Raw genomic sequence first — 57,671 nt, 5'->3', positions numbered from 1 at the left:
CTCACCGACGAGCGCCACGCCCCGGTTCAGCAGGTCGATTTCTGCTTCGACGGCGGGTTGATCCAGTTCGTCCGCTACCTGGACCGCTCGAAGACGCCGGTGCTGGCCGAACCGGTTTCCGGCGCGATCGACGGCAGCGGCGGCATCCGGGTGGAATTCGCCCTGGCGTGGAACGACAGCTTCCACGAGACGATGCTCTGCTACACCAACAACATCCCGCAGCGCGACGGCGGCAGCCATTTGGCCGGGTTCCGCCAGGCGCTGACCCGCGTAGTCACCAAATACGCCGAGGGCATGGGCAAGAAGGACCTGACGCTGGTAGGCGAGGATATGCGCGAAGGCATGACCTCCGTCCTCTCGGTCAAGGTGCCGGACCCGAAATTCAGCAGCCAGACCAAGGACAAGCTCGTCAGCTCCGAAGTGCAGCCGGTGGTACAAGCAGTGGTGGCGGACGTGTTGAGCCACTGGTTCGAAACCCACCCGCGCGAAGCAAAATCGATCGTGCAAAAGGTGATGGACGCCGCCAGTGCGCGCGAAGCCGCACGCAAGGCCCGCGAGTTGACCCGCCGCAAGGGCGTGCTCGACGTCTCCACCCTGCCCGGCAAGCTGGCCGACTGCCAGGAACGCGACCCGGCAAAAGCAGAAGTATTCATCGTCGAGGGGGACTCCGCCGGTGGCTCCGCCAAGCAGGGTCGCGACCGCAAGTCGCAGGCGATCCTGCCGCTGAAGGGCAAGATCCTGAACGTGGAACGCGCCCGGTTCGACCGTATGCTCGGCTCGGCCGAGATCGGCACGCTGATCACCGCGCTGGGCACCGGCATTGGCCGGGGCGAGCCGGAACAAGGCGGTTTCGATATCACCAAGCTGCGCTACCACCGCATCGTCATCATGACGGACGCCGACGTGGATGGCAGCCACATCCGCACCCTGCTGCTGACCTTCTTCTTCCGTCAGATGCCGGAGCTGATCGAGCGCGGCTACCTCTACATCGCCCAGCCGCCTTTGTTCAAAGCCACCCGCGGCAAGGACGAGCGCTACATCAAGGACGACGCGGCGTTGGAGGATTACCTGCTGGACAAGGCCCTGGCGGAGGCAGCGCTGACCTACGCCGACGGTTCGACGCTGCAGGGTGACGAGTTGGCAGTGGAAGCCAAATTCCTGCGCGAGGCCTGGCTGAACCTGCGCCGGCTCTCCGGTTCAGTCCCGACAAATCTGCTGGAACAGGCCGCCATTGCCGGCGCGCTGACGGCGGATCACGCCGGGACGATTGGCGAGCGATCGGTGCTGGCCGACCGTCTGGCCAACATCTCTGCCCAGGCCGAAAAAGGCTGGGTCGTGGATGCCGACGAACGTGGGTTGACCATGCGCCGCACCGTGCGCGGCGTGGCCGACTGGCACCGCATCGACGCCAGTACCCTGCGCAGTGCCGAGGCGCGTTGGCTGCACGACCGGCGCGAGGTGCTGCAGACGAAATTCGCAAAACCTGCAACATTGAAGCTGGACCGCGACACCGTCACCGTCGCCGGCCCCGCCACGGCCTTCGACCGCATCCTGCAACAGGGCCGTAAGGGCCTGTCGATCCAGCGATTCAAAGGGTTGGGCGAAATGAACCCCGACCAGCTGTGGAAAACCACCCTAGACCCGTCGGCCCGCACCTTGCTGCAGGTCCGCGTCGGTGATGTGGAGGATGCAGCCGAAGTATTCTCCACTCTGATGGGCGACGTGGTCGAACCCCGCCGCGACTTCATCGTCGGCAACGCACTGAAGGTCGCCAACCTGGACGTTTAGCGCTACATGTAAGCGAGCACAATTCCAGAGACTTAAGCGGAATTCCAGAGACTCAGCAGCCTCGGATTACTCCCAAGCCGGTTGCCTAAACGGTGGGCAACCGGCTTGTCAGTCCGACAACACACTGAAAGGCCTCACAAACCACCCTTTTCCGTCTATTGCGCAGGCCTGAATGCCGTCTAGACGCGGCGGAACAGACCGCCGCCGGTATCGATTGGCAGCCCGGCTACAAACCTGCCGCTACGCAGGTCTCGGCGGCAGGATTATTGTCTCTACGGCCGTCGCCACGACGCTGGGTTCGCATTTCCTAAATTGATGGCCCTCAGCCGCTTGCTGGACGGGGAGCGGCTGCAGGCGCACTCGAGCGACGGGATACCTGCGCAAGAGATTGCCCTCCCCCCGAACGGGCGACCCCGAAGCTTTTCGAAGGCTTCAATGCCGATGTTGCCAAACCATGCCGACATCGGTGCGCTCCAGGCAAACGGGCACGCCTGGGGGTTCACTCCCAGTAGCTAGCTGAAACAGCCGCGCGCGGCACTCAGCTCATCGGCTTGCTTGTAAGGCAGGCCCCAGCGCTCCCGCTGCGCGCATGATGGCCGTGTCGCGGAAAACCACCACTGGCTCAAATCGTCGCAAGCTGCCTGGCCACAGGCACCCAAAGCCTCTCTCCGGCCTGGACCGCGTTACACAGATCCCCATCCGGCTCTCCTGACCATGGAGTTTACCGACGCGTAAGCGTCCCCGGGACGACGCGATGATATGAAGCCGGATGGGGTTCCTGGCCGATACGCGCTTCCAAGAAGCTATGGGCATAAGCCCACTTCATACGGAAGCTTCAATCAGTAGATTGCCCGGACTTTCCGCGGGCTGGCGTATTTAGTCTAGGTCTGCAGCTAACATTTCCGCTGCAAGTCGCTCATTAGCTGAGGTTTCCGTCTCGCCGCCTCCTAACAAGAAACATATAGCCCCGCCTCAACCTCGTGCTAGCATTCCGGGTCCGGACCGTTGCACACGAGTCGGCCCACCGAGGCGCAATAACATACCCGCTCTCCACACGCCCAGAACATACCCGCGCGAGGCCGATTGTGAGCACGACGCCAGAGCAACCTGCCCGCAAACCGGTGCTGCCCTCCGAGTATATGAAGGGCCGTCGCCCAGAGCAGTTTTCAGACAGTGTGGTCGAAGAGGTCGCCACGCTGGATCGCGGCTTTCTCGAGTATCACCTGGATTCACTCACAAGCCGAAGCGAAGAGAAACCATTCGAACATTTCGCCAGAAAGCTGGCTCAGAGGGAAATCTGCCCAAATCTGCTCCCGCAGACCGGACCGACGGGCGGTGGCGACAGCAAGGTGGACACCGAGACCTACCCTGTCGCTGGAGAGGTAAGTGAACGGTGGTATGAAGGCGAACAGAACGCCGGTACCGAACGCTGGGCCTTTGCAGTCAGCGCCAAAAAGGACTGGCGGTCCAAGCTCAAGTCGGACATCGAGAAGATTGTCAAAGTCGGCCGGGGATACAAGGTCGCCTACTTTATCTCAAACCAGTATATCCGTGACAAGGACAGGAGCGACCTCGAGGACAGCCTCTCTCTTAAGCACGGTCTGACCGTCCGCATCCTTGACCGCTCCTGGATTCTCGAGCGGGTATTCGAAAACGGCCACATCGAACTCGCAATCGACTCTCTCAACATTGCCGTTGCTAAACCGACAAGAGTTACCCGCGGTGGGGTTCTTGATGGCGAGAAGCGGGCACGGCTGCTCGAACTCGAAAACCAAATCACCGACCAGGACCGTTACCAAGGAGTCGAATATCAACTGGTTGAAGACTGCCTGGAGGCAGCCGTCGTGAGCCGGGAACTCGAGCTGAGCCGGGTCGAGGTCGATGGACGCTTTCGCCGTGCCGAGCGGCTGGCCGCCAAATATCCCGCTCCTGGGCAGGAGCTGCGGGTTTTCTATCAGTGGGCCTGGACGACATATTTCTGGTTCGATGACTTTGCCGAACTTAATCGGCTTTACGACAAGGTCGAGTTGTTAGCCCTGGAGAGTGATTTAGCAGATGACATAGAACGCCCTGCAAACCTATGGAACGGCCTCCTGGCGGGGGTCGCCCACGGCATCCTGACACAGGAGAGCGCCCAGCTCGAAGCCCGGGCGCAACGCTTACGTGACAGCCTCGTCCGGCTCTCGAGCGACGTTCAGCGGCCGAACAATGCCGCTCACGCCGGTGCCATGCTCTGCCTCCTGGATCTGACGACGAGTTCAATCAGCGGCTCAGAGGACGTGGCAAACATCCTCCTACGGCTGGCAGAGATATTCCGGTCCGCTGACCATCTGCCTGGCTTTCCGTTCGACCAGTATGTGCAAATCTTTACGGAACTGGGAAGTCTCGTCGGTGAGCAAGTCGGCTATGACGAAGCATTTGAGGTCATCCTCCCCCTCATCGAGCGACGCCGCAGTGACATCGAAGGCGGCCGCGCACTGCTGAAACGAGGATTGCAAAAGCTCGAGGCCAAGTTGCCATACGACGCAATCCGGTTGCTGGGCCGGGCACAGCCAAAGCTGTCCAAGAAGGAATATCAGGACACTTTTATCCGCTGCCTCGCTGCAACTGCATTTGCATACCAAAACGTCGGCCTTCTCTGGGCGGCCAATGGCGTCTTGACTGCCGCATTTGTCATCGCACACGTCGAGTTCAGGCTGTCCGGGCGCTTCAACCCGCAAGCCTTGAGTTGCCTTGAACACATGACCTGGCTGGAACTTCAGCAAGGACGCCTTCCGCAATTCCTGCTCGATGTCGAAATGGCTCATGTGCTGGCAAGTCAGCTGCAGCTCGAAGAGGAAGACCTCGAGCATTTCAAAGCATTCATTCAGGAAATAGATTTCGAGCTGGCCTCGCTTTTTGCGAGGTCAGATGCAAGCCAGATCGACCAAATGTCCGCGCTTGAGAAATCCCTCGCTCACTTCGGTCTCAATGCATCCGGGATGACACTCTTGTATGCCACTGGACATCTCGAGTCGCTCAGGAGCGAACAGTATATACCAGCGGATACATCTGCTGCAGACCTCGAGGCCACGATGCTCGAATTCTCAAGTCGCCCTTGCGCAGAAGGGTTCTCGGAACAGCCATTCGCCTTCAACGAGGAGACGGTCACCCTCAAATCAAATCTGCTAGGATGCGAATGGCGTGTCAGCACTCCCAACACCAATCTCACGCTCTACATAGCCGAAGCAATCCTGGGGTTCGTTGAGGCGTTTTTCGCCACCAGTCTGCAACGTGATGTCGCCCCTCATCGGCAGACTGTCGATATCGGAGTGAGGGTTGCAGCGCCGGGAATCAAAACAGACGGGGTCAAGCCGGGGCTTCAGATAGTTACCGATGCAACCGAATACCTTGCCTGCGTCGACGTGGATAATGACTACAATCCATCGGATGAGGCGGTGACGGGCGGCATGCGCGAACTCCTGCTTGCGCTTGTCAAATTCCTGATTCCGAAGACGATTTTCGTGAAGGACGCCTCCGCTTATCTAACAAGGATTTTCGAGGAAGAAGAAGCTCTCGGGCGCTGTCTCGCCTACGCGAACTATCCGGCCTACATGGTGGACCATTTTGGCTCCGCCGATGTGGCGAGCTTAAGCCAGTGGAATGACGAGAGCGGCAGGTTGGCGCGGGTGCGTCCGGGGACAGAGTTGCCACTAACGAGGGCCGCTGGCGCGGGAGCGCGGGGCGGCTTGACAAGGCCAGGGGTCGGGAGGCCTCCAGAAGAATTCTTAGACCCGGAACGCTTGCAGCACCGTCAACGGCGGGTGTTCTCCGTGATAGAAGCGGACCTTTGGCATGCCGCTCTATGGTCAGCTGTCACGCTCATCACCTCAAGGAGTGAGCCTCCCGTTCTCGTGCTCGCATTTACAAACCGTGGGCCAGCCGAGCAAATCTTTGCAAAATGGTTCAAGCAATATGACAACGAGAGCGAGCCGCTGCTGAGGATTGCGATTGTCAAAGGTGTGCACGCCGCCAATCCACACTCATGGCGCGTTGTCGTCGGCTCTGACATGGACCTGATTGCAAAGTCTGCGCAGCCATTCGACGAGTTTGTCATGACTTCTAAATCACTGACATCAAACAGCACGGACCCAACAGTTCTAGACGCCTTCATGCGGGCTTACGGCTTCTACGGTGGCTTCCGCTTAGCGGCTGGGCACATGTCTGCTGACGGACGGTCTATGACCTTGCTACGTGAGAATGCATTCCTCATGCGAAGAGTCGTCGTCAAGGAGGCTTGGACAATCACGGAGCACGATCCGGACGTGACGGGCCTGCGGGAAGAGGATGAGGTCTTTGTTCCCCCAGGTGTCATCGACCCGCCGTATCTTAAAGCATTGGCTGCCCGACAGCTCCGCCAGCGAAAGCCATGATTTAAAGTGGTGCGCCAGCCAACGGAAGCCACCGGATACGCACTGATTACAAGCCTGCCCTTCGCAGGAATCACGAAGGCAGCCTCTTCCGGATTGACCAGGTCGACTGCTCTTCCAGGCTGGCAAACCAAGATGCATACGGCGTTGCCGCCCCCATCTTCCGGTTGTAATCTGGGGAGCCGTCAGTCCACCAGGGAGCGCCTCGCTCACCCAACTCAACTTTGGCAGCATCGACACGGTGGCGGGCTTCTTCCTGAGAGATGGCATCGCTTTGGCTCATTGCCACCTCCTTGGCCCGACGCGCAGCCATCAATTCCCGTGTCAGCTCATCGCGCCGCGGCGCACTCAAGCTCGGATCTGTGCAACGCCAGCGGCGCCCGCGTACGATGAAGTAGCGGCCATCGGGCGTGACCCTATGGATACTCGTTGCCCTCACGTGAGCGGGTCGTGGCCCCAGTTCATCAGGGAGCGCCGCCAACGACTATCCTTGATATCGCCCTTCGGCCGCTGCTTGAGATGGCGGTGGACGTAGCCAACAACTTTGTGCATGACCGCATAATCATCGTCTGTCAGGACTGCCTTCTTTTTGGCAAGGAGGGAGACGATATGTCGGCCCATCTCGTGGCCAACAGCTTCATGGCCGCCGGGTTCCGTCACTTTCTCTCCGTCGTGAGTCATGCCCACGCTCTGACTTTCCGGCATTGCGAGCCACTCCCGCAATGCCTTCGGCGTCATGTTCACCACACTTCTGAATTCCTTCTCGACGGCGTGGTTATCATCCTTGTGGTCAACCATGAGCAGCCAATACCTTTTCGAGTTCAGACTTCTTCATCCGGGACCGCCGCAAAATGCCTTTCCTGGCTGCCTGCTGCAGAAGGTCGGCACGAGTTATACAATGGCCTGTTCCGCGATCTAGCGCTGTCTTGCTGGCGATATCGGCTGGCTGGCCGGAGAACTGCCGATCCCTGGCCATATCCATCCTCTTTTTCGCGATGGTTCAGATGGGCGGCCACCGTCTCCAACCGCGCATCGCACGTTTTAAATGGAGAGAAACATTCGCGCAGGCCGCGCAATACCCATCAAAGCGCCCGCCAGTCAAAAGTCTCGCCTATCAATTCACCGTCGCCAGGCAAGAGCCCTACAAAAGCGCCCTTGCGTGTGACACGGACGACAGCAATGGGTCCTACAAGGGTCAGAACCTCACCATTCTGATTGGCCAAGCCAACATTGGGTTTCGAACCATTCAGGGAGCCGTTCTCATCGCAAATCAAGACAAAGTCCTCGTCGAGCCGGAGGGACGCGAAGATGCTATTACCAACCATCTTCTGCAGAGCTTTGAAATCGAAGCCCTCCTTGAGGTCCATGTCGTACTCGGCATACTTCCAGCCTTTATCTCCAGGCTTCTTTCCCAGGACACGCCCGCGGCCCTCATCACTTGGACTTACAAGCTTTTCAACACGACGTGCAGGCATTCAGTGTCACCTCATCAACGAGGCTGGGAGCATGCCTCGGCGAGGCAAGCGCTCCAATCCTTTGCGCGCCAATAATGATGGAGCCGTCTATCACATTTCAAGCAGCTACAGGCGCCATCCGCTGGGAGCAGGCCCCCGGACGAGTCCTCGGGCATATTGCAGGAGACCTAGATGGCTTACTGACACTTCGCTACGGCTTCTTCGGTCTCCCGCCACGACTACAAGCCGAAGCAGCTCATCCCAGCCACGGCCTCACTACACCGAAGCCCCACGCGGGCAATGGCAGGACCGGATTTTCACCCTTGAAGGTGGTTCGGGAATCCGGGGTCCAGATAGATCCGGCCTCGGTTACCGTCTGCAATGTCCTGCTAGAGACGGACGCCTTCTACAGCCGGGAAGGGTGACGCCCCTTTTACTGTCGGGGTCCATTTCAGGTCCTTGGCCGTCAGGCTCTAGCCTGGTTAGCACCCTTGGAACCCGGGAGTGGAGACCAAGCCAGACCCGCTGCAATGCGTTTATCCTGACATCCATTAAATGCTGCCATTCACGTCTACAGCCTTCAGCATGAGCGTACCGACACGGTGGCCCGAAGGGACAAGGCTCGTTGCCGATGCCGTTGGAATTCTATGCCCCGGTTTGAAGACCCGCGGCTTTCGAATGGCGCAATCGGCCCAGCATCAGCTCTGGTTCTCTAAAATCAAAGCTTCCAAGCGGGTGAATATCAGAGAGAATGCATGTGCCTGGCGCAGTGATTGCTTAACGGTTTCTACATGTCCGCCATTTAGCTTCGTCAAACGCCATTGCTTCCGCAACGAGAGCTCTACCATCCCTCACTAAGAAGGGGCGCTTGTATGGACCACGCTTCCATCGAACCAGTCTACCATACCGAATGCCCATATGATCGCGCTAGACAGGTGGCTATGACCGCCGCAGCGCCCCGTGTTCTGGCTATTTCCAGTTCGGCCGAGATTGTCGCCCAGGCAGCGTTTATCCTAGCCCAGCTCAACAAATTGACGGGTGCGTCAAGCCATTCGTTGCGGGAGGTGATCTGCATGTTCCAAAAGCTCGGGCAGACATCCGTGCAGATAAGTGAGGGCCTGCTTGACTTGGAAGATGCTGGCCTGGAACTCAGACAGCTCAGCCGGGAGGTGACTGCTGCATCCCGACGCTCCGATAATGCAGAACATACTGTCATCACTGCCGTTGGTGAGATGAGGGCCACTGCGCGCGATGTCTTGGGCGCAGTGCATGACACCAAGGCTGCGGTGGCGCTCTCAGCCCAGGACACCGAAGCCGGGATAGAGCTGGTGCGTCAAACCATGCGGCTGCATTCTGAGCTCACGGATTGTGTCGCCGAACTCACGCAGGCGGTCCAACGGATGGCCGACATCCCGGAGGCGCCAACAGAGTGGCCCTTTGCCGCCCAGCGCACAGTCCTTTGCCTGGAAACGCCAAGTGGGCTGACTGCAATTGTTTCCTGAGACATGAACGACGATCGGTATGGCTGTCACTCGGCAAACCAGACTTCATTCCAGATAGGATCCAAGCGGCAAAGACGGTTCGGCGGCCGCTCCTGTAACGGTGCCCGCTATCCATCGCTCCCGAGCGAACCGATCGGCCGCGCACTAAAGCTGATGCCTGGATGGAGAGCGGTAAGAGGCATCTGGAGGCCCAACTGAGGCAAGCTCAAGACCGCCTCGACACCTTGTAACAGTTCCAGGGGATCAACCCACCTACTGTCCGCGGCGCGCCGATGGACGAGGACGCGAGGGTGTTCTGGATCTGCCAGAACCGGGACTTGCAAAGAGGGTATGCCGCGATAGTCTCGGATCCGGGAGGGCAGTTCAAATGCCCCGCCCTGGGCTGACGGTAGCACTTCACAGATGGAACCCGGCCGATCGGCTTCGACGCTGCCACCGAAGGGACAGCCACAATCGACGCCTATGTCGGCGTGCCTGCGGTTTCCAGATGGGGCGGCGACGAAGATGTCCGAGGTGAACGGCTGGCATCGGTGCCCGGCCAGACCGTTTTCCACGAACGCTAGCCCATTGCGCACAGTACGATCATCGCGGTTGGTGTTCCCAGCCAAGATCGTCGTGTAGCCATCGACCAGTTCATAGCGGCCGTCCTCCCGCTGCTGGCGACGAACAGAGGCATAGACCCGGCGACCGACACGAAACCCCTGCAACTCTGAGACATGGCCGCTCCCCTTAGAGGCTTGTATACGACAACACCGGATGCGTGGGCACTGCTTTGTCAGACACCTTGCTACACCGGGATTTGATGGCAGTAGCGCGTCGCAGGGCCAATTGCAGCACCCACTTCGATGCTATGCCTTGCCACCTGATCGGCATGCTCACAGTGCCTGTCCATCAAACATCTCGGAGCGTCCTATGACAAAACATGACATCGAGGTAACGCGCCGGGGAGTGTTGGCCACTGGCGCGGCAACTGCAGCAGTTCTGGCTGTCCAGGCGGCATACGCCCAGCCGATCGTCCCGCTGGCCTCGCTGCCATCGGCCAAGGTGTCGTTGGTTGTAAACGGACATAACGAAGACCTGACGCTTGATACCCGGACTACCCTGCTGGATGCACTGCGCGAGCATCTGCACCTGACCGGCACCAAGAAGGGCTGTGACCACGGCCAGTGCGGTGCCTGCACGGTCATGGTCAACGGCCGCCGCATCAATTCCTGCCTGACCCTGGCCGTGATGCATCAGGGCGACAAGGTCACCACCATCGAGGGCCTGGGCACGCCGGAGCAGTTGCACCCCATGCAGGCGGCATTCATCAAGCACGATGGCTACCAATGCGGCTACTGTACGCCCGGCCAGATCTGTTCTGCCGTAGCCGTCCTGGCCGAAATCAAGGCCGACATCCCCAGCCACGTCACAGGCGACCTGCTGCCGCATGCAAGCTTCAGCGCCGACGAGGTCCGCGAGCGGATGAGTGGCAACATCTGTCGATGCGGGGCCTACTCCAACATCCTGGACGCCATCACCGAAGTCTCAGGAGAGACGGCATGAAGCCATTTACCTACGAGCGGGCAACCAGCGCTTCTGCCGCCGCGGCCGCCGCGGCCGACAATCCTGGTGCCAAGTTCATCGCAGGCGGCACCAACCTGCTCGACCTCATGAAGCTGCAGATCGAGGCACCCTCCCACCTCATCGACGTGAATGGCCTGGACCTCGACAAGATTGAGCCCACCCAAGACGGCGGCCTGCGCATCGGCGCGCTGGTCCGCAACACCGATTTGGCTGCCGACAAGCGGGTCCGCAAGGACTATGGCCTGCTGTCCCGTGCCCTGCTCGCTGGCGCCTCAGGGCAATTGCGCAACAAGGCCACGACGGCGGGCAACCTGCTGCAACGGACCCGGTGCCCGTATTTCTATGATACCAACCAGCCGTGCAACAAGCGCCAGCCCGGCAGCGGCTGCTCTGCCATTGGTGGCGTCACCCGCCAGTTGGCCGTCATCGGCAGCTCGGACGCCTGCATCGCTACCAACCCCAGCGACATGGCTGTGGCCATGCGGGCGCTGGATGCCATGGTGGAGACCATCGACCCCGCCGGTGCGGCCCGGCGCATTCCCGTTGCCGACTTCCACCGCCTGCCCGGCGATACCCCGCAGGTCGAGACCGCTCTGCAGCCCGGCGAACTCATCACCGCGGTGACCCTGCCCAAGCCTGTTGGTGGCAAGCAGATCTACCACAAAGTGCGTGACCGGGCGTCCTACGCCTTTGCCCTCATCTCGGTTGCCGCCGTCGTGCAGCCGGACGGCAGTGGCCGGGTTGCGGTGGGCGGAGTGGCTCACAAGCCCTGGCGCGTGGAAGCCGCAGAAGGTGAGATGCCGCACGGGGCCAAGGCCGTGGCCGAGAAGCTGTTGGCTGGCGCCAAGCCGACGGACGAGAACGCCTTCAAACTCCCGCTGGTCGAGCGCACGCTCGCCGCGGTCCTGGCTGAAGCGAGGGCATGACACCATGAAGTTCGACACACCCGCTACCACGAACCCGATCGACCAGCTCAAGGTCGTTGGCAAAGGCTACACACGTATCGATGGCCCGATGAAGACCACCGGGACGGCGCCGTATGCCTATGAGCGCCATGACGTGGTCGACAACCCGGCCTACGGCTATGTGCTGGGCTCAGCCATCGCCAAGGGCAAAATTACCTCCATGGACCTGGATGCCGCCAAAGGTGCACCTGGCGTCATCATCATCGTGACAGCCGACAACGCGGGCAAGCTGGGCAAGGGCAAGCTCAACACCGCTCACCTGCTGGGCGGCCCGGCCATCGAGCACTACCACCAGGCAGTCGCCCTGGTCGTGGCCCAGACCTTCGAGCAGGCACGCTCAGCCGCGGCGCTGATCCGTGTCAGCTACCAGGAGGACCAGGGCACCTATGACCTGGCCGCCGCAAAGAACATAGCGCCGGTAGCCAAGGATGAGCCGGATGCAAAGTCCGCGACATCGGTCGGCGACTTTGCTGGCGCCTTCGCCGCGGCACCTGTGAAGCTCGATGCGACCTACACCACGCCTGACCACTCGCACTCCATGATGGAGCCCTTCGCATCGATGGCGGCTTGGACGGGCAACAAGGTCACCATCTGGACCTCCAACCAGCTGATCCACTCCAGCACGGAAGATGTGGCGGCGACGCTGAACCTGCCCAACGACAATGTCCGGCTCATCTCGCCGTTCATCGGTGGCGGCTTTGGAGGCAAGCTGTTCATCCGCTCCGACGTCATCCTTGCGGCTCTTGGAGCACGCGCTGCTGGGCAGCCGGTCAAAGTGACTTTGCAGCGGCCGCTCATCCCCAACAACACGACCCACCGTGCGTCCACCATCCAACGCATCCGCATCGGCGCTCTGGCCGACGGCCACATCACGGCCATCGGACACGAAGGCTGGTCTGGCAACCTGCCTGAGGGGCGTCCGGAGACGGCAGTCATGCAGACGCGCCTGCTCTACGCCGGTGCCAACCGCATGACGGCGACGCGGCTGGCCACGTTGGACCTACCGGAGGGCAACGCCATGCGGGCCCCTGGTGAGGCGCCAGGATTGATGGCGCTGGAAATCGCCATGGATGAGATCGCAGACAAGCTGGGCATGGATCCGGTGCAATTCCGAATCCTGAATGACACGCAGGTCGACCCGGAGAAGCCATCGCGCCCCTACTCCCGCCGGGCTCTGGTTGAGTGCCTGAAGATGGGTGCTGACAAGTTCGGCTGGGCCAAGCGAGGAGCGCCAGGCAAGACGGTCGATGGCCGCTGGCTGGTCGGCATGGGCATGGCGGCAGGCTTCCGCAACAGTATGGTCAAGAAGTCAGGTGCCAAGGTCTACCTCGACGGCAAGGGCGACATTACGGTCGAGACGGACATGACCGACATCGGGACTGGAACTTACACCATCCTTGCCCAGACAGCCGCCGAGATGATGGGTGTCGGCCTGCATCAGGTCGTGGTGCGCCTCGGCGACAGCACGTATCCTGTCTCTCCTGGCTCCGGTGGCCAATTTGGTGCCTCCAACTCGACCTCCGGCGTCTATGCGGCCTGTTTGAAATTGCGCGAAGCAGTGGCTCAGAAGCTCGGCTTCAAGTCCGATGACACAATGTTTGCTGATGGCCGTGTCACGTCTGGCAGTCGCAGTGCGGCGCTGGCTGACGCCGCCGGTGAGGTGGGCCTGCAGGCGGAGGACGCAATCGAATATGGTGACCTAGACAAGAAGTATCAGGAATCGACCTTTGCCGGGCACTTTGTGGAGGCGGCTGTCAACTCCTACACCGGCGAAATTCGGGTACGTCGGATGTTGGCCGTCTGCGCGGCAGGCCGAATCCTGAACCCCAAGACAGCAAGAAGCCAGGTGATCGGCGCCATGACTATGGGTGTGGGAGCGGCGTTGATGGAGGAACTTGCGGTGGACACCCGCCGTGGCTTCTTCGTGAACCACGATCTTGCAGGCTACGAGGTGCCGGTGCATGCCGACATCCCCCATCAGGATGTCATCTTCCTTGATGAAACGGACCCAATTGCAAACCCCATGAAAGCCAAGGGCGTGGGTGAGCTGGGCCTGTGCGGGGTGGCTGCAGCCGTAGCTAACGCTGTCTACAACGCCACAGGTGTGCGGGTCCGCGACTATCCAATTACCCTGGACAAGTATCTGACCCGGTTACCCGCGGTGGCCTAACTCGAAGAGTAAGTTCGGGCCAGATGGTAGCTAGCCACCATCTGGCCCGAACTATGCAGAAGCATGAGCCATCGTAGCAACACGAGCGCCGCTACATCCAACAAGAACCCACTGCTGAAAGGAGTTCGATATCCTTCGCCTCAGCTTTTACTCGAAATCGCTCCGATGTCTGGGCGTTGATTTCCTGAAATCGCTCCGATTTTTCCTTGTTCAGGTCGGCTGACTTCTGCACTCACGTCGTAATTGCCGCCACGCTTGTCTCCGGCACCCGTTTATGTTCACGGGCCCGGCACGCCGCGAGCATGCCTTTCAATCTGCTTCATTTCTTAGCTCGGCAAGCTGACCTGGCAAATCGCGTAGGTCGACATCTCCCTTGCGAAGAACCCGGTCGGCGCTCTCTAACCTGGCGCGGTCAGACTTGCTGAGATCGCGGGCACTCAGCACGACGACCGAGATCTCCGGTCCACCCGGACGAGCACGTAGCGCATCCAAAAATGTAAACCCGTCCATCACAGGCATCGTCAAGTCCAGCAGGATGAGCTGCGGCGTGGACACGGCTACGGCTGCCAATGCCTCTTCACCGTTCCCGGCTTCGCCGACCTCCCATCCCTGGCGCTCCAGCACCGTCCGCAGGCGCTGACGTGCGTCAGGATCGTCGTCCACAACCAGGACCGACCCCTCCGTGGCACGGAAGCGCTGCATAACACTTTTCAGCTGCTCCCATTCCACTGGTTTCAGCACGTAATCGCTGGCGCCAAGGGCGTTGGCGAGCGCGGGTTCGTTGACGAAACTGGCCATCACGACAGGGATATCAGAAACTGTCGGATCAGCTTTCAAGGCGGTCAGAACCGACCAGCCGTCCATTTGCGGCATCATTACGTCTAGCAGAATCGCACGTGGCTTCAGCGCGCGTGCCAGTTCCAACCCGGCGCGTCCGTCGGAGGCAGTCCGGACCGCGAATCCTTCCCGCTCCAGGAAACGGGTCAGCAGATCCCGTTGCGAGGCGTCATCGTCCACAACGAGCACAAGCTGCTTGCCTACAATGGCTCGTTCAGCCGTCTCTGGTTCGGTGGGCACGATCTGGTCTGGAAGGCTGGCTGGTAGACGGAGGGTGAAGGTCGTACCATGGCCGATGGTACTTTCCACGGTGACGTCGCCGCCTAGGAGGCGGCAGAAAGCCCGCGTCAGGGCCAGCCCGAGGCCAGTTCCGCCGAAATTCCTCGTGGTGCTGCCGTCGGCCTGCTCGAAACGCTGGAATAGGCGGCCGACCTGTTCCTCGGTCATCCCGATCCCGCTGTCGGTGACCCGGAATTCCATCCAGTCGCCCTCGCGTTTTACGCCCAGGATAATTTCGCCGTTCTCGGTAAACTTTGCCGCGTTGCTGACCAGGTTGAACAGGCATTGCCGGATCTTGACGACGTCCGAATGCATGGTGCCCAGATGGTCGGCAAGCTCCAGCTTAAAGGTGTTGCCCTTCTTCTCCACCAGGGCGTCCACAGTGCCTGCCGCATCTCGGGCCAGCTTGGCGACGTCAAACTCTTCGGCGTAGCTGGTCATCTTGTTGGCCTCGATCTTCGACAGGTCGAGGACATCGTTGATCAGGCTGAGCAGGTGACGGGCATTGCTTTCAATCTTGCCCAGGTCGGCCAGGAGGTGTGGCTGCCCCATGTCTTCGACCTCCTCGATCAGCATTTCGCTGTAACCGATGACCGCTGACAGGGGCGTCCGCAGTTCGTGGCTCATGTTGGCGAGGAAGGCGCTCTTGGAGCGGTTGGCCGCCTCGGCCGCATCGCGTGCCGCCGCGAGGGCTTCCTCCGCGTGACGGCGCTCGGTGATGTCGGTATGCGTGCCAACCCATTCCCGGACATGGCCCGCGTCATCGAACACCGGCACGCCTTGAACAGCCATGTGCCGCCATTCGCCATCAGCCCGGCGCAGGCGGTGCTCGGTGATGAAAGGCTTCCGGGTGGCGATTGCCCTCGACCATGCCCGCAATGTCTTGTCTCGGTCATCAGGATGGATAGCGTCGGCCCAACCGACGTCGTCGACGCCCTTGAACGCCTGGCCGGTGAATGCCGTCCACTGTGTCTGCTCTGTTTCAAAGCGGCCTTTGAGGGATGTCGTCCAGATGATGGCAGCGCTGTTCTCGGCCAGGCGCCGGAAGCGAGCCTCGCTCTCGCGCGTCCGCTGCTCCAATGCCTGACCTTCCCGCCGCCGTCTCCAGGCGTGGATCAGGACGGTGGCGGCTGCTCCGGCCAAGCTCAGGAGCGACAGCCCCGTCAAATGGCCGACCAAGCGCGCTCCTGCCCGGCGCCTCCGTCGATCCTTGCCTGTGAGGCAACCTGGATGGACCCAACCTTGCCACGCACGGCGTCCATCAGGTCCTTCCCACGCCCGGCGCTGATGGCATCAACCGCGGCAGTCAGCCCTCCGGCTCGACGCGCCGCTATGCCCGCCTCTGCGGTCGACACCCGGGCATTTACGAGATCCGGTAAGCCGTCGAGAGGCAAACCCAGCGCGGCCAGGGCGTCGAGCTCGCCATGAAGCTGCGGAACAGCCGCTTTGTAGGGTTCGAGATAAGCGTCATCTCCCGTTAACAGGTAGCCGCGTTGCCCCGTTTCGACGTCCTTCAACGCTGAAAGCAACCGCTCAGAGGCGATGACCATCTTGCTGTCCCGGCGGACTTCCAGATCGACCTGATTGCGATCCCATCGATCGACAGCAAAACAGCCTGCACTTACCGCCATCAATGCCGCCGCCAGGAGCAGCTCCCGGCTTCTCGTGACGCGTGCCAGCGACATACGGGTGGACATTGCTTGCACCGTAATTTTGAGCGGAGAGGGAGCGATGCTCCATCATGCGCCGGAGGGAACTACAAAGCCGTTTGGGCGTTGTTTCGCATCACGTCTATCGGAATCTGGAAATGGCTACCGCCTGGAGCCATTGCCGACTCGACCCATCAGACGGTGGCTTCTTCCCGTTTCAGCATCACGTCGTCGATCTGCTGCAACAGGCCGGAGAAATTCACGGGCTTGGGGTGGTAGTCGTCGCATCCGGCTTCCAAAGCCCTTGCTCGGTCCCCAGCCATGGCGTGTGCAGTCAGCGCGATCAGCGGGGTAGCATTACCTTGGGCACGGAGCGTCTGTGCTACCGTCCAGCCATCAATGACGGGCAAGTTCATGTCTAGCAGGACAAGGTCCGGGCTTTCGGCTGCGACCTGGTCGAGGGCCTGTTGCCCATCGTGGGCAAGAACCACATCAAATCCGCGCTTGCGCAGGCGCCGCGAGAGAAAGTCCCAGAGCTCCTCGTGGTCTTCGACAAGCAAAAGCTTGGTCATTGCAAGGTCCAGTTTGACGGATTTCCAGCAGGGCGTCATCGCGTCGCAGGCCAAAAAGTTCCTCATCCCACTCCCTACGGCGGAGACATAGCATGAGCCAGAGTATACCCGACGACGTGGTGCTGGAGTCCGAACCCCACGTCAGGACCCCTGCCGTGGCCTACCTGGTATCGGGAGCCGTCATCGTCGCGGCACTCTACTTCGGCCGGGAACTGCTAATGCCACTCGTGCTGGCTGGGCTGCTCGCATTCGTTCTGGCGCCCGCCTGCGCATTACTCCGTCATATCCGAATTCCACGCGTCGTAAGCGTGCTTATCGTGGTCGCCCTCGCATTTGCAGCCATCGGCGGCATCGGGCTCGTTGTCGGCCGTCAGATCGGCTCGCTGGCGGGCAACCTACCATCCTACCAGTCGACGGTGATGGACAAGTGGCACGCCCTGAGCACCGGCGGCGGCCTGACCCAACGGCTGCTGCAGGGCGCCGTGGAGCCAAAAGGCAGCAGCACAGGACCCGCGGGAGCGAAGGCGCCAACAGCAACGGAGGCTGCCTCAGCATTGGGGATCCAGAACGCGTCTGGTCTCGCGATCGCCCGCACACTAGCCACACCGCTGCTGGCTCCGCTGACCACCGCGGGCGTCGTGCTGGTATTCACCATCTTCATCCTTCTCTCGAACGAAGACCTGCGGGATCGATTGGTCCGGCTTGTAGGACGGCATGACCTGCACCGGACTATCCTGGCAATGAACGACGCTGCAAGAAGGCTTTCCAGGTATTTTCTTTTCCAGCTTGGTCTGAACAGTTCCTTTGGTGTCCTGATCGGAGCTTGCCTTTGGTGGGCCGGTCTGCCCAATCCCATTCTATGGGGCATTCTGGCCGCCTTGATGCGGTTCGTACCGTTCATTGGGATCTTCATCGCTCTGCTACCGCCGCTGTTGCTCGCAGTCGCCGTGGTGCCGGGCTGGACACTGGCCTTGACTGTCCTTGCACTATTCATCGGCACCGAGATGGTGATGGGCCAAGTGATTGAGCCACTCATCTACGGTCATAGTACTGGGCTGTCCCCGATTGCCGTCATTGTCGCCACCGCCTTCTGGGCATTCATGTGGGGGCCCGTCGGCCTACTGCTCGCCACGCCTTTGACGGTCTGCCTCGTCGTAATCGGGCGCCATGTTCAGCCTCTGGCGTTCTTTGACGTCATACTCGGCGACACCCCGCCACTTGAGCCGTCCGAAACCTTCTACCAACGGGCGCTCGAAGGACATGCTTCCGACCTCACGCCCGGTGCGCGGGCCCAGATTGCCGCAACATCACGCGCTGACTACTACGACAAGGTGGCGCTACGTGGCTTAGCTTTGGCTCAGCGCGATCTCGCCCGGGATGCGCTTGCTTTCGAGCGCCTCGATGCAATCCATGTTCAAATCGCTGGGCTACTCGAGGAATTGGACGGCGTGGTCCCAACTTCGGACCCGGCGACGTCTCTCCCGGTTGACTGGCAAACCACGGGCGCGGTGGTCTGCATCCCCGGGCGTGGACAGTTGGACGATCTCGCCGCGACCATGGCCGTTCAGGTGCTGCGAAGCGCTGGGTATGGCGTTTCGATGGAGCCAAACTTGGTACTCGGATCGTCTGACACAGAAAGCGTCGATCTCGCCAACGCCCGGCTGTGCTGCCTTTCCGTGCTTGAAGATGGCAGCACCGCCTCAGGCATCCGCTACTTTGTTCGCCGGATGCAGAAAAAGATGCCGTCTGCCAAGATCGTCATCTGCCTTTGGCAGGCTCCTGCCGATAGTGCGCTGCTCGCCGACCTCCGATCAACTGGCGAAGATGAGCATCTCGTCCTTTCCATCGGCGAGCTGATGGCACTGATTCAGGCACTCTCCGCCCTGAAGATGTCATTCTTGCAAAAGAATCCGGGCCTTTGAACCCTCATAACGGTCGAAAGACCGCTGCACGAAAGCATACATCCTGATGGACAGCTTAACCGCTATTCCGGACGCCAAACCCATTGATCCCCGGGGCGCGGTGATGACTCCCGCGAAAGCAATGCAATGACCGACGTCGTCATCGACCACAACCCCGAGTGCGGCACGTCGCGGAACACGCTGGCGATGATCCGCAACGCGGGCATTGAGCCGCGCGCCGTGGAATACCTCAAGACGCCGCCTGCTCGCGCCTTGCTGGTTCAACTCATCGCCCGCGCCGGGCTGACGCCGCGCACCATTATGCGTCAAAAGGGCACGCCCTACGCCGAGCTCGGCCTGGGCAATCCGAACCTGACGGACGACCAACTGCTCGACGCGATGATGGTGAACCCCATCCTCATCAACCGTCCGCTGGTCGTATCGCCACTCGGCGTGAGGCTGTGCCGTCCCTCCGAAGTGGTGCTGGAGATCCTGCCGCAAGCGCAACGCGGTGCCTTCACCAAGGAAGACGGCGAAGTTGTCGTCGACGCGGACGGTCGCCGCGCCACCTGACGCGCGCCGACTAGCGGCCCCATCGTCCGATGGATTCCAGCAATGCTCGCGCTCGCGATCTTCGTCGCCACCCTCATCTTCGTCATCTGGCAGCCGCGTGGTCTCGGCATCGGCTGGAGCGCCATGGCCGGTGCCGTCGTCGCACTGTTGACCGGCGTCATCGGTTGGGGCGACGTGCCGGTCGTCTGGCACATCGTATGGGACGCGACCTTCACCTTCATCGGCCTGATCGTGATTTCGCTGCTGCTCGATGAGGCCGGGTTCTTTCAGTGGGCCGCGTTGCACGTCGCGCGCTGGGGTGGAGGGAATGGACGGCTGCTCTTCCCGATGATCGTGCTGCTGGGCGCGGCCATCGCCGCCGTCTTCGCCAACGACGGCGCGGCCTTGCTGCTGACACCCATCGTCGTCGCCATACTGGTCCGACTGGAATTCAGTCCGGCGGCCACGCTCGCGTTCATCGTCGCCACCGGCTTCGTCGCCGACACCACCAGTCTGCCGCTCATCATCAGCAACCTGGTCAATATCGTCAGCGCCAACTACTTCGCGGTCTCGTTCGACCGCTACGCCGCCGTCATGGTGCCGGTTGACATCGTGGCACTCTTGGCGACTTTGGGCGTGTTGTGGGCCTTCTACCGGCGACAGGTTCCCGCAACCTACCCGACGGCGCGACTGGAGACGCCGGGCACCGCCATTCGCGATCGTGCCGTCTTTCGCGCGGCGTTCCCGCTGCTGGGGGTGCTGCTGGTAGCCTACTTCGTCTTGGTGCCGCTGGGTGTGCCGGTATCGGCGGTAACAGGCGCTGGAGCGCTCTTGTTGCTGGCGCTCGCCGGACGCTGGCACCAGGGCGGGCGCGACGCCGTGGTGTCGGTCGGCAAGGTGCTTCGCGGTGCCCCGTGGCAAATCGTGGTCTTTTCGCTGGGCATGTATCTTGTGGTCTACGGTTTGCGAAATGCCGGGCTGACCGATCACCTGGCGACCGCCTTGGTTTGGCTCGCCGGTTACGGTCCTTGGGCGGCGACGATCAGCACCGGCTTCGGCGCGGCGATCCTGTCGTCCATCATGAACAATATGCCCGGCGTGCTGGTCGGCGCGCTGTCCATCGAAGGCGCGCACGGCATTCCGGCTGCGACACGCGAAGCCATGATTTACGCCAACGTCATCGGCTGCGACCTTGGACCCAAGTTCACCCCCATCGGATCGCTTGCCACGCTGCTATGGCTACATGTGCTCTCCACCAAGGGAATCCGAATTTCGTGGGGCCAATACATGCGTGTCGGGTTGGCCATCACGCCGCTGGTGCTTTTGGTCGTGCTCGCCGCGCTGGCGTTGTGGCTCCCCATACTCGGACCGGCTTGAGGACGATGACCATGACCGACGCGATGCCCGCCCTGCGCGCCGACCTGCTGCATGCACCCGACCCGGCCAAGCTGGAGCCGGTCGAGCGGATGACGCACCCGCCGCGAATCCTGTTGCTTTACGGTTCGCTGCGCGAACGCTCCTACAGCCGCCTGCTGGCGAGGAAGTCGAGCGGCTGTTGCAAGCGATGGGGGCGGAGACCTGCATCTTCGACCCGCGCGAGTTGCCGATTGTGGACAGCGTGCCGAAGGACCATCCCAAGGTGCAGGAACTCCGGGCGCTGTCGCTGTGGTCGGAGGGCCAAGTCTGGTGCAGCCCGGAGCGGCACGGCGCGGTGACGGCCGTATTCAAGAACCAAATCGATTGGCTACCTTTGGAGGAAGGCTCGGTGCGTCCAACCCAGGGGCGGACGCTGGCGGTGATGCAGGTGTCCGGCGGATCGCAATCGTTCAATGCGGTGAACACGCTCCGCCTGCTCGGGCGTTGGATGCGGATGTTCACGATTCCAAACCAGTCCAGCGTGCAAGGCCTACGAGCAGTTCGACGAGGCCGGGAGGATGCTGCCAGGCGCGAACTACGACAGGGTCGTAGACGTGATGGAGGAGTTGCTGCGGTTCACGCTATTGACGCGCGACAGGACGGACTACCTGGTGAACCGCTACAGCGAGCGTGTAGCGGCGTTCAAGCTACCGGCGGCAATGTAGATTTGGTGCGGGCGCTTGCCGCCCGCACCAAAATCATCAAGGCCAAGTTAGACGGCTATCTCAGCCCAGGGATCGCTCGCGAGGATACCCAAGCCGTTGCTCTCATTAGTGGGTCGGTGGCACCTTCGGATGTTCGAGGAAGAAGCGCATCATCTCGGCGGTGGCGTCCGGGCCACGTGGGTCGGTATAGCTTCCAGTCGCCGAACCTCCTGCCCAGGCATGCGGCGCGCCATGGATCGTCCATTGCTCCACGACCGCACGACCGGCAGCGTCCTCGTGCACCAGCCGGGTGTAGCCGTGACCGCCGGAAACGGCTCCGTTCTCCGACGACGCCGTCAGCACCGCGCCGCCGATCGCCTGGGCGACCACGCAATCGGCGTTGCGGACGTTCACCGTCGTATCCTTGTCTCCGTGGAACACGATAGCCGGGACGGTGGCGCGACGCCCGTTCCCGGATCTGCCGGGCGCGCCTTGGCGCATGGCGGCGAAAGCCGACGGCATGTCGTGAGCCGCGCCGCCCGCCAGGCCGGAATGGACGCCGATGGCGGCATAGAGGTCCGGGTAGGCCTCGCCCATGATCGCCGCCATGGCGCCGCCAGCCGACAGCCCGGCGACATAGACGCGCGAGGGATCGACTGCGTGCCCGGCCAGGATCTCGCGGGTGATGCCTGCAATGATGCTGGGTTCGCCCGCATCGCGGAGCTGGTCACCATCCACGAACCAGTTCCAGCACTTCTGCATGTTGTGGGCGTCGGTCTGCTCGGGATACGCCACCAGGAAGTTGCCCGCCTCGGCGGCCTCGTTCATGCGGGTTCCGGCCGCAAAATCGCCCGGCGACTGGGTGCAGCCGTGCAACATTATCACCAACGACGCAGGCAAGTCCGCACTGTGGCCGCTTGGGACGTAGAGCATGTAACGGCGCGAACCCGTGGGTCCGGCGTAGGTCACCCATTCGGAACGCGAACCCTCCGGCGCTGACACGTTGCCCGAAGGCGACGCGGTGCGCGCCTTGGGCCGCACTAGATCCTTCAGGGACACTTTGCCCAGGAAGCCGGGCCGGGAAGCGGGCGCATTTGGTTCGTCCACGTGCTCCGCCGTGCCTTCGATGGTCATGCCAACTTCGCGCGATGTCGAGGCCGAGGCGGTGGCATTGCCGCCCAGCATCCGCTGGATTGCCGCTGTGGCCTCCATCAGGCGACCGGCTCCGGTCAGGCGAGTGGCTCCGCGCATGGCGTTGGGAGACATATTCATTGGCTCAATCCTCTTTGGAGACCCCGTCGGGCGTCTCCGTTCGGAACCGGCAACCGGCTTCCGTTTCGCGCCCTCGGCTCCCTCATGGGCCACCTCGGGGTCGTGGGCATTTCAGCGTGTTCGGGCGGCGAGCGCCTTGCGGATCTCCGGGCGCGCCTGCATCGCGCCCAACAGCTGGATGGACGCAATAGTCTCGGTGGCCAAGGTGACGTCGACGTCGTCGGCAATGGTCAACAAGCCTAGAACCTTCAAGTCCAACCGCTCGCCCGCATTCCGGACCGCCTCCAGGGTCTCACGGTCCAGAGTGCGCAGGCCGAGGTCCAGACTGCGCCGCACCACCGACTGGCGTACCATCTCGGCGTGTTTGTCGAGTTGGTTGCGGATGGCGGTGCGGATTAGCTCGTCGCGGCTGGCGTAGATGCCTTCGGACACGAGCAAGTCGATGTGGCCAAGGTCCACGTAAGGCACGTTGACCAACAGCTTCTCCCCGAGATCTGGTTTCCGCTTGCGCGCCTGAGGCGGATAAGTCGACGCGGCGACATCCTCCACACTGGTCCCCCACCGCTTACGGGCTGCGACCTGGGCGATTTCCTTTCGGCGCTCCGAACTCAGCGCTTCGGCTCTGGCCCGGCCGCCGACGGCCCTCCCAACCGTCCCCTCATCGTAGTCGCCCATGGACCTCTCCTTGTCACAGTAAAGCATATGCTTACAAATATAACTCTTGCAAGCATGGTGCTTACAAGATAACGTTAGCCAAGAGATAGCTTATGCCGCGGTTTCCCGCAGGCTTTCTCACGCGCATCAAACGTTGCGCCCATAAAAGCGGCACGTTCCAAGGTGCGGAGTTGTCCTCAGACCTGGCAGCCTTCCAATCGCGAGGCATATTAGAAGCGTTGAAGCGCCTCGCCGCCTAGGCGGTTGCTTCGTTGTTCGAGGTTGGCCTTGTGGGATCCGGAGCTTCTTCCCTAACCGACGGTGCAGGTCGCGCCGCGACTTGCGTGGTTTCCTCGGTGGCCGGTGGAGCCTCCAGACCTGCCGGAAGTTTCGTAGGCGATCCGAGCGGCTATCTACTCGACAGCCTGTTTCGCCCGACGACGCCTTCGTCGAACCAGAACTCGACAGACTCCAAGGCGGAGGCAGGCCGCATTCTGGCGACTGCCACCACGGGAGTTACCAGCCAACCTGACCACGATTACCTGGTCAGATGGTTGCCGCCCGGACAGGTTTGTCGGCGGCGGATGCCAGCAAGCGGGTCGACGACGTGATGTGCAAGGAGAGGCAAGCAATCGACAAGGCCAAGCAAGCGGCGGATGCCGCGCGCAAGGCGGCATTGACCCTGGCGCTCTACACTGGCTTCTCCATGCTGGTCGGCGCGTTCATCGCGGCAGTAGCCGGTACGTTAGGCGGCCGTCACCGCGACACCTACTGATCGACGACGCTGCGGCATCCGTTCGGTGTCGCGGCACCTGCCGGGCGCATCCTCCATCGTTCACGATTGCGCTGGATGGCGCCCGGTCGGGCACCGCGGTGAACCCTGGGCGTTGCGCACCAGCGAAACATGTCTCCCGGAGAATCCAGCTTGCCCGTTGTCGTCGCGATCCCGGCCAGGAACGAAGAAGCACACATACGCGCCTGCCTGGAAGCCTTGGATGGCCAAGTCGCCGCGACGGTCGACCATATCGTCCTCCTCGCAAACAATTGCACCGATGCCACCGCCTCCATCGCCGCGGCGGTAACGCTGCACTCCGGCGCGACGCTGCACGTCCTGGAAAAGACGTTGCCGCCGCACATCGCGAATGCCGGGGCGGCTCGCAGACGCGTCATGGAGGCTGGCCTGAGGCTAGCAGGACCAGACGGCATCCTCATCGCCACTGACGCGGATGGTCAGGTCGACGCCGATTGGCTGGCCTCCACTCTCGCCGCGATGGCCCGCGGCGCCGAGGTCGTGGCGGGCTGGGTGGACCTTCACCCACTGGACTGGGGGCGCATCCCGATGCGACTTCACGAGGACGACGCTCGCGAGTGCGCCTACGACGCGCTTTGCGACGAAATCCACGCTCGACTGGACCCTGACCTCCACGATCCGTGGCCACGTCATACCCAGCACTCCGGCGCCAGCATCGCAGTGACGGTCGAAGCATACCTACGGTGCGGGGGCATCCCGGACGTCGCCTCGGGCGAGGATCGGGCCTTGATTGAGGCGCTTAGGCTAGTGGACGCTCGCATCCGGCACGATCCGGCGGTGCACGTCAGCGTCTCCGGTCGCATCGAAGGCCGGGCCGAGGGCGGCATGGCGGAGACGATCCGGCGACGGATGGTCCAACCGGATGAATATGTGGACGACCGGCTGGAGCCTGCCGAGATCTGCGCACTCCGCGCTCGATGCCGCGCAACCGCACGTCGAGCTTACGAACGGCCGGACCGCGACGTGGGTTTGCTTGTGGGCCTACTGTCGCAGCCAGTGGAAGCCGTCCAGCGGGCGCTGAACCTTCCCCATTTCGGCCTGGCATGGAAGGCGTTGGAAGATTCGTCGCCGAGCCTGCAACGAATCCGGGTGCCGGTGTCACGACTGGGGGCCGAAACCGTCAGCGCCGAGGCGATTTTGCGTCCGATACGGGCTGCCGACGCACTTGTCGAGGCCCGATGGGTAGCTTAGCTTTTTGCAGGCGATCTTGCCTTGACACCGTCGAGCCGAAGCGTCGATTCAAAGAGGAGTCGAAAATGACCCAACCGGATGCCGTCAAGTCTCACCTCACCGAGCAGAGCGACCTCGACGACGCTCTGGACGATACGTTTCCCGCCAGCGATTCACCCTCCCAGACGGATCCCACTCACGGGGTTGTCGCCGGACACGCCGAGCCAACCGAGGACGCTGTTCGTCAGCGTGCTTACGAAATATGGCAACGTGAGGGTTCAACCCATGGAAGCCATGATGAACATTGGGAGCAGGCGCAGCGCGAACTAGAAGCCGATGCGAGAGGTACGCTAGCCTCTGGCTAAGTTTGGACGCGCATTCTTGCGGCGTCGATCTGCGCCGCAAGGACGGCCCCGTTGACGGGTTTGCGGACAACCGGCACGTCACGGAAACGCTCCGGAATCATTACGTTATCACCGTAGCCCGTCGAATAAACGACTGGCACACGCCGCCGGAGCAATAGGTCGGCAACCGCCTCAGATGTCTCGCCGCCGAGATTGAAGTCCAATACCGCCACGTCCGGTTTGGAAGCCTGGATGACGCGATGCGCTTCCTCCACACTGGGGGCGAGGTAGACCTCGGCCGCACCGAGCCGACGCAGCGTCTCCTCTATGTCCAATGCGATGAGCGCCTGGTCCTCGACGACCAGGACCGACAGCCCCAATAGATTCGAAGCCGTGCCGGGGGTCGAACTTGTCGTTTCCACGCTCGGTTCGGCCGCGCTGACGTGTTTGGCGGGTATGGCCAGGCGGGCGCGGAAGCCAGTTGGCGGGTAAGCGATCTCGACGGAGCCGCCGAGATCATACGCGATGGTGCTTCGGACGAGTTTGGAGCCGAAACCCTCCCGTGTGGGTGTCACCAGAGGCGGGCCGCCGGACTCCTCCCAAACAATTTCGCAGTCACCCGCTTCATTCAGGCACCAGACGATGACGAGCTTGCCCTCGGGCACCGACAAGGCGCCGTACTTCGCGGCGTTGGTCATCAACTCATGTATGGCCAGTGCCAACACGCCGAACGTGCGATCGTCTAACTTCAGTCCGGGTCCCGACACCGCCACGCGGTCGGGCGTCTCGCCGTAGCGATGCAAGCTGGCCTCGGCTTCGACCAGCGTCCCCAAATCGCCGCCGTTACCGCCTGTCAGGGATTGGTCGTGCGCGTAGGCCAGGGCACGAAGTCTTCCCTCCAGGGACGTCGAGTAGTCGGCAACGCTCGTCGCGTGCGCCCCCGTTTGGAGAGCGATGGATTTGACCAAGGCGATGATGTTCTTGACGCGATGGTTAAGTTCGTCGTTCAGCACGCGGCGGCGCTTTTCGGCACGCGCACGCTCTTCAGCGGTGATTTCGTTGTGTCGCAGCACGACGTCACGAAGATAGGTGCGAATGGCCTCGGCCACGGCCACTTCGGCATCCGTCAATGGTTTGGATCGGCTGCGAACGTCTTCGCGCCACGTCTCGAAGCTACCCCGTGGCGACAGGCGTTCGCCGTCCAAGGTGGCCACCCTGCGCTTGACCGGCTCACCGGCCCATTCGACCTGATGGGCTTCCTCCGAGCGGAATAGCAGCAGGTAATCGCGCGGCGCCACGGAGAGTGGTATCGCCACCGCACCGGCCACCGACGTCCCGTAACCGTCATCTGGGAAAAGGCTGCGGAGTTCCTGCGTGTACCAAACCGAGTTGTTGGCTTCGGATAGAATAAACGGCGTCAACTTGGCGGCCGCCTCCGGTGACGGAGTGTTGCCGACCGCCGTCCATTCACCGTCGACCCAGAGCGCCGCACCGTCGCATTCGATGAGCGATGCGAACTCAGATAAATGTTCGCGTAGGCTGGCTGGAAGGGAACCATCCTTGCCGAGTCCACCGACGATCTTGTCCAAACGTTCGCGCGCCGCGGTGGCGGCGACGATTTGGGCGCGTCGCTCCGCGACGGAGACCTGCAGCGAAAAATACTGCCCGAACAGTTCGGAACCTACACGCAAAGGCGCCGGAACGACCTTGGGGCTGTCGTGATGGCAGGAGACCAGCCCCCATAGCTCCCCGTCGACGACAATGGAGATCGACATGGACGCGTGCACGCCCATGTTCATCAGATACTCGCAATGGATGGGGGAGACGCTGCGAAGTTGGGAGAACGACATGTCCACCGGCGTTTGGCCCGGCTCCAGCGGTGGCGTCAGCGGGACGGGCGCGTAAGTGACGTCCCCAATCATCCGGATGGTATTGAGAAGATAGAGCCTGCGAGCTTGATAGGGAATGTCGGAGGCGGGAAAGTGCTGGCCGAGAAAGCTGTTCAAATCGGCGCGCTTGGCTCCGGCCACCACGCGTCCGGCTCCGTTGTGGAGGAACCTATACACCATAACCCGGTCGTAGCCGAGCAAGGCGCGGATTAGCTTGGCGCCGGACTTGACGATGCCGTCGACGTCCGTTTCCAACCCGATGCGGCGGATCAACGCCTGCGTGGTGTCCAACGCGCTCTCACCGCTAGTGGAACCCGTTGCCGACCGTTCGAACTCGACGAACGCGTATTCCTTGTGGCGGTGCACGATGGCATCGAACAAGGGGCCGTGGTCCGGCAGGCAGATGCCCAGCAAGACACCGGCAATCTGCGAGCCACCGGCCCGTGCGGCGGCGTTGCGGAGGTCGTGGGCTGCAGCCTCCCCGACGACTGCGGCCAAATCCGTCCCCGGTTCCACTGTCAAGCAGCCGGTCACGGCGGCAGCATTCGCGGACGCGTAAACCACCTGGAAGGTGGACGGGTCCAAGACGAGCATCGCACCGTGAGGTTGGATGCTGCCGGGAATGTGGATCGGCTCGCGATCGCAATTCGTTAGGTCGACCTTCTCCATCATCGTCATACCACCGGCGCGAGAAAGCGCGCGAAGCAGTCGAAGGTGGCTCGTGCTTCCTGCACGCAATCGTCTTCTTCTTCGCCGGTAAGGGAGATCTCCTCCAGGAGATCGACGAATTCGGGCCACGCGCGCGGATTGTCGGTCTGGTGGGCAAGATGACGCGCACCGAAACGCGGCCCGAGGCCGAAACCGGCAACGCGTCTGGCAATGACCTTCGCACCCAACGCAGAGCCTTCCAACACGTAAAGCGTTCCAAGCATGGCTCCCGCGCTCATGGGGAGCACGAATTCTCTCGCGACGCAGGTGGGAATGGGAACCGAGAGGTCTGCCAAATCTTCCTCAATCAAGCGCGCCAGGCGCCGGTATTGCCAAATGGGATAGAGGATTTCTACGTGGTTTTGATCCAATCGAGCTTCGATCAAACTGCGGAAGGCATGTGATGCGGATAAATAGATTTGGTAACCCCGCATGGTCGACGACATGCCGAGTTCGTCCGACAGACCGTCCAGCATACGGTGCGAGGACGCCGTTTCGAGCCGAAGGCGCCTCCTGCGTCCCATGGTAGACGTGCGATCAAGCACCAATTCAGCCTTTCCAAAGCGTTCTGTTCACGAGTAACATATGCGATGGAGGTTTGTCGGTCCACTTGTGGACATTCGTCAGGATTTTTTCAACGGGAGCCTGTGAACCGATGGCATCGCCGACTCAAGAAGAGCTACTCGGAAACGCACTGTTGGGTACGCTTCGGGAAGAAGATAGAGGTAGGCTCGCACCTCATATGCTAGTCCTCGACATGAAGCCGCACGATGTTATTCAGCGTGCGGGCGATGATGTTCTCGATACTTGGTTTCCTTGTGCCTCGGCTATGGCTTCTTTTTGCGTTACCACGAACCCAGGTGGACACGGGATTGAGGTTGCAGTCGTGGGTCGCGAAGGCGCGGTCGGCGGGATTGTGTCCAACGGAAATCTACCATCGTTCTCGACGGCACTGGTCCGCAGTGGCGGACGTTTTCTACGCATCAAGACTTCGGCGCTTGAGCACGCCAAATTAGACTCGATCCACCTACGGCATTGGTTCGCCCGCTACTCGGACTGCCTATTGGCCCAGGTCTACCAAACTGCCGCCTGCAACGCCACTCACACGATCACCCAGCGGACGGCGAAATGGCTACTTGCAACGGTTCGGCGCACCGAGGGTTCGGAATTCGACATGACGCAGGAGCAACTCGCCGACTTGCTCGGGGTAGGTCGCACGTTCGTGACCAGAACCATAAAGACGCTCCGCGAGCGGCGTATGGTCGCAACGCGGCGTGGCAAGTTCCAGGTGCTGGACGAGGCAGCGTTACGCGATCTTACGTGCGGATGCACGGCGGCTATCGAGGACCATTTCGACAAGGTGCTGCACGGCATCTATCCCGCGGAATGACGGCAACACTGCAAAAGGCGATAAAGAATCCTTTGCATTCCGCTACTTTACGGCGTCGAAAAAGCAAAGAATCCTTTGCATCTGCGTCTCGCCGCTATTCGGCAGCTTCTCCCACCAGTGCTCTGATTCGGCTCGCCAGCGTTTCCATGGCGAACGGCTTGGTCAGCACGTGCATGCCCGGCGCCAGATGCCCATGGTTGAGCACCGCGTTTTCCGCGAAGCCGGTGATGTAGAGCACCGGCAAGCCAGGACGGAGCGCGCGGGCACTCTCGGCCACTTGGCGGCCGTTCAGCCCGCCGGGCAGGCCGACATCAGTTAGCAGCAGGTCCAGGTGGGCGTCAGACTGAAGCACCTTCAACGCCGAGGCCCCATCCTCGGCTTCGAGCGCGGCAAGGCCCATCTCTTCCAAGACGTCCACGACCAGCATCCGCACCGTGGCCTCGTCATCGACGACCAGGATGGTTTTGCCGGACACGGAGACGATCGGCTCCGGGATTGCAGGCTCCGGGCTTTCGGCGTCTTCCAGATTACGGGGCAGGTAGAGGCAGACCATGGTGCCCTGGCCCACCTCGGAATAGATCCTCACTTGCCCGCCGAATTGCCTGACGAAACCGTGCACCATCGACAATCCCAGGCCGGTTCCCAAGCCTTCTGGCTTCGTAGTGAAGAACGGGTCGTAAGCCCTCTCGACGACTTCGCGCGACATGCCAGTGCCGTTGTCGCTGACGCAGACCGAGACGTATTGGCCAGGCGGTAGGTCGCGGTCGCGGCCGGTGCGCTCGTCCAACCACCGATTTGCCGTTTCAATCGTCAACTTTCCTCCGTTCGGCATGGCATCGCGTGCGTTGATGCTCAGGTTGAGAACGGCATTCTCCAGTTGGTGCGGATCGACCAATACCGGCCATGCCCCCGCAGCGCCGATGAACTCGACCTCCACCTGCGGTCCCACGGCTCGCCGGATCAACTCCTCTATGCCGGGCAGCAGTCGGTTCGGGTCGACGGGCTTGGGATCCAGCGTTTGGCGGCGGGAGAACGCCAGCAGGCGATGGGTCAACGCTGCGGCGCGCCGAACGGAGGCCTGTGCGGCGCTCAGGTAGCGGTCGACGTCGGCGAATCGGCCCTGCGCCGCCCGCGTTTGCATCAGTTCCAGACTTCCGCCGATGCCGGTCAGCAGGTTGTTGAAGTCATGCGCCAGCCCGCCGGTGAGTTGACCCACCGCTTCCATCTTCTGAGCCTGGCGAAGCTGGCTTTCGACCGACTCCAAAGCCGTCGTTCTCTGCGCCACGCGTTCTTCCAAGGTGTCGTTGAGCCGTCGGACCGCCAAGTCGGCCGCGTGGCGTTGCATCTCCAAGCGGTCCAGGGTGCGTCCATCGTGGAGGATGCGCAGCACGAGTGGGATCATCGTGGCTGCCACCACGACAGCGATTGCGAATCCTGCACCGAATACATCGCTGCGGATCCCGAGGAGAGCCAAGTAGCCGACCACAAAGGGATACAATGTGGCTGTGACAAGTTGCCGACGGATCGCCGTTCCGCCAGGCATTCCCGAAGCGACTAGCCCGGCCCACCCAGCCTCCGGTTCCGCCAACAAGCAGGCTAGGAACATGACGAACAATCCGGCCGCGGTGTGCAGCGCCATGGTCCGGTAGACCGCTACTGCGTAGAGATCATCGACGCCATAAACGTAACCGAGCAGTGCGACGGCGGTCAGCAGCATGCCCGAGGCGGCGCACCAAGCCAGCCAGCGGTCTGCTCGGCGATCGCCCGCCGACAGCAGTGCTCCGCCCAGCAGGAGGATGGCCGTGGCGGTTGCGGGAGAGGTCCGCCCGGGCGGACCTCCATTGGGCGGGGCGAACCGAGCTTCCAGCGCCGGGTTGAGCAGGTCCTTACCAAAGGCAATGTGATTGACCAACACGACGACAGCGATGATCGGCAAAGCTGCAGCCAAGATTTGCGCTGCCCGATGTTGTTCCGCCTGACGCGCCGCAAGGGAGCAGCCCGCAACCAGCAGCGAGATCGCGGTGAGCGGTGCCATGGCGGCCAAGCCGGGACGGACCGTTATCATGCTCTGGCTACCCAATGCCCAACCGGTTAGCACCAGCAACCCGAGCAGCATGGCAGCGAAACTCGCGAAACGGGCGAAGGCGCGGAATGCCGCGACCACATGGGAGCGAACGTGTCTGGCATTGCGTGACTACTGATCGGTGACTGACTAATTACTCGGCGGAAAGTCTCAAAGCGTGAGAACGTCTAAAGTTTTCGCACTTGCTTCCCGCGCCGGGTGAGTGTGGCCGATCGGCAACAAGTCCTGGAATGAAGACTGTCTCTGGAACCTTCAGGGTGCTTTTTCGTTTGTGTTCAATGGCCTCCAAGCCGACAGGACGCGATAGGTCGTTGGCGAGCTACCACGCCAAGCGCGACTTCGCCATCACGGCCGAACCGGCTCCTATCGAGGCAACCGAAACTTCCGACGCGCCCATGTTCGTGGTCCAAAAGCATGCCGCCCACCGGGCCGGGTTGCACTGGGATTTCCGCCTCCAACACAACGGCGTTCTATGGAGTTGGGCCGTTCGCGAAGGTCCGTCCCTTGATCCCGCTGACCGCCGCATTGCCGTCCACGTCGAGGATCACCCGATCGACTACGCCGACTTCCAAGGCACGATCCCGACCGGGCAGTATGGCGGAGGGACCGTTGAGACTTGGGACCGCGGCACCTGGACCGCGCTGGAGGATCCCGAAAAGGGGATGGAGAAAGGCAGTTTACGCTTCGAACTGTCAGGTCAGCGGCTTCATGGCCGCTTCACGCTCGCACGGCTCCGGCGCGACCCGAAGAAGCAAGAGGCGTGGTACCTGATCAAGGGCCATGACGAGTATGCCCGCGAAGGCGTGCATGCGCTCGACATTGAGCATGAGACTCCGTTCACGGTGAAGCTGGGGAAACCGACAAAGCTCGCCAAAGCGAAATCTACGGCGCCAGCCAGAGGCGCAGTTCGCCGAGCACTGCCGGAAGCGCAAGCACCGCAACTATGCTCGCTAACCGAAGATCCGCCCGACGGAGCGCTGTGGCTCAGCGAAATCAAGTTCGATGGCTACCGGATCTTGGCCGCCATCGAAGACGGCAAGGTGCGCCTGCTGACCAGGAATGGGCATGATTGGGCGAGCCGCATGCCTAGCATCGCCGCCAGCTTTAGGACCCTCCCGATAAAGTCGGGGATGCTGGACGGCGAATTGGTGTCCTTGGGCGCCGACGGCGTGTCCAGTTTTCCTGGCCTTCAGGCCGCGTTGAAGACCGGCCGCGATGACACGTTAACCTTCTTCGCATTCGACCTGCTGCACCTCGACGGCTGGGATCTGCGCGGGTGCGAACTGCTGGAGCGCAAGCGGGTGCTCGCCGGTCTTACGGAATGGAAGGGCGCTCTTCGCTACAGCGATCATCACGTCGGTCAGACCCACGAGATGCGTCGGGGCGCGTGCCGGATGAAGCTGGAAGGCATCATCTGCAAGAAGGCGGACAGCCTCTACCGCGCGGGTCGGGGTGGCGATTGGCTCAAAGTGAAATGTTCTGGGCGCGAGGAATTTGTCGTCCTGGGATGGACGGCGCCTGGAGGCAGCCGCGTCGGCATCGGAGCGCTCCAGGTTGGATACCGAGACCCGGCGGGAAACCTCCAATACGCTGGCGCAGTCGGCACCGGCTTCGACCACAAGGAGTTGATGGCGTTCCACACCCGCTTCCAAGCTATGGCGGTTTCCGACCTGCCGGACCTGCAGGTGGCTGGTGACCCAGTCGACCCGACGACGACGTGGATCCGTCCCGAAATCGTCGTGGAGGTGCAATACACTGCCTGGTCCGGCGCCGGGCGGGTCAGGCATTCGGTGTATCTGGGCGTCCGAGAGGACAAGGCGGCCAAGGAGGTGGTGCGGGATCTGGCGGATCCGGAAGCACCGCGCACCCTATTTCGCCCGACACGGGCGGCGCGTGGCACCACTGCTCGTAAGGGCTGGCACGGCGCAGTTCCCCCCTTGCGCCAGCCGCCGGAGGATTCGCCGCCGGTCACGAGTGGACCTCTGCGTTCGGGATCCATCGTGCATGCACGCCCGCCGCAGAAATCTTCTTTTTCGGTAGCTGGAGTCCAGATCACCCATCCCGACCGAGAGCTATGGCCCGGGATCACCAAACGGGCGCTGGCGGAATACTGGCAGTCCGTCGCAGACATTGCCTTGCCCGGCATCGCGCACCGTCCGCTGTCCATCCTGCGGTGCCCGGAAGGCATTGATCAGTCCAAGGAGCGCTTTTTCCAGAAGAACGGCCACGGCAACCTACCGGGTTCAATCCGCGAAGGCATGTCGTCGAAGCAACCGTTCCTGGCGATCGATGACATCGAAGGCGTGCTGTCGCTGACCCAAATGTCGGCCATCGAACTGCATCCATGGGGCGCACCGGAAGCGGATTCGACCCGGCCGGACTGGATCGTGTTCGACCTCGATCCGGGAGAAGGGGTGGCTTGGCCCGAAGTCGTCAAAGCCGCCCACGATACACGCGACCGGCTCGGGCGTATTGGTCTGGAGTCGTTCTGCCGCACCACCGGCGGAAAGGGATTGCACGTCGTCGTTCCGCTGGCGCCGGATGCCGACTGGTCGGTCGTGAAGCCGTTCTGCAAGGCTTTTGCGGAACTGATGGCCGCCGAGGAGCCGACGCGGTTCCTGGCTCACCTCAAGATCGCCGACCGTAAAGGCCGAATTCTCGTTGATTGGTTGCGAAACGGTCTCGGTGCCACCGCCGTCGGAAGCTTCTCGCCGCGAGCGCGTCCAGGTGCCACCGTGGCCACTCCGATAGCCTGGCAGGCAGTCACGGCCAGGCTCGATCCCAAAAGCTTCACCGTGCTCACCGTTCCGGCCCGTCTCTCCTCGCTCAAGTCCGACCCTTGGGAGGGCTTCGCTGCGACGTCTCAACGCTTGCCCAGCATACCGTCCGCCGCACCTGCCAACGCGCGGAAAAGCACCATCGTCCGCGCATTCAAGCCCAAGCCTCGGCGTTGAAACGCCGTCTCGAATAGGGAAGTCGAAATGCTTCAACCAGGATTGAACGGACGTCACCGCGATCTGAACGGCGAGGTTAGCCGTAAACACGGCAACACGTTGCTGTCGACGCTCCGTCAGCACTACGGACACGAATTCGCACTGGGCCTGCCCGGCGAAACCAAATTGAGCGAGGTCTTGCACAAGCTCGACGAATTCAGCCTCACGAAGCTGGTCCACGACCTACATGGCCAGACGTCCTAGGCCAAGCCTGGGCGGCTAAAGCCGTGATAGTCAGATGCCGCCCGTTTTCAGTATCGGAACACGGCACGGCTTGGAGGGGTGATAGTTCCCCAGCAGGTCCATCTCGGCCCACACCTCCTCGCTCTCTCCCCCGCGTCGAAGTAGCGTTGTAGCCTCGCGGCCAATGCAGCCGCCGACCAGTTCCGAAGGTCGGAGCGAGTGCAATTGTAGATCACGGTGTAGCTGTCCGGGTGAGATGAAGATGGCCTTTCCGTCCTACGGCTTGCGAGCGGCGAGGCTCGATGACCTCGGCCACCCCGTCGCTCCATCTCAAGCACTGGCCACAATCTGGATCCACGCTCGGAATGCGTCCCGCATCTCCATCATGGCCTCCGAGTCGGTGCGCCCGGACCGGGCTAGGCCGTGGAATGAATTATCCGCGCCGTCGATGATCTTCAGGGACGCAAGCGAACCCAGATGCGGGACGGTGGTTTCAATCAGCCCCAAATCGGCCACCGTGTCGCGTGTCCCCTGTAGGAACAGCATAGGAATTGTCATTTCCGACAGATGTTCCGCGCGAGTGGCCGACGGTTTGCACGCCGGATGAAGCGGGAAACCCGCGAACGCCTGCCCCATTACGCCAGGCAACGCCTCGGCGGCTTGAGCCTGCGACGTCATGCGACCGCCAAACGATTTGCCTCCTGCGACAAGTGGCACCGAGGGAAGTTGCCGCCTAGCTTCGGCAACGGCAGCCCGCACGGCAGCGTGGGCAATTTGAGGAGAGTCTGGATGCTTGGACCCGTTTTCGATGAACGGGAACCAGTAGCGGAGGGTAGCTACTCCCCGTGCCGACAAGCCATCGGCGAATGCAGCCATGAAGGAGTGGGTCATTCCCGCTCCGGCACCGTGCGCCATGACGTAGCAGGCAACAGGGTCGGATGGTGACGTCAAGAGAGCCGACACCTCTTGCGTGTCCGACACGAGGATTTTCAGCGGCGTCACGGCAGATCGTCCAGGAACGTTTCACTGTGAGTGTCTGCACGCCCCCAGCATGCGGTCGCACGCACCATGAGTCACCCGACGCTGGCCATCCTACCCTGCCACTTTGCGTCCTCCATCCCGAAGCAAGGATGCCGGGCTAAACCGTCGGGGGCGGCTGCGTTCAACGCGGCCGTCCCCGCCTGGGTAAGGTGTATGCGCCCACCGGAACCTCGGCCTCGCTGGCGGTGGCTATCAATCGTGAATGCCAGGTTCCAGTTTAGTGATATTTCCTTGGTGTTTCCCCAATAGGATTGAGGCAGTTCCAGCAATAATCCTTTACGTCCGGGTAGGACCTTCGGCCTGCTCTCGAAAATGCCGGGCATCCAGAATGGGCGATTGCCAGTAGCGCCCGCTCCCCTCCGTCCCATCTCCCTAGTTCGAACGCGAGGTGAATGCATGCCGACGATCTGGATAACCGGTGGCCACGCGGGTTGGGCTTGTTGCCGCCCAAACGCTGGCGAGCCGGTTCGGATGCGGGCTGATATCGACTGGCGGCAGCCCGGTGCGTTTGCAAGCCGCGGCACAACTGTGGCGCGGCGGCATGGCAATCTAGCCGGTTTCTGGCTTCGATCTTCCCTTGCCTTACTATTCCAAGATTCCGGTCTAATCGCTCAGCGATTCCATTGTGTTACGAGACATTATCACTACGGAAAACGCCCCTTCCACTACAAACGAAAAGTCATCCACAGGGACATTCCAATGAATTTAGTATGGCGCCCCCGCCTGACGGCAAATCCTGGTATTGGCCGAGTGGGGGTGTGGGCGCGAGCATCGTTCGATGCCGGTGCATTTAGCCGCCATGAAGGGAATCCGGATCCTGGCGCCGAACGAGGCTGACGTGGGCAATTACAGCCCTCCACGGACTAAGACGCTTTTGCTCCAGGGGATCGCAAATGGATGACCTAAATCAAATCCTTCGATGGATAACGGGGAGAGCGTATCTCCAGGCGTATGTCGCCCTCCTCAGGGGCCGGGCAGCGTCCCCGGGCCGCCCGGACCTGATCGAACTATCGCGAAGGCTGTCGGAAGCGGTGCGGTCTCGATGCTTCGATCTTGGCTCATCCAAAGCCACCGAGATGTCGTTGGAACTGCACCAGACGACGGCGCTGTTGGAGCTTGCCGTCTGCCTAGGCGGACAAGGTGGCGACGCGGTTGGCGAACCCGGCAGCCCGTCGCTGGGGCAAACGCGGCCTCTTCCCCAGTGCGAAGTAGGCGAGCGCGTGACGGATCCCATCGAGCCGACCCAAATCAAGCACGTCGTCGACGAAGTTTGGAACGGTGACCGGCTGGAACAGCGATACAATTACCTCGACTATCGCTTCGAACGGGATGGCGTCCATTGCCGCGCTCGGTCGTATGCGGACGATTTCGGGGAGGTCACTTTGTTCGGCCCCTTTCACGGACCGGATGGCACTCGCACGACGAGCGATCCCTCCCTGGAGCGGGACGTCCGCGCGTACTTTTCAAGGCGCTTCCTCAAGGTGTCTCGGAGGTAGCGCCGGTCACCCGCCGGTGGATGGCAGCTTTCGATGCCGCTCGCGTTCCGCGCCCGGTCCGTATGCGGAAATCCATCGCTCCCTCTACGCGGAGATCATCAAGACGAGCAGGTGAGCGAGTAGCCCGGCTACCGCGAGAAAGTTGATCATGAAGATTTTTCCCCGCAGCGGGAAGTTCCCCGTTAAGGTTTGCACTGCGGTGTGCACGACGCGGCCCATAACGAACAGCCAGCCGAGCAGCACGTCGATCACCAGGACGGCATGCAACTGCATCAGGATTAGTACGGCGGCGTAGAAGAGCATCGGTAGCTCGAACTGGTCGGCGAGATTGCGAGTGATCCGGGCGATCTCCGAAGGCTCTTCGCGGCCGAACTCGAAGGTGCCCGAAGTGGCCTTGCCCGCACGGATCGCGCTCGTGCGCTCAAGGGTGAGCAACGCGTACAGCGCGAACACCAACGCGGCGTGGGCCATGAAGGGCCAAAGGATTGCCAGGCCGGTGGTGGGAGCGAGCGCGTACATGACGTACATGGGAGTTCCTTACAATCAGGCTAGTCAGAAGCCTCGTAGCACGACCATCGGGCTTCGATGCGCGTCTGGGACAAGCCGTTGCGCCCCACCGAGACGATAGAGAAGCCTTGGTATTCTCGACCGTTCCGGATGGCCTGACGATAAAGAAAACCTTTGCATTTGTCCGGCCTAAAGTTTTCCGTCCGCTGGTCTTCATCATGAGGCCAGCGCGGCCGTAGCCCTCCGTCCCTCCATGCCGCCTCCACCATCTCCCCGGCGCCGGAGGTCAGCAAGAATCCCGATCGGTGATCCCAGAGTAGCCTGGCCTCCGCGGCGGTCAGCCTTTAGGGCGAGCGTTCGAGGCTCAAGGCGCCGTTAAGTCAGTTGGTCATTGCTGGGAGTGGCAGTAGGTAAAAATACACTCGCCGAAGCGCTTGGTAGTATCGGCACGAGTAAGATAGCTTCTTCTTTTATGATGCTGAACCTGCCTCAAGGAAAATGTGATTGGACGCCGTCGATAAGGTCTGAATCTCTAGGTCCATACACTCCGAATCGGAGCCGTCCATCCTGAAAATCATCAACCTAAGCGGTGCCGAGGCTATCCAAATCGTAATCAACATTATCCCGCTAATGCTGCTGTCGCTGATAGTCATCTTCGGGCTTCAGTAACTGGGCGCGGTGGACGGCTTGGTGGCGATCATGACGCCGTCGCTTGATCGAATTAGTATCAACCACATGCTTATCCTGCCAACGCTCACCAAGTATCTGGCAGGAAGCACCGCCCTGGTCGGGTTCCTGAGCGAAATGGCAAAGCAGGGTCACGTCTCTGCTGCTTCCATGAATAGTAGTGTGGGCTTCCTGCTGCACCCGCTCGACGTGCCCGGACTTGCAATTCTAATCTCGCCGGGCATTCAACTTGGCAGGAACTGCCTCCCGGCTATCGCGGGCGCATGCGTCGGCATCGCCTTGAGAAGTGCCGGTTCGGCACTGCTAAGTTGATCGCGGTGTCTCTTCTATAGGTTTCGAATGGAAGGATTGCTCGCCAGCCACCGCGTTCCGCTGCCGTCGGCCAGGATGAAGAATTGCTCCTTGGTCTCGTGGTCCGCACTCATAGAGACGCTCGGCTTTGCCGTTTTGGACCTCGGCAGGTTGAAGGAAGGCGGCCGCATGCAGGAAGGCGGTGGCCTGCTTGCTAGGAGGGATTTGCTCATGCTCGCGAATTGGAGCCTGTGGACGCCAGGCGTCTCTTATAGGAATCGTAGGGCGAGATCGCCGCACTGTGCCGCCGCCGGTTCAATGGTCCGTATGGCAAGCCAGGCAGCTGACACCGTTGACGCGTGTGGCTGGCTTGGCGCGGCGTCCGTTCCGCTGGGGCCGCTGTAGCCGTCAACGCGCTGCACGACAAGACCGTCGATGGTCGCAACGACTACCATGCAGTGCGGCTGGATGGACCCCCGGAATGTGAGTCGCCTCTAGGTCACAGGCAGTCGTGTCGACCTGCCGGGCAGGAGCATGCGTCCTAGGACCAAAGCACTCTGCTGCAGTGTGAGACACGCCGCTGGGACGCGCTAGGATCAACGGAGCCCAGGATTACTCCTGAGCTCCATATGCAGCACCAGGAGCACATTCCCTGTGTGGCGCTGAAGTCCTATAGCACAGGTTTTGCAACCTGCGAGGCTGGCGCTCCGGCGGCTTGCTTGCGCGTGTTTTCTGCAGCTATCTGGCTCGATCGCTTTTGAACGTCGACGATAGCCGGATAGTGCACAACGTAGCTGTTGACCATGAATGCCCGGGTCTTTCATCGAGGAAGACATCTAACCTGCGAAGCTTACGAGAAATCAAACCCGAGTATCAGCATGGAAGCTGGCGGTCTCCCCGCCCAAACTGAGGCGAGACTTTGTTTTGGCTTGAGGCAGCAAGAGCAGCTTGGTTGAGCGTTGCCAAGGCAGGAATGCGGCGGCCATTACGTCAATTGATAGGACATAAGCCGCGAGGAAATTCAGCTCTGTCACTGGAGTGAAAAAGGTGACTTGTTCAAGGACTGGCTAGCAAAGATCGGGACGGAACTTTCTGCTGTTTTTAGGACTATACGCGGTCCTCCCAACATCTACGGCTGCACAGCCTCCGAATATCGGCATGCCCATCCCTGATGGTTGTCGGCGAGAAGAATAGTCTGGTCAGCTTCGGCACGGGTCGCGTCCGACAGGTCGGTAGCCGTATTCTCCTAAACGAAAACAGTCCGTGAGAGAACCTGCCTGGCTGCCACTTCTCCAGCCTGGTCTGTCCAGGCATCGGAATTCTTCTTCCGAGTGTCTGGACAGGCTCGCAATCCGACTAGAGAAGCTTGTCAATAGTAATCGGAAGGTCGCGGACACGCCTTCCAGTGGCGTGGTAGACGGCATTTGCGATGGCCGCGGCGGTCCCGCAAATCCCAATTTCTCCCAGGCCTTTAACGCCGATTGGACTGGTCATATCGTCCGGCTCATCCACGAAGATGACCTCGATGTCCTGGATGTCTGCGTTCACCGGAATATGGTATTCGGCGAAGTTGTGGTTCATGAACCTGCCAATCTTTGAATCGTCCAGTGCCTCCTCATGCAAAGCCATGCCAATGCCAAACACGACGCCGCCGATGATCTGGCTACGGGCCGTCTTGGGATTGAGGATGCGCCCAGCACAGATGGCATTTACAATCCGGGTCACTCGCACCGTGCCAAGCTCCTCGTCCACCCGCACCTCGGCGAAAACCGCGGAGTGCGTGTAGCTCGCATGGGTCTTCTGGACCGCCGGGTCCCTAGCCGCGCTCTCTTCCATGTGGATCTGCTCCAAGCCGCTAGCCTGCATGATGTCGCCATAGGCCACGCCGATGCCAGGATTGTTCCGCAGCACCAACCGGCCTTCCTTGAAGTCGACCTGGTCCAGGGTGACGTCCTTGAAAGGCGAGCTCGGCATCTCTTGGGCAAACCCCAGCAGGGCGGACCGGACCTTGCAGCAGGCGGCCTGGACGGCTGATCCGGCCGAGGCCGCGGTCCACGACCCGCCTTCCAGCGGCGAGAAAGGCAGGTCAGTGTCGCCGAGCTTGGTGGTGACTGCCTCCATGGACAGCCCCAGGGCATCGGCCGCCAGCTGCGTGAGGATGGTATAGGTGCCCGTGCCGATGTCCGCGCTGGCCGTGGCCACCGTGAGCTTGCCGTCCGGCGTCAGCGTGGCCGAGGCCGAGGTTTTCTGCATCTGCGCATCCCAGGCTCCGGTCGCCGTGCCCCAGCCAACCAGCTCATGTCCTTCGCAAGTTGAGCGCGGCTGCGGATTGCGCCCGGCCCAGCCGAACTTCTCCGCTCCCAGCCTGTAGGCATCCCGCAACGCTTTGCTGGTGTGCGGCAGGCCCTGGTTCTCATCGGTCTCCGCATAGTTGCGCAGGCGCAGCTCGATGGGATCGATGCCAAGCTTGTAGCTCATCTCGTCCAGCGCACTCTCAAAGGCGAACTGGCCTGTCGGTGCACCCGGCGCCCGCATGTCGGCCGGGGTGTAGCGGTCGAGCTGTACCAGCTTGTAGTCGAGCTCGACGTTCTCGCAGGAGGTCGTGAGACCCGTCCAGTTAACCACGACTTCCTGGTAATCTTCGAAGGTCGACGTTTCCGCGATGGCTTCGTGCCGGATGGCCGTGACCGTGCCATCCTGGCGGGCGCTAAAGCTGACCGTCTGGATGGTCTCCGGCCGGTGGCCGAAGGTAAACATCTGGTCACGGGTGAGCACGACGCGCACGGAACGCTCGAGCTGCAGGGTGGCCAGCACTGTCAGGTAAAGCTGGTATTGCGGTCGCAGTCCGCTGCCGAAGCCGCCGCCCATGTAGGGTGCCACCACGTGGACGTCGTCCTTCTTGAGGCCAAAGACGTTGGTGATGTAGGCCTGGGTATTGCCGACACCTTGGGTCTTGTCGTGGACCGTGATCTTGCCGCCGCCCTCCCAGATGACGGTGGACGCATGCGGTTCCATCGGGTTGTGGTATTCAGCAGGTTGGTAATACTCGGCATCCACCCGGATCTGGCTGTCGGCCAGTACACCAGGCGCATCGCCGCGCGGTTTCGGCGGCGGGTTGATTCCCGAACGCTTTTTTGAGGGCACATAGGCGCTGCCGCGCACTGCCCGCAGGTCGGTGCTAGGTGCCTCGATGTCGTATTCCGCATGCACCAGAGTGGCGACGTACCGCGCCAGCTCAAACGTCTCAGCGACAACCAGGGCGATGGGCTGGCCGCTGTAGACAATCTTGTCGTCGTAGAGTGCACGGAACGGGGCGCCGGGCGGAGCGACCTCGTCCTGGAACTTCGCGTTGCGCCAAGCGGTGCGCATGCGGTTCTGATGGGTAAAGACTTCCACAACGCCGGGCACGGCCATGGCGGCAGTGATGTCGAGCTTGGTGATGCGTCCCTTGGCGATGGGGCTGGAGACGACGACGCCATGGAGCAAGCCCGATGCCGTGAACTCAGCAGCGTATTTGGCGGCTCCGGTGACTTTCGCATGTCCGTCGACTCGGCTGCGGGGCTGGCCGGTGTGAAGTCCTGTCGTGGCAGACGCTGACATGATGGGCTTTCCTGTCTGGAAGATGTGAGCTGCGGATGTGGCGGCTACTGGATCTGCTTGTCGGTGGCGTGTTGTGGCGTGCCATTGGCTGCCTGCTTCAGGGCCCGGACGATGGCCTTACGGGCCAGCGCAATCTTGAAGCGGTTGCCGGGCTGGCCCTGGGCGCCCGCGAGCATCAGGTCAGCCGCCTTGCCGAACACCTCAGACCCGGGCGTCTGTCCGGCCAGCGCCTCTTCTGCGGCAGGCACGCGCCACGGCTTGTGGGCTACGCCACCCAGCGCAATGCGGGCTGCCTTGATGGTGGCGCCTTCCATCTCCAGGGCCACTGCGATCGAGACAAGGGCGAATGCATAAGAGGCACGGTCACGTAGCTTGAGGTAGGTGTAGTTGCTGGAGAAGTGCTGCGCGGGCAGGTCGACCGAGGTGATGATTTCGCCGGGCTGGAGCGACGTGTCCTTGTCCGGTTCCGCGCCGGGCAGGCGGTGGAAGTCAGAGAACAGGATGGAACGATCCCCCTCTGGGCCGGACACCTGGACCACCGCCTCCAGGGCGGCCAGGGCCACGCACATGTCGGAGGGATGCGTGGCGATGCAGTCCGCGCTCGTTCCAAGAATGGCGTGGACCCGGTTGGTGCCACCGATGGCAGAGCAGCCGGAGCCAGGCTGGCGTTTGTTGCAAGGCGTGGCAGTGTCGTAGAAGTAGTAGCACCGGGTTCGCTGAAGCAGGTTGCCGCCGGTGGTAGCCGCATTGCGCAGCTGGGGTGAAGCGCCGGACAGGATGGCATCGGCCAGCAAAGGATAACTTTCGCCGATGCGGGCGTCGTACGCAGCATCAGTATTCTTGACCAGGGCGCCAACGCGTAGGCCGCCATCCGGCAAGAGTTCGATCTTGGCGAAAGGCAGGTGGGTGATGTCGACTAGCTGGGATGGGACTTCGACACTGTATTTCATCAGATCGATGAGGTTGGTGCCACCTGCGATGGCGCGGGCTCCGGGATGGGCCAGGGCCTGGATGGCAGCGGTCAACGTGTCCGGCCGGGCATAGGAGAAGCGGTTCATTATGCTACTTCCGGGGTAGCGGCCTGGGCCAGGACCTGGGTGATGGCGTCCACGATGTTGGGGTAGGCTCCGCACCGGCAGAGATTACCGCTCATAAGTTCGCGGATTTCCTCTGGCGTATGGGCATGGCCCTCCTGGAGCAGGGCGGTGGCCGAACAGAGCTGGCCGGGCGTACAATAGCCGCATTGGAAAGCGTCATGCTCGATAAAGGCAGCCTGGATTGGGGATAGGGTGCCATCAGGTGCTGCCAGGCCCTCAACGGTGGTGACGGTCTTGCCATCCTGCATCACGGCTAGTGCCAGGCAGGAATTCATCCGACGGCCGTCGATGAGCACGGTGCAGGCGCCGCATTGGCCATGGTCGCAGCCCTTCTTGGTGCCGGTCAGATCCATCTCATGGCGCAGCAGGTCCAGCAGCGTGGTCCATGGTTCAACGACGAATTCACGCTGCTGTCCATTGACGGTGAGGTTCAGCGAGACTGACTGCATCACGGCCTGTGGCAGCTCGACAGAGGTGCCCAGGATTACGTCTTGCATTGGTTTTGTCCCATTCTGGAGGTTTGAGGTTGATGAGGGTGGGGGGAATTGCGCGAAACGCCAGGTTCGACTGAGAGTTCCAGCCAAAGACTTGCTTATATACGAGACGCACATTTACTCGTCTGACGGCGGCACAAACCTGCTTGGCACAATACCAGCAAGGGGCTCCGGCTGGGCAGACAGTTTACGGCCAAAGATCGGTGCCTGTTGGAAAGTGCACGGGAAGATAGATACAGCCCCGTGATTATCGGCCTTCATCCCTCTTCAGAATTTTGCTTATAAGGTGCTTTGCAGGCGCGCGTCCGCCATCTCGCCCTCTGCATTGGACTCAATCATAGTAGAACGGGTTCTGCTTCGCCCAGGTACTGTTCGAATAACGACTATGAAGCAGCATGAAAGCCCGCCGTCCGGAATGATCGTGGCTCTGCCCATAATGACCGATGTGGATCAGCCAGTGCAGCGCCTCCGGAGCACGTGGGTCTTGTGGGTGCTTGGTGACGTAGTCGAGAATGAACTCCCAGATGTAGGTGGCGCCAGGCGGAGCCGCCTGCGCCTTCACCGGGGCGGTTGCTACGCTTGGGAACGCCTCCGCCCGGTCGAGGGGCATGGTGCCCGCGTCGCCATACTTGCCCGGCGGTGGCAGGAAGCGCCGTTCTACCAGTGCCTTTCCCGCCGTGTCCGTCAAGAACCCTGGCATACGCGGCACGAAGCCGCCTGCACCGCACATGCCATCGCAGACGATGTCCGGGATGCGGCGGTGTCCGTTTCCCAGATCTGTACCGGCTGGCACGTCGAGTATCTGGTAATAGGCATTGTCGTAACGCGCAGATCCCGGCGGGATTGCTTCCGGATCTGGCCTGGCCAGGACGACCCAGTTCGGCCAGCTGCCCTGGAAGTCGGTGATGTTGCCCTCTGGGCGAGTGTAATCCAGCAGGTCAGCTCGCAAGCCGGGTATCTTTGCGAACAAGAGATATTCGGCATACAGCTTGTCAGGTCCAGGCCGTGCCTTCGGCACTGCGCCGAATTCAGCCCTCATGACCGGCAACAACGTTTGCAGCGATCCTGCAAGCGCGTCTGCAGCCGTATCATCATGCAGCAGCACCGCGCGGGCAAAACTCGTCAGGGCAATGTCCATGCGGATAGGCGCCGGTAGAGAAGTCTGCCCGCTCAGCGCCATCCGGGTGGACAGCGCCATGCGGTCGATCAGGTAGCGCCCATCATCCCCGAGCCCCCTCCCGTCACTCCCGAAAAGCCCCTGGCCGATCCCCGAAAACCCCCAGGCGTTCCCGATGCAGCCGTCGCCGTCTTGGCACTGTCGTTGCCGCATTAGAAACGCGGCCACTTCCGGCAGGCCGGTGGCGAGTTGCAGCCGTTCCGCCAGGAACAGGTTGCGTGTCGTCGTGGTCAGGTCCGTCCGGGCCAGAACCGCATCCACCAGGGGGCGCAGAGTTGACAGGTCGGCGGTGCCGTTCAATAGACGCACCCGGTGGAACAGCGCGGTCAAAAACGCCGGATCGTGGGGTTCCAGGGCCGCGGCATCGGCCAACAAGATGGTGCCGGATGTCTCGTCTGGTTGCATCAGCGCAAGCGCAGCCAGCAGCCAGGCTTTGTCGTGCGTCGCACTGTAGCGATCCTGCGCGTGGGCCAGGGCCGCGACACGACGGTCCTCAGCAGCCTTGGCCGCATCCAGCTTTGTGGGACTGTCAGGTGGCGGAACAGGGGGTGCGGCCGCGCCGGTCTTGAAGGTGACAATCCAATCCAACAACTCCGGCTTCGTTGCGCTCCCTCCCAAAAATTGCAAATCCTTGAAGTCGGGAGCCGCTTGTGCCGAGAGCTCGGGTGCCTCCAGCGCAGTCGCCAGCCGTGTAGCGGCCGCATTTGGATCGCCATGCAATTGAGCCATGTCCGCCAGCTTGGCCGCTGGGGGCACGTCCCGCGCCGCCTCGCGTGCCGTTGCGAAGTCAGCGGGCACGTGGGTTGTCAGTGCCTGCCGCAACAGTGCGCGCACTCGCAGGTAGGGCGCGATATCATGCCACGGGGATGTTGTATCCGCTGCGATGGCTGCGAATGCTTCGGCTGCCGCCGGGTAGGCGCCGTTGTAGAATTCCAGAGCCGCCGACTGATACTGATGGTCGGCCCGCAGCCAGGCAGGCGCTGTGTCGGGCAACCCAGGCAGGCGCGACGCCGGTGCGGCGCAGGCGGCGAACACGGCATCCTGACCCGCAAGCCATGACCGCACGTCCGGGGAGTCCACGCCGTAGCTGCCAATGCGGGCCTGCAAAGTGCGGGTGGCGTTGAGAAAAGCGTCGGCCATGCAGTTTGGGACGCTGGTGTAGTCCGGCCCCGGGCGGTCGGTGGCGAGCGGGCCGTTCAACGTCATGGCGCCGGTTACAGTTTTGCGCGTCTCCAGCCATGGTGCTGTCGGATCAGCCGCACTGTTGTCCCCGCAGCACGGCACCGCCAAAGCTTCGCCCGCGGCTGTCGAAACGGTTTGCCCGTGCAGCCGCCTCCACCCGACGAGTAGAAGACTGGCAGGCGACGTGCCCATCAATACGCCAGGCGTGCCGCTATAGAGCATCTGCCGCTGGGCGGGGGCGCCGCCAAACTCACTCAACGCCCAGTTCGCAGGCGAGCCGTCGGTGGAGGCGGCAGCTGGCGCGAAAGCCGCCGCCGCGGCGAGAACCGCCAAGCTGCCTCGAAGGAAGGAACGCTTCATCGAAAACCCCTCTGCTCAAGCGCCGCCACTGCACCCGCGTCCCACGGGTGCGGGTTGAACACATAGACGCGGCGGCCCTGTGGGATGGCCACAGGCGTATCGGTGGAAATGCCCAAGGCCTGACGGCACCATGGCTCACCGAAGTCGCCGCCGCGAGCCAGCTTGTCCTGGAGACGGGCGCCACTGGGTCCCATGCGGAACAGCATGGGCACGATCTCGTCCACCGGCGCCGCAGCCAGCCAGTGCTCCGTATCACACCATGAGGCCAGCGCGGTCATGGAAAGCGTGGTCCCAGGCGGGCGACCCGCACGCACCCCGCGCAGCACGTCCAGCAGCGCAACGCGCTGGCTGTCCCGTACCTCCATATCCACCTGCACAGCCGCATAAGGTCGCATAAATGCCAGGACCGCGCCGACTACCTCCGCCCGCAAACCCTCCGTCCACAGCAGCGGCCGCGTCTGGTCTATTTCGATGTGCACGACGCCTGTCGGTTGATGGGCGCCTTCACGCAGCATCAGGGGAAATCGACGTCCGCGGGCTACCGTTACCGTCCCGCCCTCAAGGCGGATGAATCCGACGACGGCCGCCACGTCGAAGGAGAGCGGCATGGTGTTTAGGACCTCTGTCCGCTCCCACGCCCAAAGCACGGGTGGGTGGTGCGGCACAGCGGAGGCCCCGACGAGCAGCAAAGTGCTCGCCAGGCCAATTCCCCGCAACACCCAGTCTGCTGTGGCAACCGCCAGCTGGATACGATGCCGGACATCCATGACTATCATTTCCACGTTTCTCGAACCTTTCTGCCCGGCCGACGACCCTGAGCAGGCCCTCGACACCCAGTTCTCGAGGCAGCACAAATGCCCCTTCTCCGCTCCCGGCCCTCTCAAGCGGTGGTCCTCTCCAGCTATTGGATTAGCTCTTTGAGCAAACCCTAGATGAATTTTAGTCGTTGGTCGAACGTGCCTAGTACCACTGCACCGTGATTTTGACGGGTTCGAAACACGAATGTCGAGTGGTACCCGAGTGATTCCCGTTTCCCATCCTTTGCGGAAGCTCTCTGGCCGAGCTAAAAGCCACATCATGACGCTGGACGAGCTTGGGACGCGCATCTGCATCGTGGGACCGTCCAACAGCGGCCAGTCCACGCTGGCGGAAGCAATCTCGCGGGCACGGAGGTTAGTGCCGATCCACCTCGATCAACTTCACCACCTGCCGCATACCGATTGGATTCCCCGACCGGCAGACGAGTTTGGCGCCCTTCATGATGCGGCAATTATGGGGCCTCACTGGGTCATTGATGGCAATTACTCGCGGCTTCTTCCTCAAAGGCTGCATCACGCTACCGGGTTCGTCCTACTTGATGTTCCCACCGTAGTGAGCCTTTACCGCTATATCCCGCGCTGCTGGTTCGAGCGTGATCGTCGAGGGGCACTTGCGGGCGGTCGCGACAGCGTGAAATGGGATGTCATCCACCACATTACCGTAGCCACCAGAGCGAACCGCAGTCGCTATAAGCAAATGTTCAGCAATATCCGTTTGCCGAAAGTGTGGCTCGACTCTACACGCGCGCTCGCCGAGTTCTACTGCGCGAATGGCTTGAGCCGCTAAGCCGTACCATTGTCAGCCGCGCGTGTGTGTCGAAACACGGAAAGACATCTCGACGATTAGGGTAGCCACGTGCGCTTTCGGTCGGAACCAGCCTTTGCAGGTAGCGGATGTAAGCTGGCCACGTCTCCGGCCAACCAGTCAAAATCTCTGTGTCGAAATACTAGTTGAAGACGACAGGGTTTGGTGCCGATTGGGTCGCATTGAAGCGTCAGCAGAGGAAAGACTATGGCTTCGCCGTCGCCCACCGTTCCGCACAACGTGGCGGGCGGTTCGTGCACCGGGAGAGAACGCTGCTCGCGGAGGCGCCTAGGGCTGTGTTGCCGCGCCAGATATCCTGGTCCTGCCCAGCGTGGCCGGAGCACCGGAGGGGGAGAGCGTGACCACCACCGCCATCGTGGCCTCCTCTGCATGCTGGCCCGAAGGATATCAGCCTCAGCGGATGACAGCTTGCGGGTCAAATTATTGTCGTTACCCAGCAGAGGCAGGCGCCTGCAATAAAGACCACGCCCATTGGAAGGAGGCATGCCCCTGACAGGACAGCAGGGCCGCACCAGCCAGTTTTGCAGCTGCTCCTTAAAGCGATCGACGGTCAGCGTTTTCTCGGAAGCACGCCCGATCTCCTCGACGCCATGTAAGGTCCGACAGAGCACCGGATTGGCGGAGTAGCAAAAGACAGAAAAGGTAGGCTACGTAGCCGTATGGCATTCTCAGGCATGCCGGGCGGCCCTGATGGAGTGACGACCATTGTGAACCCTCCTGCTGCATGAATTGCCGCAAGCCCCCTGATGTATTTGACGTCCCGGCCATTTTTGTCGAAGCTGCGCCGGACGGCTGCCTTCTACACCGGACCTCCGTCGCCATCCTCAGGAGAGGGTGGATGCGACGGGGAAACAAGCGTGGACAACAAGCCGTAGATGTAGGGGGACCGCGAACGGTCGGCAGAAAGTGCAGAAGGCCGCCTCGGCTGCCGCGTGATGTGCCTTCCGTCGATCCACTTTTTGCTAGACGAGGAACCGCGCCCGGGGGCGGTCAGCATGTTCAAGCATGGTTGGACGGCCTCGCGGCATCGTCGAACCGCAGGAGAATTGATCTGCGAGGTCCCACCGCTTACCATGCCTCCGCTATCAACAAGATCGGCAATGACGCGTTGGAGAGATCATGAACGAACGCGTCCTTCTTACCAAAATTAATGGCGTTGAGCTAGCATACCTCGAAGAGGGATCAGGCACGCCAGTCCTGCTTCTTCACGGGTTCCCCGATACCGCTCGCACTTGGAAGCGCACACTGGGTTTTCTGGCCAGTCATAATTTTCAAGCCGTCGCACTCTTCCAGCGAGGCTATTATCCTTCCGCTATTCCGGAGGACGCAAACTATTCCATCAGGCAACTTGCCAAGGATGCCCTCGGTATCATCGATCGACTTGGAACAACCAAGGCGGTTATTATAGGGCATGATTGGGGGGCCTTGGCGGCCTATGCGGCTGCAGCCATAGCCCCCGCGAAAGTTGCCGCCATCATTGCTCTGGCCATCCCGCCATTTCTGGTATCTGAAGATAGCACTGAAGAACGCCAAGTACGCCCTCACAACGCCTACCTTGGACAAGGCGAAGCCTCGGCACTCCTCCTGGAGAAGGACGACTTTGCAGAGGTCGATTACCTGTACACACTCTGGAGCCCGCACTGGCAGACAGCACGGGTGCATGCCAAAGACGTGAAAGATGCTTTAAGGCTAGAGGGCAGGTCACGTGCCTCCGTCGACTACTACCGATTGCCTCTTCCCGACGCAGACGCAGACGCGTTTTCCGTCAAGCTTTCACCCCCTGGTCTGGTCATCTATGGTCAGGACGAACCCGAAGTCCGAAAGGCAATCTTTCGGAAAGCTGGGCTTGCATTCTTGGGCCCGGTAATCTGCCGAGAGTATCCTACAGTAGGCCACTGGCCCCACCTTGAGGCTCCTGATCTTTTCGAGCGAGACGTTCTCGGCTTCCTCAAGAGCAATGATATCTCATGAGCGGAGGTGTTTGTCTGCCACCGCAGCCCTGCAGGTGGCGACTTGGACAACCTTCTAGACGAGATTTCAGGTGAGAGTTCCACCCTGGCGTCTGACAACAGCCGTCTCCTCCACCGGACCCTGTCCCAGGCTGCGTTGCTTGCACTGGCAGATGACAGGGCGGGCAAGAGAGCCAGATGGTGGACGCAGGACGATGTCAGCGGTGCTGATGTTAGATAGAGCTGCAATCGATGACCTCGCGAAACCTGGTGAGAAGCCCGTGGCAGGAGATGCGCTGACAAGCGCTTGACTACGCGGCAGAGCGTCAGTCGCCCTTTGCAGGCTTCCGAATTAGCCAGAGACACTCTCATTTGTGGGTTGCAAATGCCCAAAAACACTCCGATTGACCACGAAGAGACTGGGCGCCTGACGCTTGGGCAGCGCAGCACCTACAGCATCCACAGAGGGCAGGAAATGATGGCCATAACTGACCAGCGCTGGCATGCCCGAAAGCCGACATTGGGATGGTGCATAATTCAAGCAGACCGTGTGAAATCTGCTCCGTAACGGATTCCGGCTCGGAGCGAGCTCGGTTAGAATCCTGCGCATGACGCACATCGCCGGCCACGAACGCTCCCAGGCCCTGCTGCTTCCTGAATCGCTGGACGAATACGTTGGTCCTGAAAACCCGGTCCGTTTCATCGATGCCTTCATCGATGGCCTCGACCTGGCCGCGGCGGGCTTCGTCCGGGTGACCTCAAAGGCAACCGGACGGCCTGGCTACGATCCGAAGGACCTGCTCAAGCTCTATATATACGGCTATTTGAACCGCGTCCGCTCCAGCCGCCGGCTGGAAGCCGAAACCAACCGGAACCTCGAGGTCATCTGGCTGCTGCGGCACCTGAAGCCCAATTTCAAGACCATCGCCGACTTTCGCCGGCTAAACCACAAGGCCTTCCGTCCGGTATTCCGCCAGTTCGTGCTGCTATGTCGTCAGATGAACCTGTTCGGCCGCGAACTGCTCGCCGTCGACGGCACCCGGATCAAGGCGGTCAACAATAAGGATCGCAATTTTACGCGTGCGTCGTTGACCAAGTTCATCGAATTGGCTGACGCCAAGATGGATGACTACATGAAGCGGCTCGACGAGTGCGACGCGGCCGAGGCAAAGACGGGCGGCTCGCGCGTCAAGAACCTCGCCGAGAAGATCACCGCGATTCACGGGCGGCGCACTCGGTGCAAGGAGATGCTGGCGCACCTGGACAAGACCGGGGAGGACCAGATTTCGCTCACCGACCCTGACAGCCGGGCGATGGCGGCGCACACCCACGTTGCTGTCGGCTACAACGTGCAGGTGGCGGTCGACGTGAAACACAAGCTGATTGTCGAACAGCAGGTCACCAACCAGGTCGTCGACATGGGGATGATGACGCAGACAGCAGAGCCGGCCAAAGAGGTGCTTGGTGTCGAGACGATCGACGTCGTTGCCGACAAGGGCTACTTCAAGATCGAGGACATCGAGGCCTGCGAGACGGCCGGGATGGTGCCCTACGTGCCGCGGCCGCAGCGGGGTCCTTCAGTGAAGGCCGGCCTGTTCCGCAAGGATGAGTTCGCCTACGATGCCGAGAGCGACAGGTATACTTGCCCGGCTGGCCAGCACCTGCATCCCTATACATCGTCTTTGCTGCGCGGGCTGAAGAAGACCAACTACGTCAATAAGTTGGCCTGCGACAATTGCAAACTCCGTCATCTCTGCACGAACGGCAAGTTCCGCGCGGTCTCCCGGCTGGAAAACGAAGCGGTGCTGGACCGGATGCAGGCGCGGCTGGCGAAGCGCCCGGGTGTGCTCGACCAGCGGCGGGAGACGGTGGAACATCCGTTCGGCACAATAAAGCAATGGATGAACCAGGGCGCGTTCCTGATGCGCGGACTTGAGAAGGTGCGGGGCGAGTTCAGCCTGACTGCGCTCGCCTACAACCTGCGACGAGTGCTCAACATTGTCGGGTTCTCCGATCTCATGGCCGCTTTGGCGGCCTGAGGAGCCTTACCCGCAGCATTTTGGCTTGCTGACAGCCACGGTTGTTGACGGTCCGGTGTCGGGAGCGCTGGTTTTCGGCAAGTCCGTCCACCGGTCCCGCGCCGCTTCGTTGCAGGCTTCTGAAGCAGGGATGGGCCTATTTCACCTTCGAATCGCGTTTTCACACGGTCTGCTTGAAGTCTGCACCATGCGGAGCGTCGGCGTTCGGGCACATCTGCGCCGCCGAGTTATGACCGCACTGGTCCGAAACCAAACGCTTTGGCACCATTACCCGGACCGCTGATGCCGGAAAATGGTCAGTCCGCCAGGGTCAGGAACTGGAAAGCGGACTGACCCTCATCGCTAGGCGGAGACGGCGAGAACGATGGCGACGATGACGACGCCGCAAAGCACGTACGTGATAAGCTGTTGCGGGGCCAGGCCGAGTGGGCGGGGTGTGCCTGGGGCAAACGCCGGGTCCATCCAGGCGGTCCCCGGAAACAACGGCGCGAGCGCCATCGTCACGAAGTAGTTTGCCGCGATCGCCGCCGCCAGCAAGAAGACGGGAAGGCTGAGCGACGGCGTGCCGAACAGGATGGCCAGCGACAAGATGCCGCTCACCAGGCCCATCAGCATGGTCTGTGCATTGTGGAATTTGGCGTGTGGTGGCCAGTGCGGGTTGAACAAATGCTGCCGGGCACTGGCCGGCACGATGGCATCGGCAACCAGGCCGCCAAAATTGAACACGGCAACCAAGGCAATCAGATAGCGGGCGATTTCCATAGGACGCTCCTCTCCCACCGTGGGGAAAGGACGCGCAGGTTGCCCACGCCTGGGATAGAGCGTGTAGGCTGCACGAACGCAAAACGTCACCCGGACTACCGACCGGGCAGTGACTTTCGCACGTCCACGCGGATCTAAATCGCATGTCCTCTTCGGTGTCAATTGGCCCTCCAATCGATAATCGGAGGGCCAATCACGAATGATGCATGGCGTGAATGTGGCCCCTCACGCACGTCCCCCCGTCGGCCTAGGGGCAGGCCATCATAGGGGGCGCCACGCCCGTAGCCTCCCCATCCTTGTCCCCCCTCACAACCCGCCCCTATAACCCCGCCCATGATCCTGATCACCGGCGGCGCCGGCTTCATCGGCTCCAACCTGAACGCCGCCCTGGCCGAGGCCGGGCATGAGGTCGCCATCGTCGATTGGCTGGGCGAGGCGGGGAAGTGGCGCAACCTTGCCGCCTATCCCCCTGCGCAGATCCTGATGCCCGATGCGCTGGAGCATTTCCTGGCCAGCGACCCGCCGCTGAAGATGGTGTTCCATCTCGGCGCCATCAGCGCCACCACCGCGACGGACGGCGACCTGGTGTGGATGACCAACGTCGAACTGCCGATGATGCTATGGAACTGGTGCGCGGCGCACCAGGTGCGGCTGGTCTACGCATCCTCCGCCGCGACCTACGGCGACGGATCGGCCGGGTTCGATGACGACATCGACGCACTGGCCACGCTGAAGCCGCGCAACCTGTATGGCTGGAGCAAGCACGCCTTCGACCTACGGGTCGCCAAGATCATCCGCACCGGCGGCGCGCGGCCGCCGCAATGGGCCGGGCTCAAATTCTTCAACGTCTACGGCCCGAACGAGTATCACAAGGGCTCGATGATCTCGGTCGTGAAGATCAAGTGGGACGACATCCAGAGCGGCCGTGCGCCCAAGCTGTTCCGCTCCATCGAACCCGGCCTGGCGGACGGCCAGCAGATCCGCGACTTCATCTGGGTCGGCGACGTGGTGGACGTCATGCTGTGGCTGCTCGCCTCGCCCGGCGTCAACGGCCTCTTCAATCTCGGCACCGGCAACGGCCGCTCCTACCAACACCTTGCCGAAGCCGTCTGCCGCGCCGCCCAGGTGCCGGAGCGGGTGGAGTTCATCGACATGCCGTCCAGCCTGCGCGCGGGCTACCAATCCTTCACCCAGGCAAACATGGACCGCTTGCGTGCCGCCGGGTACGATGGGCAGTTCACCATTTTGGAAGAAGGTATCCGCCGCTACGTTGTGGATTACCTGGAGAGTTCGGACCCCTATCGGTGATTCCAGTCCTGTTGTTCCCGCAGTTCGACCCGGTATTGATCCAGGTCGGGCCGCTCGCCATCCGTTGGTACGCGCTCGCCTATATCGGCAGCCTGCTGCTGGGCTGGCGCATCGCGCGCCGCCTGGTGCAACGCACGCCGGTCGTGGCCACCGCCCTGCAGACCGACGACTTCCTCACCTGGGCGACGCTGGGCGTCGTGCTGGGCGGACGGCTGGGCTACGTGTTCTTCTACCAGCCCACCCGCTTCCTATCGGAGCCATTGTCGATCTTCGCCGTCTGGGAAGGCGGGATGAGCTTCCATGGCGGCGCCCTCGGCGTCATCATCGCGGTGATCATCTATTGCTGGCAGCAGCGCATCCCCATCCTCGGCTTCGGTGACCGCATTTGCGTCGTGGTTCCCATCGGCCTCGGCCTGGGCCGCATCGCCAACTTCATCAACGGCGAACTCTGGGGCCGCCCGGCGCCCGACTGGCTGCCCTGGGCGATGATCTTCCCCAATGCCGGCCCGGTGCCCCGCCATCCCAGCCAGATCTACCAGGCCCTCATGGAGGGGCTCCTCCTCTTCCTGCTCCTCTGGTTCCTCGCCCGGTCCGATGCGATCCGCGCCCGCTTCGGCACCCTCGCCGGCATCTTCCTGGTCGGCTACGCCATCGCTCGCAGCGTGGGGGAGCTGTTTCGCCAGCCAGACGCCTTCCTCGGCTTCCTGTTCGAGGGCGCCACGATGGGCCAGTTGCTCTCCATCCCCATGGCCCTGGCCGGCATCGCGCTCATCATCAACGGCCGCCTGCGCCCGCCCGTGACGATCGCTTCCCTACCGACCACGGCGTGATGGAGCGGCTGGACGAATTCATGGCGCGCGCCAACGCGCTATACTACGCCTCGCACGACCCGTTCGCCGACTTCACCACCGCACCCGAGATCAGCCAGGCCTTTGGCGAGGTCCTGGGCGCCTGGGCCGCCATCACCTGGGAAGCCCTGGGCCGGCCGGACAAGGTGATCCTGGCCGAAGCCGGCCCCGGCCGCGGCACGTTGATGGCGGACGCGATCCGCACCATCGCCCGCGTCGCCCCCGCCTTCCACGCCGCGTTGCGCCTGCATCTGGTTGAAACCTCTCCCCGCCTACGCGCCATCCAGGCCGCCAAACTCCCCGGCGCCACCTGGCACGACCGGATCGAGGACCTGCCCCCCGGCCCGATCATCCTGCTGGCCAACGAATTCCTCGACGCCCTGCCCATTCGCCAATTTGTCCTCAATGACGGCCAATGGACCGAGCGCCATGTCGCCGGCGGCGCCTGGGTCGAACAAAGCTGCCCCCCGCCCGCGAACCTCACCGCCACCGCACCGGGCCTGTACGAAACCCTCGACCCGGCGCTGGCGCAGCACATCGGCGACCGCCTGCGCGCCGCACCCGGCGTCGCCCTGTTCATGGATTACGGGCCCTACGCCAGCGGCCCCGGCGACAGCCTGCAGGCCCTGCGCGACGGCAAGTTCTGCGACCCGCTGGCCGAACCGGGCTCCGCCGACCTCACCGCGCACGTGGATTTCGCCGCCTTCGCCCGCGCCTCCGCCCTGCCAGCCCACGGCCCGCTCGCCCAGGGCAAGTTCCTCACCCGGCTGGGCCTGTTCGCCCGCATCAACCGCCTGGCCCAAACCGTCCCCCCGCGGGCGGCGCTACGCCTGACCGAGGCCGGGCGCCGTCTGGCCGAACCGGACCGGATGGGCGCATTGTTCAAGGCACTGGCGCTCACCTCGCCGGGCCTGCCGACCCCAGCCGGATTCGAAGCATGACCCCGCATATCAGCGACCCCCACTTGGCCGCCCCGCACGGCTTCTTCACCCGCGAGGGCGGCGTCTCGACCGGCCCCTTCGCCAGCCTCAACTGCAGCCTGTCCAGCGCCGACGCGCCCGAGGCGGTGGCCGAAAACCGTCGCCGGGCCGCCGCCGCCATCGGCGTGGACCAGTTGGTCGGCCTGCACCAGGTGCACGGCCCAGACGTCGTCACCGTCGACGAGCCCTGGCAGCCCGGCAGCGGCCCGCGCGCCGATGCGATGGTCACGCGCCGCCCCGGCATCGGCCTCGCCATCGTCACCGCCGATTGCGCCCCCGTGCTGTTCGCCGGTCCCGGCATCGTCGGCGCCGCCCATGCCGGCTGGCGCGGCGCCGTGTCCGGCGTGTTGGAGGCAGTGGTCGAGGCGATGGGCGGCCAATCCATTCACGCCACGGTCGGCCCCTGCATCGGCCCCGCCGCCTACGAGGTCGCCGCCGACCTGCGCGATGCCGTGCTGGCGCGCGACCAATCCGACGCCCAGTTCTTCGCTGATGGCCGCCCCGGCCACTGGCTGTTCGACCTGCCGGGCTACTGCGCCCAACGCCTGCGCGCGGCTGGCGCAACCGTGACCGTGCTAGGGCTGGACACGTTGACCGACGAAGTGCGGTTTTACAGCCACCGTCGCCGCACGCTTGCCGGGGGCGGCCCGATCGGCCATCAGGTCTCCATCATCGCATGCCCTACCTCCCCCTCGCGGTAATCCTCTTCATTGTCCTCATCGTGCTGTTCGGCTGTGTGCTCACCTAACCGCCTGGCCCTGCTGGGCGCGTTGGGGGCGATGCTGCTGCTGGCCGGGTGCGGCGACCTGCCGCAGCCCTTCCTCGGCAACCCTGGCGCCACCGCCATGCGCCTGGCGCAGCCCCCGCCCTCCCGCCTGGCCATCCCGCTCCCGACCGACTCCCTGCTGACGGACGACGCGGCCCGGGCCTGGTCCCAGGCGCTGGCCGATGCGCTGCTGGCGCAGGAACTGCCGGTGCGCGCCGCCAAGGCGCAGCCGTCGGACTGGC

Annotated in this window: 44 protein-coding genes and 2 pseudogenes (1 of these 46 running past the window's edge); 25 read left to right on the top strand and 21 right to left on the bottom strand. The window is 62.1% G+C overall.

The features are described 5' to 3' along the window. Both gyrB and GSQ76_RS27060 read left to right on the top strand, forming a co-directional pair. Positions 1 to 1,788, top strand: partial view of a DNA topoisomerase (ATP-hydrolyzing) subunit B gene (gene gyrB, locus GSQ76_RS27065; RefSeq protein WP_158747180.1) — the 3' portion only. 651 nt of this gene lie to the left of the window's left edge; the window shows 1,788 of its 2,439 coding nt (coding positions 652-2,439); its start codon lies off the left edge, out of view; the stop codon is at positions 1,786 to 1,788. A 1,085-nt stretch (positions 1,789 to 2,873) separates the two neighbouring features. Next, entirely contained in the window at positions 2,874 to 6,200 is a 3,327-nt protein-coding gene (locus GSQ76_RS27060; protein WP_158747179.1) for a hypothetical protein, read from the top strand. A 70-nt stretch (positions 6,201 to 6,270) separates the two neighbouring features. On the opposite strand, the gene GSQ76_RS32220 is transcribed toward GSQ76_RS27060, so the two are convergent. The 3 genes from GSQ76_RS32220 to GSQ76_RS27045 all read right to left on the bottom strand — a co-directional run bounded on the left by GSQ76_RS32220 (position 6,271) and on the right by GSQ76_RS27045 (position 7,672). Next, complete coding sequence (locus GSQ76_RS32220; protein WP_254070658.1) at positions 6,271 to 6,480, bottom strand: hypothetical protein; 210 nt, start codon at positions 6,478 to 6,480, stop codon at positions 6,271 to 6,273. A 152-nt stretch (positions 6,481 to 6,632) separates the two neighbouring features. After that, complete coding sequence (locus GSQ76_RS27050) at positions 6,633 to 6,995, bottom strand: DUF3140 domain-containing protein (RefSeq protein ID WP_158747178.1); 363 nt, start codon at positions 6,993 to 6,995, stop codon at positions 6,633 to 6,635. Between the two features lie 284 nt (positions 6,996 to 7,279). Continuing rightward, on the bottom strand, positions 7,280 to 7,672 hold the full coding sequence (locus GSQ76_RS27045) for a DUF3846 domain-containing protein (RefSeq protein ID WP_158747177.1): 393 nt from the start codon (positions 7,670 to 7,672) through the stop codon (positions 7,280 to 7,282). A 920-nt stretch (positions 7,673 to 8,592) separates the two neighbouring features. On the opposite strand from GSQ76_RS27045, the gene GSQ76_RS27040 reads away from it, so the two are divergent. After that, positions 8,593 to 9,153, top strand: a complete 561-nt coding sequence (locus GSQ76_RS27040) for a hypothetical protein (protein WP_216851320.1) — start codon at positions 8,593 to 8,595, stop codon at positions 9,151 to 9,153. A 107-nt stretch (positions 9,154 to 9,260) separates the two neighbouring features. Here the strand turns inward: GSQ76_RS27040 and GSQ76_RS32955 are convergent, their stop codons facing one another. Beyond that, positions 9,261 to 9,860 carry a Uma2 family endonuclease gene (locus GSQ76_RS32955; protein ID WP_158747175.1) on the bottom strand — a complete coding sequence of 200 codons (600 nt, stop codon included), beginning with the start codon at positions 9,858 to 9,860 and terminating at the stop codon, positions 9,261 to 9,263. A 205-nt stretch (positions 9,861 to 10,065) separates the two neighbouring features. Between GSQ76_RS32955 and paoA the strand changes: the two genes are divergently transcribed. From paoA to paoC, 3 genes are read left to right on the top strand one after another with little or no spacing between them, the layout of a single operon-like run. Then, positions 10,066 to 10,698, top strand: coding sequence for an aldehyde dehydrogenase iron-sulfur subunit PaoA (gene paoA, locus GSQ76_RS27030; protein WP_158747174.1), 633 nt, complete (start codon positions 10,066 to 10,068; stop codon positions 10,696 to 10,698). Further along, on the top strand, positions 10,695 to 11,645 hold the full coding sequence (locus GSQ76_RS27025) for a xanthine dehydrogenase family protein subunit M (RefSeq protein WP_158747173.1): 951 nt from the start codon (positions 10,695 to 10,697) through the stop codon (positions 11,643 to 11,645). The genes paoA and GSQ76_RS27025 overlap by 4 nt, the downstream gene beginning before the upstream one ends. Before the next feature lie 4 nt (positions 11,646 to 11,649). Further along, complete coding sequence (gene paoC / locus GSQ76_RS27020; RefSeq protein WP_158747172.1) at positions 11,650 to 13,854, top strand: aldehyde oxidoreductase molybdenum-binding subunit PaoC; 2,205 nt, start codon at positions 11,650 to 11,652, stop codon at positions 13,852 to 13,854. Between the two features lie 309 nt (positions 13,855 to 14,163). Here the strand turns inward: paoC and GSQ76_RS27015 are convergent, their stop codons facing one another. The 3 genes from GSQ76_RS27015 to GSQ76_RS27005 all read right to left on the bottom strand — a co-directional run bounded on the left by GSQ76_RS27015 (position 14,164) and on the right by GSQ76_RS27005 (position 17,257). Further along, a complete protein-coding gene (locus GSQ76_RS27015) occupies positions 14,164 to 16,149 on the bottom strand; it encodes a response regulator (protein ID WP_158747171.1) in 1,986 nt (661 codons plus the stop codon). Continuing rightward, complete coding sequence (locus GSQ76_RS27010; RefSeq protein ID WP_158747170.1) at positions 16,134 to 16,667, bottom strand: CHASE3 domain-containing protein; 534 nt, start codon at positions 16,665 to 16,667, stop codon at positions 16,134 to 16,136. Before GSQ76_RS27010 ends, GSQ76_RS27015 begins: the two co-directional genes overlap by 16 nt. Before the next feature lie 146 nt (positions 16,668 to 16,813). Further along, the gene (locus GSQ76_RS27005; protein ID WP_254070656.1) at positions 16,814 to 17,257 is read right to left on the bottom strand and encodes a response regulator transcription factor; all 444 of its coding nucleotides are present in this window, start codon (positions 17,255 to 17,257) and stop codon (positions 16,814 to 16,816) included. A gap of 26 nt (positions 17,258 to 17,283) precedes the next feature. Here GSQ76_RS27005 and GSQ76_RS27000 point away from each other — a divergent pair, with 26 nt between their 5' ends. The 4 genes and pseudogenes from GSQ76_RS27000 to arsH all read left to right on the top strand — a co-directional run bounded on the left by GSQ76_RS27000 (position 17,284) and on the right by arsH (position 21,725). Beyond that, positions 17,284 to 19,113, top strand: a complete 1,830-nt coding sequence (locus GSQ76_RS27000; RefSeq protein WP_158747169.1) for an AI-2E family transporter — start codon at positions 17,284 to 17,286, stop codon at positions 19,111 to 19,113. Positions 19,114 to 19,239: 126 nt separating this feature from the next. Beyond that, a complete protein-coding gene (gene arsC, locus GSQ76_RS26995; RefSeq protein ID WP_158747168.1) occupies positions 19,240 to 19,665 on the top strand; it encodes an arsenate reductase (glutaredoxin) in 426 nt (141 codons plus the stop codon). A gap of 42 nt (positions 19,666 to 19,707) precedes the next feature. Next, the gene (locus GSQ76_RS26990; protein WP_158747167.1) at positions 19,708 to 21,021 is read left to right on the top strand and encodes an arsenic transporter; all 1,314 of its coding nucleotides are present in this window, start codon (positions 19,708 to 19,710) and stop codon (positions 21,019 to 21,021) included. A 5-nt stretch (positions 21,022 to 21,026) separates the two neighbouring features. Next, positions 21,027 to 21,725, top strand: a pseudogene (gene arsH, locus GSQ76_RS26985) (arsenical resistance protein ArsH). A 105-nt stretch (positions 21,726 to 21,830) separates the two neighbouring features. Here arsH and GSQ76_RS26980 read toward each other — a convergent pair. Further along, entirely contained in the window at positions 21,831 to 22,976 is a 1,146-nt protein-coding gene (locus GSQ76_RS26980; protein ID WP_158747166.1) for a PHB depolymerase family esterase, read from the bottom strand. 111 nt (positions 22,977 to 23,087) lie between these two features. After that, a complete protein-coding gene (locus tag GSQ76_RS26975; RefSeq protein WP_158747165.1) occupies positions 23,088 to 23,651 on the bottom strand; it encodes a CopG family transcriptional regulator in 564 nt (187 codons plus the stop codon). 529 nt (positions 23,652 to 24,180) lie between these two features. Between GSQ76_RS26975 and GSQ76_RS26970 the strand changes: the two genes are divergently transcribed. The 3 genes from GSQ76_RS26970 (at position 24,181) to GSQ76_RS26960 (ending at position 25,976) form a co-directional block, all read left to right on the top strand. Continuing rightward, complete coding sequence (locus GSQ76_RS26970) at positions 24,181 to 24,405, top strand: hypothetical protein (protein WP_158747164.1); 225 nt, start codon at positions 24,181 to 24,183, stop codon at positions 24,403 to 24,405. A 150-nt stretch (positions 24,406 to 24,555) separates the two neighbouring features. After that, positions 24,556 to 25,632, top strand: a complete 1,077-nt coding sequence (locus tag GSQ76_RS26965; protein WP_158747163.1) for a glycosyltransferase family 2 protein — start codon at positions 24,556 to 24,558, stop codon at positions 25,630 to 25,632. Positions 25,633 to 25,697: 65 nt separating this feature from the next. After that, positions 25,698 to 25,976, top strand: a complete 279-nt coding sequence (locus tag GSQ76_RS26960; RefSeq protein ID WP_158747162.1) for a DUF2934 domain-containing protein — start codon at positions 25,698 to 25,700, stop codon at positions 25,974 to 25,976. Here GSQ76_RS26960 and GSQ76_RS26955 read toward each other — a convergent pair. Together GSQ76_RS26955 and GSQ76_RS32215 are read right to left on the bottom strand one after the other, a co-directional pair. Further along, the gene (locus GSQ76_RS26955; RefSeq protein ID WP_256367031.1) at positions 25,973 to 28,513 is read right to left on the bottom strand and encodes an HWE histidine kinase domain-containing protein; all 2,541 of its coding nucleotides are present in this window, start codon (positions 28,511 to 28,513) and stop codon (positions 25,973 to 25,975) included. The genes GSQ76_RS26960 and GSQ76_RS26955 overlap by 4 nt on opposite strands. A gap of 5 nt (positions 28,514 to 28,518) precedes the next feature. Further along, positions 28,519 to 29,028 (bottom strand): biliverdin-producing heme oxygenase, encoded by a 510-nt coding sequence (locus tag GSQ76_RS32215; protein ID WP_158747161.1) that lies wholly within the window; start codon positions 29,026 to 29,028, stop codon positions 28,519 to 28,521. A gap of 266 nt (positions 29,029 to 29,294) precedes the next feature. Between GSQ76_RS32215 and GSQ76_RS26945 the strand changes: the two genes are divergently transcribed. Next, entirely contained in the window at positions 29,295 to 29,942 is a 648-nt protein-coding gene (locus GSQ76_RS26945; protein ID WP_216851318.1) for a Crp/Fnr family transcriptional regulator, read from the top strand. 94 nt (positions 29,943 to 30,036) lie between these two features. Here GSQ76_RS26945 and GSQ76_RS26940 read toward each other — a convergent pair whose 3' ends face one another. Beyond that, positions 30,037 to 32,106, bottom strand: a complete 2,070-nt coding sequence (locus tag GSQ76_RS26940; RefSeq protein WP_254070654.1) for an ATP-binding protein — start codon at positions 32,104 to 32,106, stop codon at positions 30,037 to 30,039. Between the two features lie 149 nt (positions 32,107 to 32,255). Between GSQ76_RS26940 and ligD the strand changes: the two genes are divergently transcribed. Further along, on the top strand, positions 32,256 to 34,979 hold the full coding sequence (gene ligD / locus GSQ76_RS26935; protein ID WP_158747159.1) for a DNA ligase D: 2,724 nt from the start codon (positions 32,256 to 32,258) through the stop codon (positions 34,977 to 34,979). A 27-nt stretch (positions 34,980 to 35,006) separates the two neighbouring features. After that, positions 35,007 to 35,222, top strand: a complete 216-nt coding sequence (locus GSQ76_RS26930) for a hypothetical protein (protein ID WP_158747158.1) — start codon at positions 35,007 to 35,009, stop codon at positions 35,220 to 35,222. 309 nt (positions 35,223 to 35,531) lie between these two features. Here GSQ76_RS26930 and GSQ76_RS26925 read toward each other — a convergent pair whose 3' ends face one another. The 3 genes from GSQ76_RS26925 to GSQ76_RS26915 all read right to left on the bottom strand — a co-directional run bounded on the left by GSQ76_RS26925 (position 35,532) and on the right by GSQ76_RS26915 (position 38,266). Then, positions 35,532 to 36,203 (bottom strand): alpha/beta family hydrolase, encoded by a 672-nt coding sequence (locus GSQ76_RS26925; RefSeq protein WP_158747157.1) that lies wholly within the window; start codon positions 36,201 to 36,203, stop codon positions 35,532 to 35,534. Between the two features lie 1,166 nt (positions 36,204 to 37,369). After that, on the bottom strand, positions 37,370 to 37,582 hold the full coding sequence (locus GSQ76_RS26920) for a hypothetical protein (RefSeq protein WP_158747156.1): 213 nt from the start codon (positions 37,580 to 37,582) through the stop codon (positions 37,370 to 37,372). A gap of 240 nt (positions 37,583 to 37,822) precedes the next feature. After that, the gene (locus tag GSQ76_RS26915; RefSeq protein WP_216851317.1) at positions 37,823 to 38,266 is read right to left on the bottom strand and encodes an MAPEG family protein; all 444 of its coding nucleotides are present in this window, start codon (positions 38,264 to 38,266) and stop codon (positions 37,823 to 37,825) included. Positions 38,267 to 38,944: 678 nt separating this feature from the next. Here GSQ76_RS26915 and GSQ76_RS26910 point away from each other — a divergent pair. Then, positions 38,945 to 39,244, top strand: coding sequence for a hypothetical protein (locus GSQ76_RS26910; protein WP_158747155.1), 300 nt, complete (start codon positions 38,945 to 38,947; stop codon positions 39,242 to 39,244). A 1,335-nt stretch (positions 39,245 to 40,579) separates the two neighbouring features. Here the strand turns inward: GSQ76_RS26910 and GSQ76_RS26905 are convergent. The 5 genes from GSQ76_RS26905 to GSQ76_RS26885 form a co-directional block, all read right to left on the bottom strand. Then, a complete protein-coding gene (locus GSQ76_RS26905; RefSeq protein ID WP_158747154.1) occupies positions 40,580 to 42,823 on the bottom strand; it encodes a xanthine dehydrogenase family protein molybdopterin-binding subunit in 2,244 nt (747 codons plus the stop codon). Between the two features lie 44 nt (positions 42,824 to 42,867). Continuing rightward, positions 42,868 to 43,881 carry a xanthine dehydrogenase family protein subunit M gene (locus tag GSQ76_RS26900; RefSeq protein WP_158747153.1) on the bottom strand — a complete coding sequence of 338 codons (1,014 nt, stop codon included), beginning with the start codon at positions 43,879 to 43,881 and terminating at the stop codon, positions 42,868 to 42,870. Next, on the bottom strand, positions 43,881 to 44,369 hold the full coding sequence (locus GSQ76_RS26895) for a (2Fe-2S)-binding protein (protein WP_158747399.1): 489 nt from the start codon (positions 44,367 to 44,369) through the stop codon (positions 43,881 to 43,883). The genes GSQ76_RS26900 and GSQ76_RS26895 overlap by 1 nt, the downstream gene beginning before the upstream one ends. 376 nt (positions 44,370 to 44,745) lie before the next feature. Continuing rightward, the gene (locus GSQ76_RS26890; protein WP_158747152.1) at positions 44,746 to 47,133 is read right to left on the bottom strand and encodes a hypothetical protein; all 2,388 of its coding nucleotides are present in this window, start codon (positions 47,131 to 47,133) and stop codon (positions 44,746 to 44,748) included. Beyond that, positions 47,130 to 47,900, bottom strand: coding sequence for a hypothetical protein (locus tag GSQ76_RS26885; RefSeq protein ID WP_158747151.1), 771 nt, complete (start codon positions 47,898 to 47,900; stop codon positions 47,130 to 47,132). Before GSQ76_RS26885 ends, GSQ76_RS26890 begins: the two co-directional genes overlap by 4 nt. A gap of 310 nt (positions 47,901 to 48,210) precedes the next feature. Here GSQ76_RS26885 and GSQ76_RS26880 point away from each other — a divergent pair, with 310 nt between their 5' ends. The 3 genes from GSQ76_RS26880 (at position 48,211) to GSQ76_RS26870 (ending at position 52,765) form a co-directional block, all read left to right on the top strand. Then, positions 48,211 to 48,738 carry an AAA family ATPase gene (locus tag GSQ76_RS26880; protein WP_158747150.1) on the top strand — a complete coding sequence of 176 codons (528 nt, stop codon included), beginning with the start codon at positions 48,211 to 48,213 and terminating at the stop codon, positions 48,736 to 48,738. Between the two features lie 1,158 nt (positions 48,739 to 49,896). Then, positions 49,897 to 50,748 (top strand): alpha/beta fold hydrolase, encoded by an 852-nt coding sequence (locus tag GSQ76_RS26875; RefSeq protein ID WP_158747149.1) that lies wholly within the window; start codon positions 49,897 to 49,899, stop codon positions 50,746 to 50,748. A 586-nt stretch (positions 50,749 to 51,334) separates the two neighbouring features. Further along, a complete protein-coding gene (locus GSQ76_RS26870; protein WP_158747148.1) occupies positions 51,335 to 52,765 on the top strand; it encodes an IS1182 family transposase in 1,431 nt (476 codons plus the stop codon). Positions 52,766 to 53,107: 342 nt separating this feature from the next. Here the strand turns inward: GSQ76_RS26870 and GSQ76_RS26865 are convergent, their stop codons facing one another. Next, positions 53,108 to 53,527 (bottom strand): DUF6640 family protein, encoded by a 420-nt coding sequence (locus GSQ76_RS26865; protein ID WP_158747147.1) that lies wholly within the window; start codon positions 53,525 to 53,527, stop codon positions 53,108 to 53,110. 333 nt (positions 53,528 to 53,860) lie between these two features. On the opposite strand from GSQ76_RS26865, the gene rfaD reads away from it, so the two are divergent. The 5 genes and pseudogenes from rfaD to GSQ76_RS26840 form a co-directional block, all read left to right on the top strand. Beyond that, a complete protein-coding gene (rfaD, locus tag GSQ76_RS26860) occupies positions 53,861 to 54,835 on the top strand; it encodes an ADP-glyceromanno-heptose 6-epimerase (RefSeq protein WP_158747146.1) in 975 nt (324 codons plus the stop codon). Then, complete coding sequence (gene lgt / locus GSQ76_RS26855) at positions 54,832 to 55,665, top strand: prolipoprotein diacylglyceryl transferase (protein WP_158747145.1); 834 nt, start codon at positions 54,832 to 54,834, stop codon at positions 55,663 to 55,665. Before rfaD ends, lgt begins: the two co-directional genes overlap by 4 nt. After that, entirely contained in the window at positions 55,665 to 56,624 is a 960-nt protein-coding gene (locus GSQ76_RS26850; RefSeq protein ID WP_158747398.1) for a class I SAM-dependent methyltransferase, read from the top strand. The genes lgt and GSQ76_RS26850 overlap by 1 nt, the downstream gene beginning before the upstream one ends. Beyond that, entirely contained in the window at positions 56,621 to 57,364 is a 744-nt protein-coding gene (locus GSQ76_RS26845) for a polyphenol oxidase family protein (RefSeq protein WP_158747144.1), read from the top strand. The genes GSQ76_RS26850 and GSQ76_RS26845 overlap by 4 nt, the downstream gene beginning before the upstream one ends. A gap of 33 nt (positions 57,365 to 57,397) precedes the next feature. Beyond that, a pseudogene (locus tag GSQ76_RS26840) lies at positions 57,398 to 57,671 on the top strand (hypothetical protein); the annotation flags it as partial.

Origin of the sequence: Acidisphaera sp. L21 (assembly GCF_009765685.1) — a bacterium.
In the GTDB taxonomy this organism is placed as follows: domain Bacteria; phylum Pseudomonadota; class Alphaproteobacteria; order Acetobacterales; family Acetobacteraceae; genus LMUY01.
The sequence above is the reverse complement of the archived record's forward strand: the minus strand, read 5'-3'. Positions and strand labels throughout refer to the sequence as shown.

Coding starts and splice junctions, on each gene's coding strand:
- GSQ76_RS32220 (WP_254070658.1), bottom strand. CDS start 6,480: ATGAGCCAAAGCGATGCCATCTCTCAGGAAGAAGCCCGCCACCGTGTC.
- GSQ76_RS27050 (WP_158747178.1), bottom strand. CDS start 6,995: ATGGTTGACCACAAGGATGATAACCACGCCGTCGAGAAGGAATTCAGA.
- GSQ76_RS27045 (WP_158747177.1), bottom strand. CDS start 7,672: ATGCCTGCACGTCGTGTTGAAAAGCTTGTAAGTCCAAGTGATGAGGGC.
- GSQ76_RS27040 (WP_216851320.1), top strand. CDS start 8,593: ATGACCGCCGCAGCGCCCCGTGTTCTGGCTATTTCCAGTTCGGCCGAG.
- paoA (WP_158747174.1), top strand. CDS start 10,066: ATGACAAAACATGACATCGAGGTAACGCGCCGGGGAGTGTTGGCCACT.
- GSQ76_RS27025 (WP_158747173.1), top strand. CDS start 10,695: ATGAAGCCATTTACCTACGAGCGGGCAACCAGCGCTTCTGCCGCCGCG.
- paoC (WP_158747172.1), top strand. CDS start 11,650: ATGAAGTTCGACACACCCGCTACCACGAACCCGATCGACCAGCTCAAG.
- GSQ76_RS27010 (WP_158747170.1), bottom strand. CDS start 16,667: ATGTCCACCCGTATGTCGCTGGCACGCGTCACGAGAAGCCGGGAGCTG.
- GSQ76_RS27005 (WP_254070656.1), bottom strand. CDS start 17,257: ATGAGGAACTTTTTGGCCTGCGACGCGATGACGCCCTGCTGGAAATCC.
- GSQ76_RS27000 (WP_158747169.1), top strand. CDS start 17,284: ATGAGCCAGAGTATACCCGACGACGTGGTGCTGGAGTCCGAACCCCAC.
- arsC (WP_158747168.1), top strand. CDS start 19,240: ATGACCGACGTCGTCATCGACCACAACCCCGAGTGCGGCACGTCGCGG.
- GSQ76_RS26990 (WP_158747167.1), top strand. CDS start 19,708: ATGCTCGCGCTCGCGATCTTCGTCGCCACCCTCATCTTCGTCATCTGG.
- GSQ76_RS26980 (WP_158747166.1), bottom strand. CDS start 22,976: ATGAATATGTCTCCCAACGCCATGCGCGGAGCCACTCGCCTGACCGGA.
- GSQ76_RS26975 (WP_158747165.1), bottom strand. CDS start 23,651: ATGGGCGACTACGATGAGGGGACGGTTGGGAGGGCCGTCGGCGGCCGG.
- GSQ76_RS26970 (WP_158747164.1), top strand. CDS start 24,181: ATGGTTGCCGCCCGGACAGGTTTGTCGGCGGCGGATGCCAGCAAGCGG.
- GSQ76_RS26960 (WP_158747162.1), top strand. CDS start 25,698: ATGACCCAACCGGATGCCGTCAAGTCTCACCTCACCGAGCAGAGCGAC.
- GSQ76_RS26955 (WP_256367031.1), bottom strand. CDS start 28,513: ATGGAGAAGGTCGACCTAACGAATTGCGATCGCGAGCCGATCCACATT.
- GSQ76_RS32215 (WP_158747161.1), bottom strand. CDS start 29,028: ATGCTGGACGGTCTGTCGGACGAACTCGGCATGTCGTCGACCATGCGG.
- GSQ76_RS26945 (WP_216851318.1), top strand. CDS start 29,295: ATGCTAGTCCTCGACATGAAGCCGCACGATGTTATTCAGCGTGCGGGC.
- ligD (WP_158747159.1), top strand. CDS start 32,256: ATGAAGACTGTCTCTGGAACCTTCAGGGTGCTTTTTCGTTTGTGTTCA.
- GSQ76_RS26930 (WP_158747158.1), top strand. CDS start 35,007: ATGCTTCAACCAGGATTGAACGGACGTCACCGCGATCTGAACGGCGAG.
- GSQ76_RS26920 (WP_158747156.1), bottom strand. CDS start 37,582: ATGGACGCCATCCCGTTCGAAGCGATAGTCGAGGTAATTGTATCGCTG.
- GSQ76_RS26915 (WP_216851317.1), bottom strand. CDS start 38,266: ATGTACGTCATGTACGCGCTCGCTCCCACCACCGGCCTGGCAATCCTT.
- GSQ76_RS26910 (WP_158747155.1), top strand. CDS start 38,945: ATGACGCCGTCGCTTGATCGAATTAGTATCAACCACATGCTTATCCTG.
- GSQ76_RS26905 (WP_158747154.1), bottom strand. CDS start 42,823: ATGTCAGCGTCTGCCACGACAGGACTTCACACCGGCCAGCCCCGCAGC.
- GSQ76_RS26900 (WP_158747153.1), bottom strand. CDS start 43,881: ATGAACCGCTTCTCCTATGCCCGGCCGGACACGTTGACCGCTGCCATC.
- GSQ76_RS26895 (WP_158747399.1), bottom strand. CDS start 44,369: ATGCAGTCAGTCTCGCTGAACCTCACCGTCAATGGACAGCAGCGTGAA.
- GSQ76_RS26890 (WP_158747152.1), bottom strand. CDS start 47,133: ATGAAGCGTTCCTTCCTTCGAGGCAGCTTGGCGGTTCTCGCCGCGGCG.
- GSQ76_RS26885 (WP_158747151.1), bottom strand. CDS start 47,900: ATGGATGTCCGGCATCGTATCCAGCTGGCGGTTGCCACAGCAGACTGG.
- GSQ76_RS26880 (WP_158747150.1), top strand. CDS start 48,211: ATGACGCTGGACGAGCTTGGGACGCGCATCTGCATCGTGGGACCGTCC.
- GSQ76_RS26875 (WP_158747149.1), top strand. CDS start 49,897: ATGAACGAACGCGTCCTTCTTACCAAAATTAATGGCGTTGAGCTAGCA.
- GSQ76_RS26870 (WP_158747148.1), top strand. CDS start 51,335: ATGACGCACATCGCCGGCCACGAACGCTCCCAGGCCCTGCTGCTTCCT.
- GSQ76_RS26865 (WP_158747147.1), bottom strand. CDS start 53,527: ATGGAAATCGCCCGCTATCTGATTGCCTTGGTTGCCGTGTTCAATTTT.
- rfaD (WP_158747146.1), top strand. CDS start 53,861: ATGATCCTGATCACCGGCGGCGCCGGCTTCATCGGCTCCAACCTGAAC.
- GSQ76_RS26850 (WP_158747398.1), top strand. CDS start 55,665: ATGGAGCGGCTGGACGAATTCATGGCGCGCGCCAACGCGCTATACTAC.
- GSQ76_RS26845 (WP_158747144.1), top strand. CDS start 56,621: ATGACCCCGCATATCAGCGACCCCCACTTGGCCGCCCCGCACGGCTTC.